Genomic DNA, 57,671 nt, shown 5'->3' on the forward strand with positions numbered 1-57,671 from the left:
GAGATGCAGTATTGGAACTTACTGTATCGCAGTATCTGTTTCAAAAATATCCGACAATGAGCGAAGGAGAGTTAACAAAACTACGTGCAGCTATTGTATGTGAGCCATCTCTTGTTCGTTTTGCGAACGAATTGTCATTTGGTAGCCTTGTTTTATTAGGAAAAGGTGAAGAAATGACAGGTGGACGTGAACGACCGGCTTTATTAGCGGATGTCTTTGAAGCGTTTATTGGTGCCCTTTATCTTGATCAAGGGTTAGAAACAGTTTGGGAATTCTTAAAAGAAATTGTATATCCGAAAATTAATGAGGGTGCTTTTTCTCATGTGATGGATTATAAGAGTCAGTTACAAGAATTGATTCAGCGTGATGGTAGTGGCAATGTTGAGTATCAAATTTTGCAAGAAAAAGGACCAGCTCACAATCGAGAATTTGTGTCACGTGTTACGTTAAATAACGTAGCTTTAGGTCTTGGTAGTGGTAAGTCGAAAAAAGAAGCAGAGCAACAAGCTGCTGCAGAAGCATTGAAAAAATTAAAAGAACAACTATAAGGAATCCCCCTTTGAATGAGGGGGATTCCTTATGCATAGAATGAAACTTTCTTTTTGTTTGTGAATAAAAGGAAGGGAAATCCGTATGATAGCTCGTTTTTGTATAGATAACAGTTATAGCAACGGAGAATAGGAGGAAGGCCTTTCGTGTTTTTAAAAAGATTAGAAATAGCAGGATTTAAGTCTTTTGCTGAGCGTGTATCTGTTGATTTTGTCCCAGGTGTAACTTCTGTAGTAGGCCCTAATGGAAGCGGGAAAAGTAATATTACTGATGCGATTCGCTGGGTACTTGGTGAACAATCTGCAAAATCATTACGTGGTGCAAAGATGGAGGATATTATTTTTGCAGGCAGTGATACGAGGAGAGCGGTTAATGTTGCTGAAGTAACAATAACTTTAAATAATGAAGATCAACGTTTACCAATTGAATACAATGAGGTGTGTGTAACACGTCGTGTATCTCGTTCAGGTGATAGTGATTTTTATATTAATAAACAATCATGTAGATTGAAAGATATTATCGATTTATTTATGGACTCTGGTATGGGAAGAGAAGCTTTTTCAATTATTAGCCAGGGAAAAGTGGAAGAGATTTTAAGTAGTAAGTCAGAAGAGCGTCGAGGTGTATTTGAAGAAGCGGCAGGCGTACTGAAATACAAACTTCGCAAAAAGAAAGCTGAAGGGAAGTTAGCAGAAACACAAGAAAACTTAAATCGTGTACAAGATATAATTCATGAATTAAGTAGTCAAGTAGAACCTTTAGAAAGACAAGCTTCTATTGCGAAAGATTATCTTGAGAATAAAGAAGAATTAGAGAAAGTAGAAGCTGCGCTTATTGTACATGAAATTGAAGAATTGCATGAGAAATGGGAAGCGCTTCGAAATCAGTTTGGGCATAATAAAGACGAAGAAGCTAAAATGTCAACGGATTTACAAAAAAGTGAAGAAGAGCTTGAGGAATTACGAGGACAATTACAAGCGGTAGATGAGTCTGTAGATTCGTTGCAAGAAGTACTTCTTCTTTCTAGTAAAGAGCTAGAAAAACTAGAAGGACAGCGCGAGTTGTTAAAAGAGAGAAAGCAAAATGCTACGACGCATTGTGCGCAACTTGAGCAGTTAATTGTTGAATTAACAGAGAAAGCTAAAAGTTACGATGGTGAAATTGCGTCAAGTACAGAAGCTTTAATGCAATTTGTGAATGAAGTAAAAGAGTTAGAGCAAAAATTGCATGATAATGAGCAACTGCTTGCTACTTTTGCTGACAATTTAGAGGAACAGATTGAGAATTTAAAAGGTGACTATATTGAACTTTTAAATCAACAAGCTAGTCATCGCAATGAATTATCTATGATTGAAGAACAATCTAAACAGCAAACGTCTAAAAACGAGCGGCTGGATGAAGAGAATGCGAAATATGTAGAAATGCGTATGGAAATTACAGCGAAAAAGACGAAACTTGTAGAAAATTACGAACAAGTGAAAGAAAAAGTAGCTGGCATCCTCTCAAACATACAGAAGACAGAGGCGGCGCTCGGGAAATGTAAGACGCAGTATAGTGAAAATGAAACAAAACTGTATCAAGCATATCAATTTGTGCAACAGGCACGTTCTCGAAAAGAAATGCTTGAAGAGATGCAAGAAGATTATTCTGGCTTCTATCAAGGTGTACGTGAAGTATTGAAAGCTAGAGAAAATAGGTTGCAAGGTATCGAGGGTGCTGTTGCGGAACTGTTAACGGTACCTAAAGAATACGAAGTTGCAATGGAAATCGCTCTAGGTGCAGCGATGCAGCACATTGTTGTACAAACAGAGGAACATGCTCGTAATGCAATTGCATTTTTAAAGCAAAATAAACATGGGCGTGCAACGTTTTTACCGCAAGCTGTTATTAAAAGTAGGTCGTTATCATTTGAGCAATTACGCATTGTAAATCAACACCCATCGTTTGTAGGTGTGGCGGCAGAACTTGTGCAGTACAATAATAAATATGAAAATGTAGTTTCAAATTTATTAGGTACTGTTATTGTTGCGAAAGATTTACGCGGAGCAAATGAGTTGGCGAAACAACTGCAATACCGTTATCGCATTGTAACAATCGAAGGGGACGTAGTGAATCCTGGCGGTTCTATGACTGGTGGAGCGGTAAAACAAGCGAAATCTTCTTTATTAGGACGCCAACGTGAACTGGAAGAGTGGACTCGCAAGTTAACTGATATGGAAGAAAAAACAACGAAGTTAGAAAACTTTGTTAAAGCAGTAAAACAAGAGATTCAAGAAAAAGAAGTGAAAATACGCGAACTAAGGCAAACTGTAGAAGCAGAGCGTGTAGATGAGCAGAAATTAAGAGAAGAGATTAATCGTTTAGAATTAGAAGAACATCGTATTAATGACCGCTTGTCTATTTATGATTTAGAGATTGAAGGTTTTTTACAAGATCGAGTAAAAACACAAGGGCGTAAAGAGGCGTTAGAAGGGATTTTAACGAATCTTCAAGCTGATATCACAGAGTTAGATAGTAAAATTGCAGCTTTAACAAAACAAAAAAGTGAGCAACATTCTTCAAAAGAAAAAGTTCAAAAAGAAATGACTGAGTTAAAAGTGCTGGTAGCTGAAAAGCAACAACGCTTATCTAATCAAAAAGAAAAAGTTGAACGATTTACGAAGGAAAAAGAAGAAACGGATGCGACACTTGTAAAAACGAAAGAGGATTTAGCTTTCTTAAAACAAGAAATGACATCTAATTCAAGTGGTGAAGAGCAAATTACGAATATGATTGAGAAGAAAGCGTATGATCGTAATCAAACTTCAGAATTAATTCGCTCTCGTCGCGAACAACGTGTCTCGTTGCAAGAGAGAGTAGAACATTTAGAGCGTAATTTGAAAGAAACGACAGGTAAACATAAATATATTATTGAAATGTTGAAAGATCAAGAAGTGAAAATAAACCGACTTGATGTAGAGTTGGAAAATAGATTACAACATTTACGTGAAACATATACGATTTCATTTGAAGCGGCAAAACTAAAATATACAATGACAATGCCTGCAGAAGATGCGCGTAAGAAAGTAAAATTAATCAAATTATCCATAGAAGAGTTAGGTACAGTGAACCTAGGGGCAATTGATGAATATGAACGCGTAGCGGAGCGTCATACATTTTTACTAGAGCAGAGAGACGACCTAGAAGAAGCGAAAACGACATTGCACCAGCTTATTACCGAAATGGATGAAGAAATGAAAAAACGCTTTTTTACTACGTTTGAAGGCATTAGAATGGAGTTTCAATCGGTATTCTCTGAGTTATTTGGAGGCGGAAGAGCGGATTTAGTAATGACTAATCCAGAGGATTTACTAAATACGGGTATTGATATTGTAGCACAACCGCCAGGGAAGAAATTGCAGAACTTAGGTTTACTTTCAGGTGGAGAGCGTGCTTTAACGGCAATTGCGCTTTTATTTGGTATTTTAAAAGTGCGCCCAGTACCGTTCTGTGTACTAGATGAGGTAGAGGCCGCCCTTGATGAAGCGAATGTAGCTCGTTTTGCACAGTATTTAAAGAAATTTAGTGATGAGACGCAGTTTATTGTAATTACACATAGAAAAGGTACAATGGAAGAGTCTGATGTGTTGTACGGTGTAACAATGCAAGAATCAGGGGTATCTAAACTTGTTTCGGTTCGTTTAGATGCCGGAGAAGAACTTATTGCAAGTGAATAGGAAGGATGGGAAAGTATGAGTTTTTTTAAAAAACTAAAAGAAAAAATTTCAAAACAAACGGATACAGTTACAGAGAAATTTAAACACGGATTAGAAAAAACTAGAAATTCATTTGCGGATAAAGTGAATGATTTAGTGTATCGTTACCGTAAAGTGGACGAAGATTTCTTCGAAGAGTTAGAAGAAATCTTAATCGGTGCAGACGTTGGCGTCGCAACGGTAATGGAATTAATTGATCAATTGAAAGAAGAAGTACAACGTCGTAACATTCAAGATCCAAAAGAAGTACAAGCTGTTATTTCAGAAAAACTAGTAGGAATTTACAAAGGTGACAGCGATTTTAGTAACGAAATTAATATGCAAGAAGACCAATTAACGGTTGTTTTATTTGTTGGTGTTAACGGTGTAGGAAAAACGACGACAATTGGTAAACTGGCGCATAAGTTTAAATCAGAAGGTAAGTCAGTCTTATTGGCGGCAGGAGACACATTCCGTGCTGGGGCGATTGAACAATTAGAAGTATGGGGCGATCGCGTTGGTGTAGAAGTGATTAAACAAGGATCTGGATCTGATCCAGCGGCGGTTATGTATGACGCTGTACAAGCTGCAAAAGCACGTAAGGTAGATGTATTACTATGTGACACAGCAGGACGCTTGCAAAATAAAGTAAACTTAATGAAAGAGTTAGAGAAGGTGAAGCGTGTAATTGAGCGTGAAGTACCAGGTGCTCCTCATGAAGTATTGCTTGTTATTGATGCAACAACAGGACAAAACGGTTTAAGCCAAGCGAAAACATTCCGTGAAGCAACGAATGTAACAGGTATTGTTTTAACGAAGTTAGATGGAACTGCTAAAGGTGGTATTGTATTAGCGATTCGTAACGAAATTGATGTACCGGTGAAGTTTGTTGGATTAGGAGAGCAAATGGATGACTTGCAGCAGTTTGATCCAGAACAATATGTGTATGGTTTATTTGCGAACTTAGTAGAAACAGAAGAAGCGTAAGCGAAAGAAGCGGTATTTCCGCTTCTTTTTCTATAAAAATATATGATGTTAAGAAAAAAACTTGACACTCTTTTGGACTCCATGTAAACTAACTTATGTAAAGGGAAATCACTTAACAAAGGATGATCCAACATGCTCGAAAAAACAACGAGAATGAACTATTTATTTGATTTTTATCAATCGTTGTTAACGCAAAAACAAAGAAGTTATATGTCGCTTTATTATCTAGATGATTTATCTCTTGGTGAAATTGCGGAAGAATTTGATGTAAGTCGCCAAGCCGTGTATGATAACATTAAACGGACTGAAGCGATGCTTGAAGAATATGAAGAAAAATTAGTATTACTTCAAAAGTTTCAAGAGCGACAGCGACTTGTTGCAAAGCTAAAACAGCTAATCAGCGAAGAAGAGCATGTGAATGAAGAAATGAAACAAGTTGTTGAAGCTATCGAAAAATTAGATTAGGAGGGCGGCAATATGGCATTTGAAGGATTAGCCGACCGACTTCAACAGACAATGCAAAAAATCCGCGGCAAAGGAAAAGTTTCTGAAGCCGATGTGAAAGAAATGATGAGAGAAGTTCGTCTAGCTCTTTTAGAAGCAGATGTTAACTTTAAAGTAGTAAAAGATTTTGTGAAGCGTGTGTCTGAACGTGCTGTCGGACAAGATGTAATGAAAAGTTTGACACCTGGACAACAAGTAATTAAAGTTGTACAGGAAGAACTTACAGAACTTATGGGCGGAGAGCAAAGCAAAATTGCTGTTGCTAATAAGCCACCGACTGTTATTATGATGGTTGGTCTGCAAGGTGCGGGTAAAACAACGACGACAGGTAAGCTTGCGAATTTGCTTCGTAAAAAGCATAATCGTAAACCGATGCTTGTTGCAGCGGATATTTACCGTCCAGCAGCGATTAAACAGCTTGAAACATTAGGGAAGCAATTGGACATGCCTGTATTTTCTTTAGGAGATCAAGTAAGTCCTGTTGAAATTGCGAAACAAGCGATTGCAAAAGCAAAAGAAGATCATCATGATTATGTTTTAATCGATACAGCGGGTCGCCTGCATATTGATGAAGAACTAATGGATGAATTAGCGAAAGTTAAAGAAGTTGCGAAACCGGATGAAATTTTCCTTGTTGTCGATGCGATGACGGGACAAGACGCGGTAAATGTTGCACAAAGTTTCCATGAACAGTTAGGTTTAACAGGTGTTGTATTAACGAAATTAGATGGTGATACCCGCGGTGGTGCTGCATTATCTATTAAGGCTGTAACAAACACACCGATTAAATTTGCTGGTATGGGTGAAAAACTAGATGCAATTGAAGCGTTCCATCCAGAGCGTATGGCATCCCGTATTTTAGGGATGGGCGATGTCTTAACATTGATTGAAAAAGCGCAAGCTACAGTTGATGAAGAGAAAGCAAAAGAACTTGAGCAAAAAATGCGTACGCTTTCGTTTACGCTTGACGATTTCCTAGAACAACTTGGACAAGTGCGTCAACTTGGACCGCTTGATGAATTGTTAGGAATGCTTCCTGGTGCAAATAAAATTAAAGGGCTGAAAAATGCGCAAGTTGATGAAAAACAAATTGGGCATATTGAGGCAATTATTCGTTCTATGACTAAATTAGAACGAGAACAACCGGAAATAATCAATGCTAGTCGCAAAAAGCGCATTGCCAAAGGTAGCGGTACAACTGTACAAGAAATCAATCGTCTAATTAAGCAATTCGATGACATGAAAAAAATGATGAAGACGATGACGGGAATGCAAAAAGGCAAGAAAAAAGGACTAGGTGGATTGAAGTTTCCATTCATGTAAGGAAAAAAAGATGGCTCTGTTAAGAAAAAATACTTTACAAAGCAATAGTCTTTTTGCTAATATAATTATCTGTGTGAAATAAATTCGGAGGTGCTTTATAAATGGCAGTTAAAATTCGTTTAAAACGTATGGGAGCTAAAAAAACTCCTTTCTATCGTGTAGTTGTTGCAGATTCTCGTTCTCCTCGTGACGGACGTTTCATTGAGGAAATCGGAACTTACAATCCAGTTGCTCAACCAGCTGAAGTTAAGATCGACGAAGAAGCAGCATTAAAATGGTTAGGAAATGGTGCTAAACCATCTGATACAGTTCGTAACTTATTCTCTAACCAAGGTATCATGGAGAAATTCCACTTATCTAAACAAGGTAAGTAATTGAGGCAATGACTATGAAGAAGTTAGTCGAGACGATTGTCAAGCCTCTTGTCGATCATCCTGAAGATGTAAAAGTTACACAGGAACTTTGCAACGGAGAGATAAAGTATCGATTAACTGTACATCCTGAGGATGTTGGAAAAGTCATTGGAAAGCAAGGGAGAGTTGCGAAAGCGATTCGAATGCTCTTGTATTCAGTGGGACATCATAATGATGAAAAAGTAACACTGGAAATTCAATAAACGTAAAAAGGGCGAGGAGTTATTCCTCTCCCTTTTTTAACATTTAAATAGAGATTGCATGTTCCATCTATGAAATGGAGATGCTTAATTTATATAGAAACCAGGGGTGACATACTATTTATGACAAAGTGGTTTAACGTAGGGAAAATTGTAAATACTCATGGAGTAAGAGGAGAAATCCGTGTGATTTCTCGTACTGATTTTCCAGAAGAGCGATATAAAGTAGGAAACACGCTATACATATCGAATGAGAAAGACACAGACTATCTTCCAGTGAAGGTAACTTCTCATCGCCAACATAAGACATTCGATTTATTAACATTTGAAGGATATAACAATGTAGATGAAGTAGAGAAGTTTAAAGGTTCTTTAATAAAAGTACCGGAAGAGCAGTTAGGTGAACTTGCTGAAGGTGAATACTACTATCACGAAATTATTGGTTGCAGCGTTGTAACGGAAGAAGGAGAAGCGCTAGGGACAATCAAAGAGATTCTCTCTCCTGGTGCAAATGATGTTTGGGTGATTAAACGTCCGAAGGGTCAAGATCTCTTAATTCCTTATATTGATGACGTTGTACTTCAAGTTAATATTGAAAATAAATTAGTAACCATTCATGTAATGGAAGGATTGCTATAATGAAAATTGATATTTTAACGTTGTTCCCAGACATGTTTACCGGTGTATTTGGATCTTCTATATTAAAGAAGGCACAAGAAAAGGAAGCGGTAAACCTTCGTGTTGTTAACTTTCGTGATTATACAACAAGTAAGCATAATAGCGTAGACGATTATCCTTACGGCGGAGGAGCTGGTATGGTGCTTACTCCTCAGCCTATTTTTGACGCTGTAGAAGATTTGACGAAAGAGACAGAGCGTAAGCCGAGAGTTGTCTTAATGTGTCCGCAGGGCGAAAGATTTACGCAGAAGAAAGCGGAAGAGCTTGCAGGGGAAGAACATTTGATCTTTGTATGTGGGCATTATGAAGGGTATGACGAACGAATTCGTGAGCATCTCGTAACGGATGAGATTTCTATTGGTGACTATGTATTAACGGGCGGAGAATTAGCTTCTATGGTTATTACTGATAGTGTTGTACGTCTCTTGCCAGGCGTGCTAGGAAATCATGCTTCACAAGTAGAGGATTCGTTTAGTACAGGTTTATTAGAGCATCCTCATTATACACGTCCGGCTGATTTTCGTGGTATGAAGGTACCGGATGTATTAATGTCAGGGAATCATAAAAATATTGACGAATGGCGACATAAGGAATCTTTGCGCCGTACGTATACGCGTAGACCTGATTTGTTAGATGATAGAGATCTATCTAAACAAGAGAAAAAATGGCTTGAGGAAATAAAGCGAGAGCAGTAATAACTTCATATATTTGCTATTGCAACAGGCCTAGTAATATGCTATTATAACATTTGTGCTACTGAAATCAGTAGCCGTATTAACGATGTTCCGCTGTAATTTATTAAGACTTTATAAGAGCATCTGTTTAAAGGAGAGAATTTAATATGCAACAATTAATCGCAGAAATTACAAAAGGCCAATTAAAAACTGACCTTCCTTCATTCCGTCCTGGTGACACTTTACGTGTACACGTAAAAGTTGTTGAGGGAACTCGTGAAAGAATTCAGCTTTTCGAAGGTGTTGTAATTAAACGTCGTGGTGGCGGAATTAGTGAAACATTCACAGTTCGTAAGATTTCTTACGGTGTAGGTGTTGAGCGTACATTCCCAGTTCACACGCCAAGAATCGCGAAAATCGAAGTACTTCGCCGTGGTAAAGTACGTCGTGCTAAGTTATACTACTTACGTAACCTTCGCGGTAAAAAAGCACGTATTAAAGAAATTCGATAAGACATGTATGGGAGCTTGTAAATGCACAAGCTCCCTTTTTCCAATCTATATGAAATTTTGGTATAATACGAACAGCTTACATAACCGTGGAGGGGAAATGCATGAAAAAAGAGAAGAGTTCACTTTGGGAATGGATTAAAGCAATTTTGATTGCTGTTGTATTAGCTGGTGTTATTAGACAGTTTTTCTTTGCGCCAATTCTCGTAGACGGGGTATCGATGGCACCTACTTTACATGATCGTGATCGAATGATTGTAAATAAAATTGGTTATCACATTGGAGATCCGAAACGATTTGATATTATCGTATTTCGAGCAACAGAAGATAAAGATTACATTAAGCGCATTATAGGCCTACCGGGCGATGAAATAGAGTATCGTAATGATAAGCTGTATGTTAACGGAAAGGCTTATGAGGAGCCGTATTTAGACAAGCAGAAAAAGCAAATTGCTGACGGACCGCTTACATATGATTTTAATCTTGAAGAAATGACAGGCAAGAAAACCGTTCCAAAAGATCAATTATTTGTTTTAGGTGATAATCGTCGTTTTAGTAAAGATAGCCGTTCAATCGGTACGATTTCAATGGATCAAGTAATTGGTAAAGCTAATATGTTATATTGGCCGTTAGAAGACGCACGTATTGTGAAATAAATGAAAAAGAAGGTGGCAACATGGTAATTCAATGGTTTCCAGGGCATATGGCGAAGGCTAGACGCCAAGTAACGGAGAAATTAAAATTAATTGATGTTGTAATTGAACTTGTAGATGCTCGATTACCATTATCATCTCGAAACCCAATGATTGATGAAATCATTACACATAAGCCAAGGCTTGTTGTTTTAAATAAAGCGGATATGGCAGATGACCGTTTAACAAAACAATGGATCGCATATTTTAAAGAAAAAGGTCATATGGCAATTTCGATTAACGCGCAAGCTGGACAAGGTATGAAAGAAATTGCAGCAGCTTGTAAAGTGCTTGTTAAAGAAAAATTTGATAAAATGGTTGCAAAAGGTATTAGACCGAGAGCGATTCGTGCATTAATTGTAGGTATACCAAATGTTGGTAAATCTACATTAATTAATAAATTGGCAAAGAAAAATATTGCTAAAACAGGAGATCGTCCAGGTGTGACAACAGCTCAACAATGGATTAAAGTTGGGAAGGAAATGGAATTGTTAGATACGCCAGGTATTCTGTGGCCTAAATTTGAAGATCAATTAGTGGGTCTTCGCTTAGCGACGACGGGTGCAATTAAAGATTCAATTTTAAATTTACAAGATGTAGCTGTTTACGCATTACGTTTTATGGAGAAACATTATCCAGAACGCTTGAAAGAACGCTATAATTTAAATGAGATTCCAGAAGATATTGTGGAATTATTCGATGCAATTGGAAAAAATAGAGGCTGCTTAATGGGCGGCGGAATGATTGATTATGATAAGACATCTGAGCTTGTACTTCGTGAGCTTCGTGGTGGCAAACTTGGAAAAATGACGTTTGAAACACCGGAAGAGTTTGCAGAGCAAGTAGAAGATGTGGAAAAAATAGAAGAAGTATAAGACGTGCGTTTGTGCGTCTTTTCTTTTTGGATACGTTTAAAAAGGAGTTTGTATAAATGCAAAAAATGACGATAAAAGAAGCGGAAAATGTATTGAAAGAAATTATGAATGAAGAAGATGATCGCTTTCAACTGTTAATGAAAGATGAGCGAAAAGGCGTTCAAAAGCTCGTTTTGAAGTGGTATAAACAAAAAGAGTTAGAACAGAAAGAAAAAGAGAATTTTTTTGAAATGTCCAAGTATGAAAATGCTTTGCGTGAAAAAGGGGTCACATATATCGCGGGTATTGATGAAGTAGGGCGTGGCCCGTTGGCTGGGCCTGTTGTGACGGCAGCTGTCGTCCTTCCAGAGGATTTTTATATTCCAGGGTTAAATGACTCAAAAAAGCTGAGTGAAGCGAAACGTGAGCGTTTTTATGATGAAATAAAAGTACAAGCAATTGCAATTGGAGTAGGAATTGTATCACCGCAAGTTATTGATGACATTAATATTTACCAAGCAACGAAACAAGCAATGTTAGATGCAGTTGCAAATTTATCTTGTACACCCCAACATTTATTAATTGATGCGATGAAGCTTCCTACACCAATTCCGCAAACCTCAATTATTAAAGGTGATGCGAAAAGTATTTCTATTTCAGCTGCATCTATTATTGCGAAAGTAACGAGAGATCGTATGATGAAAGAACTGGGAGAAAAGTATCCTGAATACGGATTTGAGCAACATATGGGATATGGCACAAAGCAACATTTAGAGGCAATTGAAGTGCATGGAGTATTAGATGAACACCGAAAGTCATTCGCGCCAATTAAAGATATGATTCAAAAATAAGCTGTAAATATACAGCTTATTTTTTATTTTGGCATATAAACATTACTATTTTCGAAAAAGAATAAAGCGATTTCAGTTTTCTGACACTTTATTGTAGACAGCGTGCCAATCATCTTATACAATGGCAATGTAATGTTTTTTAAACATTAAAAAACTTTTCGAGTAAAACAGGAAAACAGGGGAGGATGGGACCATGAATATCCATGAGTACCAAGGTAAGGCAGTCCTTAGAAGCTATGGGGTTAGCGTTCCGAACGGGAAGGTTGCATTTACAGTAGAAGAAGCTGTAGAAGCAGCGAAAGAACTAGGAACAGATGTATGTGTAGTGAAAGCACAAATTCACGCTGGTGGACGCGGCAAAGCTGGCGGAGTAAAAGTTGCAAAAAATTTAGATGAAGTTCGTACATATGCAGAAAGCATTTTAGGAACTACACTTGTGACACATCAAACAGGTCCTGAAGGTAAGGAAGTAAAACGCTTACTTATCGAAGAAGGTTGCGATATTAAAAAAGAATATTATGTAGGTCTAGTTTTAGATCGTGCAACTTCTCAAGTTGTTTTAATGGCGTCTGAAGAAGGCGGAACAGAAATTGAAGAAGTAGCAGAAAAAACACCTGAAAAAATCTTTAAAGAATATATTGATCCAGCAGTAGGCTTACAAGGTTTCCAAGCACGCCGAATTGCATTTAACATCCATATTCCAAAAGAGCTTGTAGGACAAGCTGTGAAGTTTATGATGGGCTTATACCGTGCGTTTATCGAAAAAGATTGCTCTATCGCTGAGATTAACCCACTTGTTACAACAGGTGAAGGTAAAGTTATGGCATTAGATGCAAAATTAAACTTTGATTCTAATGCGTTATATCGCCATAAAGACATTTTAGAGCTTCGTGATCTTGATGAAGAGGATTCAAAAGAAATTGAAGCTTCAAAATACGATTTAAACTACATTCCTTTAGATGGAAATATCGGTTGTATGGTTAATGGTGCAGGTTTAGCGATGGCTACAATGGATATCATTAAACATTACCACGGTGACCCAGCTAACTTCTTAGATGTTGGTGGCGGTGCAACTGCTGAAAAAGTTACAGAAGCATTCAAAATTATCCTTTCTGACAAAAATGTAAAAGGTATCTTCGTTAACATTTTTGGTGGTATTATGAAGTGTGATGTTATTGCAGAAGGTGTTATTGAAGCAACGAAACAAGTAGGTCTTGAGTTACCTTTAGTTGTACGTCTTGAAGGTACAAACGTAGAACTAGGTAAGAAAATTTTAAATGAGTCTGGCTTAAATATTGTTGCAGCAGAATCTATGGCAGACGGTGCACAAAAAATTGTTTCACTAGTGGGCTAATAGAAAGCGGGGGAGAAAAATGAGCGTATTAGTTAATAAAGATACAAAAGTTATTGTTCAAGGTATTACAGGTTCTCAAGGTTTATTCCATACAAAACAAATGATTGAATACGGTACGAAAATTGTCGGTGGTGTAACACCAGGTAAAGGCGGCACTGATATTGAAGGTGTACCAGTATTTGATACAGTAGAAGATGCAGTGAAAGCAACAGGCGCAAACGCTTCAGTTGTATACGTTCCACCCGCTTTTGCGGCAGATGCAATTATGGAAGCAGTTGATGCAGAAATTGATTTAGTAGTATGTATTACTGAAGGAATTCCTGTATTAGATATGGTAAACGTAAAGAGATATATGGCTGGTAAACATACACGTTTACTTGGACCAAACTGCCCAGGTGTAATCACACCAGATGAATGTAAGATTGGTATTATGCCAGGATATATTCATAAAAAAGGTCATGTTGGTATCGTATCTCGCTCTGGTACATTAACGTATGAAGCTGTACATCAATTAACACAAGAAGGTATTGGCCAATCTACTGCTGTAGGTATCGGTGGAGACCCTGTTAACGGTACAGACTTTATTGATGCGTTAAAAGCATTTAATGAAGATGAAGAAACACATGCTGTAATTATGATTGGTGAAATCGGCGGTACAGCAGAAGAAGAGGCAGCTGAATGGGTAAAAGCTAATATGACAAAACCTGTTGTAGGCTTCATTGGTGGTCAAACAGCGCCTGCTGGCAAACGTATGGGCCATGCTGGTGCAATCATTTCTGGTGGTAAAGGAACTGCTGCTGAAAAGATTAAAACAATGGAAGCTTGTGGCATTAAAGTAGCTGAAACTCCAGCAGTTATGGGAGAAACGCTAATCTCTGTTTTAAAAGAAAAAGGTCTATTTGAGACTTGCAAAAACTATTAATCTGTTGAAAGACACCTTCTTACTTGAGGGTGTCTTTTTACACTTTTTTCTGTTTACATAATAAAAATTATGGGTAAGGAGAATCAAGATGAAAAGAGAGCGGTTATTACATCTTCATTACTTGCTAGCAGATTATTGGAAAGCGATGGAGAGGCTACTATATGTCGATCCAGAATTAAAGAACATATATAATTTTAACGAAAAACAAATGGAGCACTACACTGGAATATCCTCGAAAAAATCTTCAGAACTAGTGAAATTTCTTCAAAGTTCAAATCTTCCGCAATATATATCTTATTTAGAGAAAAATCGTATCTTTTATATAACGATATGGGATGAAAATTATCCACAATTATTACGTGAAATACAAGACCCTCCCTTCGTTTTATATGGAAAAGGAGAGAAAGATTTTCTAAATAAAGTAAATAAATTAGCAGTTGTTGGAACGAGAGAACCATCATTATATGGTCATGAGAGCTTGAAATTTATTTTACACCCTTTATTAGAAAGAGAGTGGCTTATTGTCAGTGGGTTTGCAAAAGGGATAGATACAATGTCTCATGAGATTACAGTAAGGCATCATTGTCCCACTATTGGGATATTAGGGCATGGATTGTCGTTTATGTATCCGAAAGAAAATAGACATTTATATGAAATGTGGAAGGAATATATATTGTTATTGACAGAGTATCCTCCGCACTATGCACCGAAAAAATGGTATTTTCCAAAAAGGAACCGGATTATTAGTGGTATAAGTAAAGGTGTTTTAGTTGTAGAAGCGAAATCGAGAAGTGGGACACTTATTACTGCAGACCTTGCGTTAGAGCAAAATAGAGAGGTGTTTGCGCTTCCTGGACCTATATTTATAGAGGGGGCATCGGGAACAAATCATCTTATTCAACAAGGCGCAAAATTAGTAAGAAATGCAGAAGATATCTTGGAAGAGATTTTAAATTAACCTTATATTTTTAAATTTTTATTAAACAATTATTGACAAATGGTAGATTGGCACTGTATGGTATATTCATTCTTGATTGACAAAAACAAGAGAAATCAATAAGATTAATGAAGACTTGAATCCACCTCTTAAGGAGGCACTAGCATGTCAGATTACCTCGTGATCGTGGAGTCGCCTTCTAAGGCGAAGACCATTGAGAAATATTTAGGGAAAAAATACAAAGTTGTCGCGTCTATGGGACATGTTCGCGATTTGCCAAAAAGTCAAATGGGGATAGAAGTAAAGAACAACTTCACCCCGAAGTATATTACCATTCGTGGTAAAGGTCCCGTCTTAAAAGATTTAAAATCAGCGGCGAAAAAAGCAAAGAAAGTCTATCTCGCGGCCGATCCAGACCGCGAAGGGGAAGCAATTGCTTGGCATTTAGCGAATACGTTAAATGTGGACGTTGAATCAGATTGTCGGGTTGTGTTTAATGAGATTACGAAAGATGCAATCAAAGAATCATTTAAACATCCTCGTGCAATTAATATGGATTTAGTAGATGCACAACAAGCAAGACGTATACTTGATCGTCTTGTTGGTTACAATATTAGTCCTTTATTATGGAAGAAAGTAAAAAAAGGATTAAGTGCAGGGCGTGTACAATCTGTAGCAGTTCGTTTAATCATCGAACGTGAAAAGGAAATTCAAAGCTTTGAACCTGAAGAATTCTGGACAATTAAAACAGAATTTGTAAAAGGAAAAGACACATTTGAAGCAAGCTTTTACGGTGTAGATGGGGAAAAGGTTCAATTAACGAATGAAACGCAAGTGAATGAAATAATTGAACAGATGAAAGACAATGCGTTTTCAGTTGAAAATGTAACGCGCAAAGAGCGAAAACGTAATCCTGCATTACCGTTTACAACATCTTCCTTGCAACAAGAAGCAGCACGTAAGTTAAACATGCGAGCAAAGAAAACGATGATGCTTGCACAGCAATTGTATGAAGGGATAGATCTTGGAAAACAAGGAACTGTAGGTCTTATTACGTATATGAGAACTGATTCAACACGTATCTCAGAAACAGCTCAAACAGAGGCTCGTACTTACATCACTGAAGCGTATGGTACGGAATACATAGGAACAGAAAAGAAGAAAGAAACGAAAAAGTCAAATGCACAAGATGCACATGAGGCAATTCGTCCTACTTCGGTAATGAGAAAGCCAGAGGAACTAAAAAGTTTCTTAAGTCGTGATCAACTTCGATTATATAAATTGATTTGGGAGCGATTTGTTGCAAGTCAAATGGCGTCTGCTATAATGGATACTGTGACAGCGAGACTCATTAATAACAATGTTCAGTTCCGTGCAAGTGGATCGGTTGTAAAGTTCCCAGGATTTATGAAAGTGTATGTAGAGTCGAAAGATGATGGTGCTGAAGAAAAGGATAAGATGTTGCCGCCTTTAGAAGTAGGGGAAACTGTATTTTCGAAGGATTTAGAACCGAAGCAACATTTTACACAACCTCCTCCGCGCTATACAGAGGCTCGTCTAGTAAGAACACTTGAAGAACTTGGAATTGGAAGACCGTCGACTTATGTACCTACACTTGAAACGATTCAAAAACGTGGATATGTAGGCTTGGATAATAAACGCTTCGTTCCGACTGAACTTGGTGAAATAGTAATTGAACTTATTTTAGAATTTTTCCCGGAAATTATTAACATTGAATTTACTGCCAATATGGAGCAAAGCCTTGATGAAGTGGAAGAAGGAAATGCCAATTGGGTGAAAATTGTTGATGATTTCTACGTAGGATTTGAACCGCGCTTAGAAAAAGCGGAAAAAGAAATGCGTGAAGTGGAAATTAAAGATGAGCCAGCTGGGGAAGACTGTGAATTATGCGGACATCCAATGGTCTTTAAAATGGGTAAATACGGGAAGTTTATGGCTTGTTCGAATTTCCCTGATTGTCGTAATACAAAACCGATTGTGAAAGAAATCGGTGTAACTTGTCCGAAATGTGAAGAAGGACAAATTATTGAGCGTCGTAGTAACAAAAAGAAACGCCTTTTCTATGGATGCGGTACGTATCCAGAATGTGACTTTGTATCTTGGGATAAGCCGATTGGTCGTAAATGTCCGAAGTGTGAAGGCATGCTTGTAGAGAAGAAGTTGAAAAAAGGCGTGCAAGTACAATGTATTTCGTGCGATTATGAAGAAGAACAACAAATGTGAGCGTAACTGCTCACATTTTTTTCGGGAAGAAAAGGAAAGGTGATATATATGACAACACAAGTAGTAAACGTCATTGGCGCAGGTCTTGCAGGAAGTGAAGCGGCTTACCAAATTGCAAAACGTGGTGTCCAAGTTAGATTATATGAAATGAGGCCGGTAAGGCAAACGCCAGCTCATCACACAGATAAATTTGCTGAATTAGTATGTAGTAACTCACTTCGTGCAAACACTTTAACAAATGCAGTTGGAGTTATTAAAGAGGAAATGCGTTTAATGGATTCTGTAATTATTCGTGCGGCAGATGAGTGCTCTGTACCAGCTGGAGGTGCGTTAGCTGTAGACCGTCATGAGTTCGCAGCTAAAGTAACAGAATACGTAAAAAACCATCCGAATGTAACGGTAGTGAACGAAGAGCTTACTGAAATTCCAGAAGGACCAACAATTATTGCAACAGGTCCACTTACATCTCCTGATCTTGCTGCACAATTAAAAGAACTAACAGGTGAAGATTATTTCTATTTCTACGATGCGGCAGCACCAATCGTAGAAAAAGACAGTATTGACATGAATAAAGTATATTTAAAATCGCGTTATGACAAAGGCGAAGCTGCATATTTAAATTGCCCAATGACAGAAGAAGAGTTTGACCGTTTTTATGAGGCTTTAATTGCTGCTGAGACAGTGCCTTTAAAAGAGTTTGAAAAAGAAATTTTCTTTGAAGGTTGTATGCCAGTAGAAGTTATGGCAAGTAGAGGGAGACAGACGCTAGTATTTGGACCTATGAAACCTGTTGGATTGGAAGATCCAAAAACAGGGAAAACGCCATATGCTGTTGTTCAGTTACGTCAAGATGATGCAGCAGGAACTTTATACAATATCGTAGGTTTCCAAACGCATTTAAAGTGGGGACCACAAAAAGAAGTGCTACAGTTAATACCGGGACTGGAAAATGCAGAGATTGTACGTTATGGTGTAATGCATCGTAATACGTTTATTAATTCACCTAATTTGCTTCGTCCAACATATCAATATAAACAACGTGATGATTTATTCTTCGCTGGTCAAATGACTGGAGTAGAGGGATATGTTGAATCAGCAGCATCAGGATTATTAGCAGGAATTAATGCTGCACGTCTTGTGCAAGGTGAAGAGCCAGTTGTATTACCGTCAGTAACTGCGATGGGCAGCATGGCAAATTACATTACGGCAACGAACGCTAAAAACTTCCAACCGATGAATGCGAACTTCGGTCTATTTGCACCGTTAGAGAAGAAGATCAAAAAGAAAGCGGAACGAAATGAAGCATACGCAACACGCGCTTTAGAAACAATTCAAAATTTTGTAAATATTTAGTTAAATTTCTTGCAAAGGCTACTAAGTTGTGATACGATTTAGTAGCCTTTATTGAGGTGAGTTGTGTGAATGTGAAGAAATTGTTACAATTATTCGTTGGATATTTACAAATTGAAAGAAATTATTCAAAATATACAATTGCAAGTTATCAAAATGATTTAGAACATTTTGTGCAATTTATGGAGCGAGAAGGCATATCCTCTTTTTTAGACGTTACATACGCGGATGTTCGTTTGTACTTAACGACGTTGCACGATGAAAAGTTAGCCCGTAAATCTGTCGCAAGAAAAGTATCAAGCTTACGAAGTTTATATCGTTTTTTGATGCGTGAAGGTTATCGGAAAGATAATCCGTTTGCACTTGCGTCACTCCCCAAAAAAGAATTGTCAATCCCAAAGTTTTTATATGCTGAAGAGTTAGAGGAATTATTTGAAGTTTCTGACACGGGAACGCCATTAGGTCAAAGGAATCAAGCTTTATTAGAGTTGATGTATGCGACTGGAATCCGTGTGAGTGAATGTGTCAATTTACAACTTACCGATATTGACTTTGCGGTGGGAACAATTTTGGTAATGGGAAAAGGAAAAAAACAAAGGTATATTCCGTTCGGAAGCTATGCGCAAGATTCTTTAATTACTTATATAGAGAATGGGAGAAAACAGTTAGTTAATAAGACTGACGAAGACTCTCGTATGGTGTTTTTAAATGCGAAAGGTACACCGCTAACAAGTCGTGGAGTGCGTTATGTTTTAAATGAACTCATTAAAAAGGCTTCACTGACAATGCGAATAAGTCCCCATATGTTAAGGCATACATTTGCTACACATATGTTAGATGAAGGGGCGGATTTACGTACTGTACAGGAGCTATTAGGTCATGAGAATTTGTCGACCACACAAATTTATACGCATGTCTCTAAAGAAAGATTGCGTTCTGTTTACATGAAGCATCACCCGCGGGCATAAATTGCTTTAAAAGCTATAAAAACAAATAAAGGAGTTTTTTCTATGGGGAATTTCCACGCTACAACGATATTTGCAGTTCATCATAATGGAGAATGTGCAATGGCTGGAGATGGTCAGGTGACAATGGGAAATGCTGTTGTAATGAAACATACAGCTCGTAAAGTTCGCAGACTTTTCCAAGGTAAAGTTTTAGCTGGTTTTGCAGGTTCAGTTGCTGATGCATTTACTCTTTTTGAAATGTTTGAAGGAAAATTAGAAGAGTATAATGGCAACTTGCAGCGTGCAGCTGTTGAAATGGCAAAACAATGGCGTGGCGATAAAATGTTACGTCAACTAGAAGCGATGCTCATTGTCATGGATAAAACAACTATGCTCCTTGTTTCAGGTACAGGAGAAGTGATTGAACCGGATGATGGTATTTTAGCAATTGGATCTGGTGGGAATTATGCACTTTCTGCAGGTCGTGCTTTAAAGCAATATGCAAGTGAACACTTAACAGCGAAACAAATTGCGAAAGCGAGTTTAGAGATTGCTGGCGATATTTGTGTTTATACGAATCACAACATAATTGTTGAAGAATTGTAGAATCGTAAGGGAGGCATTTTATATGCATTTACATTTTACTCCGCGCCAAATTGTGGAAAAATTAGATCAATACATCATCGGTCAAAAAGACGCAAAGAAAGCGGTTGCTGTAGCGTTGAGAAATCGATACCGTCGCAGTAAATTAGCTGAAAATTTACGTGATGAAATAGCACCTAAAAACATTTTGATGATTGGACCGACAGGTGTTGGGAAAACAGAGGTAGCACGACGAATGGCGAAACTCGTTGGAGCACCTTTTATTAAGGTTGAGGCTACAAAATTTACAGAAGTTGGATATGTGGGTAGAGATGTAGAGTCGATGGTACGTGACCTTGTGGAAACATCGGTTCGTATTGTAAAAGAAGAAATGGTAGTGAAAGTTCAAGATAAAGCAGAAGAGCAAGCGAATCAACGTCTTGTTGAAATTTTAGTGCCGAGTCCGGAGAAGCAATCTGGATTTAAAAATCCATTAGAGATGCTTTTTGGGGGCGCTCAAAATTCGAGTCAAACGTCTGATACACAAGAAGATGGTGAAATTGAAAAGAAACGTCAAGATGTGGAGAGAAAGCTTGCTGCAGGGCTTCTTGAAGACGAAATTGTATCGATTGAAGTGACTGAGCAACAGTCGTCAATGTTTGATATGTTACAAGGAACTGGCATGGAGCAAATGGGAATGAATTTCCAAGATGCGTTAGGGAGTTTTATGCCGAAAAAAACAAAAAAACGTAAACTTTCTGTAAAAGAAGCAAGAAAACTCTTGACAAATGAAGAGGCACAGCGCTTAATTGATATGGATGAAGTTACACAAGAGGCTGTTTATCGTGCTGAACAGCTCGGGATTATTTTTATCGATGAAATTGACAAAATTGCTGGTAAGCAGTCGAATAGCGTAGATGTATCACGTGAAGGTGTGCAACGTGACATTTTGCCAATTGTAGAAGGGTCGAATGTTGCGACAAAATACGGATCAGTAAAAACGGATTATATTTTATTCGTTGCAGCTGGAGCGTTCCATATGTCTAAACCGTCGGATTTAATTCCGGAATTGCAAGGGAGATTTCCGATTCGAGTAGAATTAACGAAATTATCGACAGACGATTTTGTTAAAATATTAATCGAGCCTGACAATGCGTTAATTAAACAATATATGGCATTATTAGCGACTGAAGGTATAGAAATTGAATTTTCAGACGAAGCTATTCGTAAGATTGCTGAGATTGCTTATCAAGTTAATCAGGATACAGATAATATTGGAGCAAGAAGACTTCATACGATTATGGAGAAGCTCCTTGAAGATTTATCGTTTGAAGCATCTGAAATTACGTTAGAGAAAATAACGATAACCCCTCAATACGTTGAGGAGAAATTAGCATCAATTGCTAAAAATAAAGATGTGAGCCAGTTTATTTTGTAATAGTGTCATCAGGTGACTCGCCCTAGTTTCCAAGTGATGAAAAAATATGTGAGTAACATGTAGGAGGAACTTTTGAAATGGAATTATTAGCAAAAACAAGAAAATTAAATGCGTTATTACAGAGCGCAGCAGGGAAGCCTGTAAACTTTAGAGAAATGTCTGACACAATGTGTGAAGTAATCGAAGCAAACGTATTCGTAGTTAGCCGTCGTGGTAAATTACTAGGTTATGCAATTCACCAACAAATCGAAAACGAACGCATGAAGCAAATGCTTGCAGAACGTCAATTCCCAGAAGAATATACACAAAGCTTATTCAACATTACAGAAACATCTTCAAACTTGGATGTGAACAGTGCTTACACAGCATTCCCAGTAGAAAACAGAGAATTATTTGGTCAAGGTTTAACTACAATCGTACCAATCGTTGGTGGTGGTGAGCGTCTAGGTACATTAGTATTAGCTCGTCTAGGTCAAGAGTTCTTAGATGACGATTTAATCCTTGCTGAGTACAGCTCAACTGTTGTAGGTATGGAAATCTTACGTGAAAAAGCAGAAGAAATCGAAGAGGAAGCACGTAGTAAAGCTGTTGTTCAAATGGCGATCAGCTCATTATCTTACAGTGAGTTAGAAGCAATTGAGCACATCTTCGAAGAATTAAATGGAACAGAAGGTTTACTTGTTGCAAGTAAAATTGCTGATCGCGTAGGAATTACTCGCTCTGTAATCGTAAATGCACTACGTAAATTAGAAAGTGCTGGTGTTATTGAGTCTCGCTCTTTAGGTATGAAAGGAACATACATTAAAGTGCTAAACGACAAGTTTCTACAGGAACTTGCTAAATTAAAAACAAACTAATTTATAAAAAACTCTCCTCGATTGAGGAGAGTTTTTTTGTGCAATGATTGATGGTGCTTGTGAAAAGTGGCATAAGCGTGTTTTCTGGGAAAACTATTAATTGTATTTTGCTTTTTTGCTTAAAAGAAATGAAGGTTGGTAATACTAGAATTCGAGTATGAACAAAGAAAGTTTTACATTGTTCGCATTTTCGACTTGATTGTAATATTTCAGTATGATATAGTAAGCAGTGGTGTCAGTACAAAGTACACACGTTTACTGATTTAAGTGTTGGTGCTACGTTTGTAGTTTCGCTTAGAGATGAAGTAAACGGAGGATATCAAAAACCATTTAGGAGGAACTATATTATGTCAGTAATTTCTATGAAGCAATTGCTTGAAGCTGGTGTTCATTTCGGACATCAAACTCGTCGTTGGAACCCAAAAATGAAGCGTTACATTTTCACAGAGCGTAACGGTATCTACATCATCGACTTACAAAAAACTGTGAAAAAAGTTGAGGAAGCTTACAGAACGATGCGTGACATCGCTGCTGAAGGTGGAGACATTTTATTCGTAGGTACTAAAAAACAAGCACAAGAAGCTATTAAAGAAGAAGCAACTCGTGCGGGTATGTACTTCGTTAACCAACGTTGGTTAGGTGGAACTTTAACAAACTTCCAAACAATCCAAAAGCGTATCAAGCGTCTTAAAGACATCGAAAGAATGCAAGAAGATGGTACTTTCGAAGTACTACCTAAGAAAGAAGTTGTTCAACTTAAAAAAGAGTTAGAGCGTCTTGAGAAATTCTTAGGCGGTATTAAAGATATGAAAGGTCTTCCAAGTGCATTATTCGTAGTAGACCCTCGTAAAGAGCGTATTGCAGTTGCTGAAGCACGCAAATTACACATTCCAATCATCGGTATCGTTGATACAAACTGTGATCCAGACGAAATCGATCACGTTATCCCAGCAAACGATGATGCAATTCGTGCTGTAAAACTTCTTACATCTAAAATGGCAGACGCGATCCTTGAAGCAAAACAAGGTGAAGAAACTGTTACTGCGTAACAAAGTTGGAAAGGTGATAAGGGGTTCGGCCTTTTATCACCTTTTTTAAGGTATAAACACCTTTATAAAAAGTATAAATACATATTTTAGGAGGATGAAAAGTATGGCAATCACTGCTCAAATGGTAAAAGAATTACGTGAAAAAACTGGCGCAGGTATGATGGACTGCAAAAAAGCTTTAACAGAAACTAACGGCGACATGGAGAAGGCAATTGACTTCTTACGTGAAAAAGGTATTGCGAAAGCTGCTAAAAAAGCAGACCGCATTGCTGCTGAAGGTTTAACTTTCATCGAAACAAACGGTAACGACGCTTTAATCTTAGAATTAAACTCTGAAACTGATTTCGTTGCGAAAAACGAAGGTTTCCAAGCATTAATTAAAGAACTAGCTGCTCACTTATTAGCTAACAAACCTGCTAACGTTGAAGAAGCTATGACTCAAACAATTGAAGGCGGCAAAACAGTAGAAGAGCACATCAACGAAGCAATCGCTAAAATTGGTGAAAAACTTACACTTCGTCGTTTCGAAATCGTATCAAAAACTGATGCAGATGCATTCGGCGCTTACCTACACATGGGTGGACGTATTGGTGTATTAACAGTTCTTGAAGGTTCTACTGATGAAGCAGCTGCTAAAGATGTAGCAATGCACATTGCAGCAGTTAACCCTAAATACATCGACCGCGATGCTGTAACAGCTGAAGAAGTTGAGCATGAGCGTCAAGTATTAACACAACAAGCATTAAACGAAGGCAAGCCTGAAAAAATCGTTGCAAAAATGGTTGAAGGCCGTCTAGGCAAATTCTTCGAAGAGATTTGCTTACTTGACCAAGCATTCGTTAAAAACCCTGATATGAAAGTTCGTCAGTTCGTTGAGTCTAAAGGCGGAACATTAAAAGGATTCGTTCGCTACGCTGTTGGCGAAGGTATCGAAAAACGTGAAGACAACTTTGCTGAAGAAGTAATGAACCAAGTAAAAGGTAGTAACTAATACAGATTAGGGAACACATTGTGTTCCCTTTTTTAAAATAAAGATGTAAGCAATTGGAGGTTCATTATGAGTAAACCGAAATATAATCGTGTCGTTTTAAAGTTAAGTGGAGAAGCTTTAGCTGGAGAGCAAGGATTTGGAATTAATCCAACTGTTATTAAGTCAGTTGCAGAACAAGTAAAAGAAATTGCAGAACTTGATGTAGAGGTTGCTGTTGTTGTTGGTGGCGGTAACATTTGGCGTGGGAAAATTGGAAGTGAAATGGGCATGGATCGTGCAGGAGCAGATTACATGGGCATGTTAGCTACAGTTATGAATTCATTAGCTCTTCAAGATAGCTTGGAGAATATTGGAATCCAAACTCGTGTACAAACTTCAATTGAGATGCGTCAAGTGGCAGAGCCTTACATTCGCCGTAAAGCAGTTCGTCACTTAGAGAAAAAACGTGTTGTTATCTTTGCAGCAGGTACAGGTAATCCATACTTCTCTACAGATACAACAGCAGCATTACGTGCAGCGGAAATCGAAGCAGACGTTATTTTAATGGCGAAAAATAATGTGGATGGCGTATATAGCGCAGATCCATCTATTGACCCAACGGCTACGAAATACGAAACGCTTACTTACTTAGATGTATTAAAAGAAGGTTTAGGTGTAATGGATTCTACAGCTTCTTCTCTATGTATGGATAATGATATTCCATTAATTGTATTCTCGGTTATGGAAAAAGGTAATATTAAACGTGCCGTTTTAGGCGAAAATATTGGAACAGTTGTAAGGGGGAAATAAATATGGGACAACAAGTATTGAAGTCTTCAAATGAAAAAATGGAAAAAGCAGTTGCTGCTTATTCTCGTGAATTAGCAACAGTTCGCGCTGGTCGTGCAAGCTCGTCTGTATTAGATAAGGTACAAGTTGATTACTATGGTGCACCAACACCAGTTGTGCAATTAGCGAACATTACAGTTCCAGAAGCACGTTTACTTGTAATTCAACCTTATGATAAAACTTCTATCGGTGATATCGAAAAAGCAATTTTAAAAGCAGATTTAGGCTTAAACCCTTCTAATGATGGAACTGTAATTCGTATTGCATTCCCTGCATTAACAGAAGAGCGTCGTCGTGATCTTGTTAAAGTTGTGAAAAAATATGCTGAAGAAGCAAAAGTTGCTGTTCGTAACGTACGTCGTGACGGAAATGATGATCTTAAGAAGCTTGAAAAAGCTGGCGAGATTACAGAAGATGATTTAAGAGGATATACTGAAGATATCCAAAAAGAAACAGATAAATATATTGCAAAAGTTGACGAAATCGCAAAAAACAAAGAAAAAGAAATCATGGAAGTGTAATAGCGATTACTTCGCAAATATGACCCTCTTCTTAAGGGGGTCTTTTTACACTTTTAGGCATACGTCTGCTTGTTGGAGGGTATGAATGATGTTTAAAAACTTTCCTTTTTTTAAAGGTAAAAAGGACACATCGTTTGATCATCTCGTTGAAGAAGTGAAAAAAGGATATATCCCAGAACATATTGCCATCATTATGGATGGGAATGGAAGATGGGCAAAGAGGAGAGCAATGCCTCGTATTGCGGGACATCATGAAGGTATGCAAGTTGTAAAGAAAATTACAAAATTTGCAAGTAAACTTAATGTGAAAGTGTTAACTCTCTATGCTTTTTCAACTGAGAACTGGAAAAGACCGAAAAAGGAAGTTGATTATTTAATGAAGCTTCCAGAAGAATTTCTAGGTACATTTTTACCAGAATTGATTGAAGAAAACGTACAAGTCCGAGTAATAGGGCAAAAAGATCGTCTTCCTACGCATACACGCAGAGCGATGGAGAAAGCCATGGAAGATACGAAAGAGAATACGGGATTAATTCTTAATTTCGCGTTAAACTATGGAAGTCGAGATGAAATCGTTTCTGCTGTGCAACATATGATGAAAGATAACGAGGAAGGAAAAATTCGTTCTGAAGAGGTAAGTGAAGAAATGCTTTCTTCCTACTTAATGACGAGTTCTTTACCTGATCCAGAGTTGTTAATCCGAACAAGCGGAGAGCTACGTATTAGTAATTTCATGTTATGGCAAATTGCGTATTCGGAGTTTTGGTTTACAGACGTGTATTGGCCAGACTTCAAAGAAGAACATTTGCTAAATGCAATTACTGACTTTCAACATAGAGGGCGCAGATTCGGAGGCGTGTAGAAAGAGAGGGTTTGGTAGTGAAACAGAGAATTATTACTGGAGTGGTTGCTGCCGCGCTATTCATTCCCATCGTAATATACGGTGGCGTGCCTTTTACGGTTTTAGTGTATGCACTTGCTTCTATAGGTTTATATGAATTAATTCGTATGAATAAGCTTACGCTTATTTCAGTACCGACAGTTTTAGCTGCAGTATTATTGTGGATTCTTTTAATTCCAAGTAGTGCATCAGAACTGTTTACATGGATTGGATTAGGTAAATTGGAAATCACATTTGTGATTGTTTTATTACTTTTATCATATACAGTCCTTTCTAAGAATACATTTACTTTTGATAATGCTTCATTTTTACTGATGGCAACGACATATGTGGCAATGGGATTCTTATATTTAAATGAAACGAGAATATTAGGAATTAAATATGTGTTTTGCGCATTATTTATTATATGGGCTACTGATTCAGGCGCATATTTCGTAGGAAAAGCATTAGGCAAGAGAAAATTGTGGCCAGAAATTAGTCCAAATAAAACGATTGAAGGTTCATTAGGCGGCATCGTTTGCGGAATTATCGTGGCACTTGTTTACAACGCGTTCTTCCCAGTTGAATCGAATGTAGTAATTTTAATTGTGCTGACAATTATCATTTCTATTTTTGGACAAATTGGTGATTTAGTACAATCTGCTTTTAAACGTCATTATGGCGTAAAGGATTCAGGTACAATTTTACCTGGACATGGTGGTATATTAGATCGAACAGATAGTTGGTTATTCGTTTTACCAATTCTCTACTTCTTATTACAATACAATTAATAAATGAACGAGGGGTTGGAGTCATGAAAAACATTAGTTTATTAGGTGCGAGCGGATCAATTGGTACACAAACTTTAGATGTATTACGCTCGCACCCAGACCAATTCCGTCTCGTTGCTTTTTCTGTAGGGAAAAATATTGACTACGCAGTAAAGGTAATTCAAGAATTTTCTCCGCAAATCGTCTCTGTGCAAAGAGAGGAAGATGTTTCAAAATTACAAGCTGTTTCTGGTAATACAAAAATTGTATATGGTAGTGAAGGGCTTTTAGAAGTAGCATTACATCCAGATGCGGAGATTGTAGTAAATGCTGTTGTAGGTAGCGTAGGGTTGTTACCAACACTTCGTGCAATTGAGGCGAAAAAAACAATTGGAATTGCAAATAAAGAAACGTTAGTAACTGCAGGACATCTTGTAATGGAAGCAGCACGAAAACATAATGTTTCGTTACTTCCAGTAGATAGTGAACATTCAGCTATTTTTCAATGCTTGAATGGTGAAAATGAGAAAAGAATTTCTCGTCTTATTATAACGGCTTCTGGTGGAAGTTTCCGTGATAAAACGAGGGATGAATTGCATCATGTGACCGTAGAAGATGCGCTTCGACATCCAAACTGGTCAATGGGTTCGAAAATTACAATTGATTCTGCTACAATGATGAATAAGGGACTAGAAGTAATTGAAGCACATTGGCTTTTTGGTATCCCTTACGAGCAAATCGATGTTGTTTTACATAAAGAAAGTATTATCCATTCTATGGTTGAATTTGAAGATCGTAGTGTAATGGCGCAGCTTGGTTCACCTGATATGCGAGTACCAATTCAATACGCACTTACATATCCTGATAGATTGCCTCTTTCAGACACAAAACAGTTAAACTTATGGGAAATAGGGACGTTGCATTTTGAGAAAATGGACCAAGAAAGATTCCGTTGTCTACGTTTTGCGTATGAAGCTGGAAAAGCAGGTGGAAGTATGCCAGCTGTAATGAACGCAGCGAATGAAGTAGCTGTTGAAGCCTTTTTACAAAAGAGAATTGGTTTCTTAACAGTAGAAGACCTCATTGAAAAAGCAATGAACCATCACAATGTCATTGCACGTCCGAGCTTAGAGGAAATTCTGGAAATTGATGCAGCCACAAGACGGTTTGTGATGGAACAAATTTAGCAAAGGTGGTTATGGAATTGAATACAGCGATTGCCTTTATATTAATTTTCGGTGCACTCGTATTTTTCCATGAGCTAGGACATCTATATTTCGCAAAAAGAGCAGGTATTTTATGCCGCGAGTTTGCGATTGGTTTTGGTCCGAAAATATTCTCATTTGAAAAGAATGAAACGGTGTATACGATTCGATTACTGCCCCTTGGTGGCTATGTAAGAATGGCTGGCGAGGATGCGGACACAGTTGAGTTAAAGCCTGGGAAAAAGGTTGGCCTTGTATTAAATGAAAAAGACGAAGTTGTGAAATTAGTTTTTGATGGATATGAAAAGTATCCAAATGTTCGTGTCATTGAAGTCGAACAAGCTGATTTGGAGCACAATCTAACAATTTCGGGCTATGAGGAGTACGAGGAAGAGCTTCAAACGTTCCGAGTGAATGAAAAAGCTCGTATTATTACTGCGGGGGAAGAAATTCAAATTGCTCCGTATAATAGACAATTTGGTTCAAAAAAATTAGGGCAACGCGCTTTAACAATCTTTGCGGGTCCTGCAATGAACTTCATTTTAGCATTTGTTATTTTTGTGATTCTTGGATTTGTACAAGGGGTTCCTATTGACAAACCAATGGTCGGAAAAGTGATGGATAATAGTGCAGCACAGCAAGCTGGATTGAAAGAGAATGATACAATTCAAGCGATTGATGGAAAAAACACAAGTACATGGAAAGATGTTGTTGACATTGTACGTGAAAATCCGGATAAAGAAATTACGTTACAAGTAAAGCGTGATAATGAACAGTTTAATGTGAAAGTAACGCCAACACTCGATAAAGAAGGAAAAGACGAAGTTGGTAGAATTGGTGTTTATTCCCCTGTAGAGAAAACAGTAATGGGTTCTATTAAATCAGGATTTGAACAAACATACCAATGGACGAAACTAATTTTTGAATCTCTTGTGAAATTAGTAACTGGTCAATTTTCTATTAATGAGTTGTCAGGTCCAGTAGGAATTTATAATCTAACAGATCAAGTTGTAGATTATGGATTTACGCGTGTACTAAGTTTAGCGGCAGTTTTAAGTATTAATCTTGGTTTATTCAATTTATTACCAGTTCCTGCTTTAGACGGTGGCCGTTTATTCTTCTTCTTAATTGAGGCGTTACGAGGAAAACCAATTGACCGTCAAAAAGAAGGAATGGTTCACTTTATTGGTTTTGCATTATTAATGTTATTAATGTTAGTTGTAACATGGAATGACATTCGTAAGTTTTTCTTGTAAAATAGAATGAAACTTATAATGAAATAGAGCCCGTAGAATAAAATCCCTCACCTAATTCGAGGTGAGGGGTTTTACTGCGTGTAAGAGTAAAATGAAGAGGTGCAAATAAATGAAACAAAGTATGGTATTCAGTCCTACATTACGTGAAGTTCCAGCTGATGCTGAAATTAAGAGTCATCAATTATTACTTCGCGCAGGTTTTATGCGTCAAAATGCTTCTGGTATTTATAGTTTTCTACCATTTGGGTTAAAAGTATTACACAAAGTAGAACGTATCGTTCGAGAAGAAATGGAGCGCGCAGGAGCTGTGGAATTATTGATGCCAGCTATGCAAGCTGCAGAATTATGGCAAGAATCAGGTCGTTGGTATTCTTACGGATCTGAATTAATGCGTATGAAAGATCGTAACGCTCGTGAGTTTGCTTTAGGAGCGACGCATGAAGAAGTAATTACTGATCTTGTACGTGATGAAATAAAATCATATAAAAAATTACCGTTAACATTATATCAAATTCAAACGAAATTCCGCGATGAACAAAGACCTCGTTTCGGTTTATTACGTGGAAGAGAGTTTCTAATGAAAGATGCATACTCTTTCCATGCTACACAAGAGAGCTTAGATGAAGTATACGATCGCTTATACAAAGCATATTCTAACATTTTTGCTCGTTGTGGTTTGAACTTCCGTGCAGTTATTGCTGATTCTGGAGCAATGGGCGGAAAAGATACACATGAATTCATGGTATTATCTGATGTTGGTGAAGATACAATTGCATACTCTGATACATCTGATTATGCAGCGAACATTGAAATGGCTCCTGTTGTAGCTACGTATACGAAGAGTGACGAAGCGGAAATGGCACTTGAAAAGGTTGCAACGCCAGATCAAAAAGCGATTGAAGAAGTATCTGCATTCTTAAACATTGAAGCTGACAAGTGTATTAAGTCTATGGTATTTAAAGTAGATGAGAAATTAGTAGTTGTACTTGTTCGTGGTGATCACGAAGTAAACGATGTAAAAGTGAAAAATGTATACGGCGCTTCAGTTGTTGAGCTTGCTTCTCATGAGGAAGTAAAAGAATTATTAAATTGTGAAGTTGGTTCATTAGGACCGATTGGTGTAACAGGTGATATCGAAATTATCGCTGACCATGCTGTAGCATCAATTGTCAACGGATGTTCAGGAGCGAACGAAGAAGGATTCCATTATGTAAATGTAAATCCAGAACGTGACTTTAAAGTAAGTCAGTATACAGATTTACGCTTTATTCAAGAAGGAGACCAATCTCCAGACGGAAACGGAACAATTCTTTTTGCACGTGGAATTGAAGTTGGTCATGTATTCAAATTAGGAACTCGTTATAGTGAAGCAATGAACGCAACATTCCTAGATGAAAATGGGAAAACACAACCACTTATTATGGGTTGTTACGGTATCGGTGTATCTCGTACAGTGGCAGCAATTGCAGAGCAGTTTAATGATGAGAACGGCTTAGTTTGGCCGAAAGCTGTAGCACCGTTCCATGTGCATGTAATTCCAGTAAATATGAAATCTGATGCACAACGTGAAATGGGTGAAAACATCTACAACTCATTACAAGAAAAAGGCTATGAAGTGTTATTAGACGATCGTGCAGAACGTGCAGGTGTTAAATTTGCAGATGCAGATTTATTCGGCCTTCCAGTTCGTGTTACAGTTGGTAAAAAAGCAGACGAAGGTATTGTAGAAGTGAAAGTACGTGCTACAGGTGAGTCTGAAGAAGTAAAAGTAGAAGAACTTCAAACATATATTGCAAATATTTTAAAATAAGAAGAGGTACCTCGTAATGGGGTACCTTCTCTTTCTTTGTAAACGTATTTTGTAAAAGAAGAAGTGAGAAATCTTTCTTTGTAGTACGTTTCAATTTATAATAGCAAATGGAAGGAGAGTGCTTATGTCTTTAACAAATGAACAACAAGAGCGATTTCAAATTTTGCTCCAGCAGTTGCAAATACCAGACGACCTTATAAATCAATATTTACAAGGCGGTGGTATTGAAAGGCTCGTTATTGATAAAGCGAATAAAAGTTGGCATTTTGATTTACAAGTGCCACGTATTTTGCCTACAGAATTATATGAATTGCTAGAAACAAAGCTTAAGCAATCATTTTCTCATATTGCAAGAACAACATTTGCATTAGAAACAGAGAATAAACAATTTACAGAAGAAGAAGTGAGGGCGTATTGGCCGCTTTGTACGGAACGAATTACATTTTCACCTATGTTTGCTTACTTAAAGAAACAGCTTCCGCAGGTGAATGGAGTGAAGTTGCTAATAAATGTGAATAATGAGCTGGAGTCTACTGCTTTAAAGAAAAACGTTGCGAAACCAGTAGGGGATCAATACGAAGCTTTTGGATTTCCACGTTTCCAGTTAGACACACATATACAGCAAAATGCAGAAGAAATGCAAAAGTTTCGTGAGCAAACGCAGCAAGAAGACCGCGAGCGTGTTATACAAGCTATGGAAGAAATGGCGAAGAAGCAAGCTGAAGAAAGTAGCGTTGTGTATGAAGGACCGATTACACTCGGGTATCTTATTAAGCCAGATGAAGAGATTACACCGATGCGAGAAATTCAAGATGAAGAAAGAAGAAAAACGGTTCAAGGATATGTCTTCCATGTAGAGACAAAAGAGCTTCGTAGTGGACGTACGTTATTAACTTTAAAAATAACGGATTATACGGATTCTATTATGATCAAAATGTTCTCGCGTGACAAAGAAGATATTCCAATGCTGCAATCCTTGAAAAAAGGAATGTGGGTGAAAGCCCGTGGTTCAGTTCAAAACGATACATTTGTTCGAGATTTAGTAATGATTGCGAATGATATTAATGAAATAACAGGTCCGTCTCGTAAAGATAAAGCGCCAGAAGGCGAAAAGCGTGTAGAACTTCATCTTCACACTCCCATGAGCCAAATGGATGCTGTTACTCCTGTTTCTAGGCTTGTTGCCCAAGCTGGTAAATGGGGACATGAAGCTATTGCGGTTACAGACCATGCTGTGGCTCAGTCGTTCCCGGAGGCATATTCTGCGGGGAAAAAGGCTGGAGTTAAAGTTATATACGGTGTAGAAGCGAATTTAGTTAATGATGGTGTACCGATAGCGTATAACGAAGCGCATCGTTTACTTGCGGAGGAAACGTATGTTGTTTTCGACGTTGAGACGACAGGTTTATCAGCTGTATACGATACAGTCATTGAGTTGGCTGCCGTAAAAGTAAAGGGTGGCGAAATCATTGATCGTTTTGAATCTTTTGCAAACCCACATCAACCATTATCAGCGACGATTATTGAATTAACAGGTATTACAGATGATATGTTAACTGATGCACCAGAAGTGGACGAAGTGTTTAAAAAGTTTGAGGAATGGATGGGTGACCATACCCTTGTTGCCCATAACGCAAGCTTCGATATGGGATTTATTAACGTAGGTTTTAAAAAGGCTGGGTTAGAAAAAACGAATAACCCTGTTATTGATACGTTAGAACTTGCACGATTCTTATTCCCAGAAATGAAAAATCACCGATTAAATACGATGTGTAAAAAACTTGATATTGAATTAACGCAACATCACCGTGCGATTTATGATACAGAAGCGACGGGATATTTACTTGTGAAAATGTTGAAAGACGTAATTGAAAAGGGATTTGAATATCACGATCAATTAAATGATAGTATGGGGCAAGGGGATGCGTATAAGCGTGGCCGTCCAAGCCATCTGACGTTACTTGCCACATCAGATGTTGGATTGAAAAATTTATATAAACTTGTTTCATATTCTCACCTTAATTACTTTTACCGTGTACCACGAGTACCGAGGTCACTATTAAAAAAATATCGTGAAGGAATTTTAGTAGGAACGGCTTGTGATAAAGGTGAAGTGTTTGAGGCAATGATGCAAAAAGCTCCTGAAGAGGTAGAAGAAATTGCACAGTTTTATGATTACATTGAAGTAATGCCTCCAGAGGTGTTGCGTCATTTAGTAGAGCGTGAACTCGTTCGAGATGAGGGACAATTAAAAACAATTATCTCTAACTTAGTAAAACTAGGCGAGACGTTAGATAAACCAGTTGTTGCTACAGGGAACGTGCATTACTTAGATCCAGAAGATGCAATGTATCGTAAAATTTTAGTCAGTTCGCAGGGCGGAGCCAATCCGTTAAATCGACATTCATTACCGCCAGTACATTTCCGTACAACTGATGAAATGCTAGAGTGTTTTTCATTTTTAGGTGAAGACAAAGCGAAAGAAGTTGTTGTGACGAATACACAAAAGGTTGCGTCATTAATTGGTGATGTTCGTCCAGTAAAAGATGATCTATATACACCGAAAATTGAGGGTGCCGATGATGAAACACGTGATATGAGTTATAAAATGGCACGCAGTATATATGGTGAAGAACTACCAGAAATTGTAGAGGCTCGTTTAGAAAAAGAATTGAAAAGTATTATTGGACATGGATTTGCCGTTATCTATTTAATCTCACATAAGCTTGTGAAAAAATCGTTAGTCGACGGATATCTAGTAGGTTCGCGTGGTTCGGTAGGTTCATCGTTCGTTGCAACGATGATGGAAATTACAGAAGTAAACCCATTACCACCACACTATGTCTGTCCAAAGTGCAAGCAATCTGAATTCTTTAATGATGGTTCCGTAGGCTCTGGTTTCGACTTACCAGATAAAGATTGTCCGACATGTAATGTGGCATATGTGAAAGATGGACATGATATTCCATTCGAAACGTTCCTTGGATTTAAAGGAGATAAGGTACCCGATATCGATTTGAACTTCTCCGGGGAATACCAACCACGTGCCCATAACTATACGAAAGTACTGTTCGGTGAAGACTATGTATACCGTGCTGGAACGATTGGTACAGTTGCGGAAAAAACCGCTTATGGATATGTAAAAGGTTATGCAAATGATCACAATTTAACAATTCGAAATGCAGAGATTGATCGCTTAGTAGCGGGATGTACAGGGGTAAAACGTACAACTGGACAGCATCCAGGTGGTATTATCGTTGTGCCAGATTACATGGATATCTTTGATTTCTCACCAATACAGTTTCCTGCTGATTCAATTGGTGCTGAGTGGAGAACAACGCATTTTGACTTCCACTCGATTCATGATAATTTATTGAAACTTGATATACTAGGACACGATGATCCGACCGTTATTCGTATGTTACAAGATCTAAGTGGTATTGATCCGAAAACAATCCCAACGGATGATCCAGAAGTAATGAAAATTTTCTCTGGTCCAGAAACGTTAGGGGTAACGGAAGAACAAATTAACTGTAAAACAGGTACACTTGGTATCCCGGAATTCGGTACGAAGTTCGTAAGACAGATGTTAGAAGAGACAAAACCAACGACATTTTCAGAATTGGTCCAAATTTCTGGGCTGTCACATGGTACTGACGTATGGCTTGGTAATGCAAATGAGTTAATTTATAACGGTACATGTACGCTGAGTGAAGTTATCGGTTGTCGTGATGACATCATGGTATATTTAATCTATCAAGGTTTAGATCCATCATTAGCCTTCAAAATCATGGAGTCGGTTCGTAAAGGTAAAGGTGTACCAGAAGAATGGGAAGATGACATGAAAGGTAATAATGTGCCAGGTTGGTATATTGATTCATGTAAGAAGATTAAATACATGTTCCCTAAAGCCCATGCGGCTGCTTACGTACTTATGGCTGTGCGTATCGCATACTTTAAAGTACATTTTGCACTTTTATTCTATGCGGCATATTTTACAGTCCGTGCAGATGATTTTGATGTAGAGGCGATGGCGAAAGGTTCAGCATCCATACGTGTAAAAATTGATGAAATTGCTCAAAAAGGATTGGATGCAGCGCCGAAAGAGAAGAGTTTATTAACAGTACTAGAAATGACACTGGAAATGTGTGAGCGTGGATATTCATTCCAAAAGGTCGATTTATACCGCTCGCATGCAACTGAGTTTATTATTGATGGGGATACTTTAATTCCTCCATTTAATGCAGTGCCTGGTCTTGGTACGAACGCAGCCTTAAGTATTGTAGAAGCGCGCAAAAATGGAGACTTCTTATCAAAAGAAGACTTACAGCAGCGAAGTAAGGTTTCGAAAACAATTATTGAGTATTTAGATAGCCAAGGTTGTTTAGGAGATTTGCCAGATCAAAACCAATTATCACTGTTCTAATAGGTAGGAAAAGTCTTTGCAAATCAATATTTGCTATGGTATACTATAAACCGAGATAACCATGTCATGTATATTTTGTGAAAAAGAGAGTGGGGAAACCCACTCTTTCGTGTTACTATCTACATTTTATTCATGTAGATAGTAAAGACATTTCTGTCGTATATACATATTTTGTTACAAGTTTTACTTCTTAAATTTGGTAATACTAAGACAGATATTCCCTGCTTAACGGCAGGGGCTTTTGTTAGCTAACGAGAAAGAATAAGATAGACCGTCTTTGTGAACGGGATCTTTTCTTGTAAATGGTACATGGCGGCAGGAAGGAGGCTGTTTATGGATAAGAAAGTCACAGAAGTTGTAGAAGCATTTGCGCAGCCAATCGTTGAAGAGTTAAATCTTGAACTTGTAGATGTAGAGTATGTGAAAGAAGGACAAGACTGGTTCTTACGCGTATTCATCGATTCTGAAAAGGGAGTCGACATTGAAGAATGCGGTGCGGTAAGTGAACGTTTAAGCGAAGCTTTAGATAAAGAGGATCCAATTCCTCACCTTTACTTTTTGGATGTATCATCTCCTGGAGCAGAACGCCCATTAAAGAAAGAGAAAGACTTCCAGCAAGCGGTAGGAAAACAAGTGGCAATTAAAACATATGAGCCAATTGATGGCGAAAAGATGTTTGAAGGAAAGTTACTTTCCTACGACGGTACTACAATTACACTACTATTAACAATTAAAACACGTAAAAAAGAAATCCAAATTCCAATGGATAAAGTTGCAAATGCGCGACTTGCTGTTACGTTTTAGTAAGAAGGGGGATCTTCATGAGCACTGAGTTGTTAGATGCTTTGCTCGTATTAGAGTCAGAAAAAGGTATTAGTAAAGATATTATTATTGATGCGATTGAAGCAGCATTAATCTCTGCTTATAAACGCAATTTTAACCAAGCACAAAACGTTCGTGTGAGCTTTAACCCAGAAGTGGGAACAATTCAAGTTTTAGCACGTAAGGACGTTGTTGATAATGTGTTTGATCCACGTCTTGAAATCTCTGTAGAAGAGGCAAGACAAATTAATCCAAACTACCAAGATGGCGACGTACTAGAAATTGAAGTAACGCCAAAAGATTTTGGTCGTATTGCAGCGCAAACTGCAAAACAAGTTGTAACACAACGAGTTCGTGAAGCAGAACGTGGTGTTATTTACTCAGAATTTAGTGATCGTGAAGAAGACATTATGGTTGGTATTGTACAACGCCAAGATGCTCGTTTCATCTACGTAAGCTTAGGCAAAGTAGAAGCTTTATTACCTGTAAGTGAGCAAATGCCAAATGAGCAATATAAGCCACATGATCGTATTCGCGTATTTATTACAAAAGTAGAAAAGACAACAAAAGGACCACAAATTTACGTATCACGTACACATCCTGGTCTTTTAAAACGTTTATTCGAAATGGAAGTTCCAGAAATTTATGATGGAACTGTAGAAATTCGCTCTGTAGCGCGCGAAGCAGGAGATCGCTCTAAAATCTCTGTGCATGCAGAAAACATTGATGTTGATCCAGTTGGTTCTTGCGTAGGACCGAAAGGACAACGTGTACAACGTGTTGTAGATGAACTAAAAGGTGAAAAGATTGACATCGTTCGCTGGTCAAATGACCCAGTTGAATATGTTGCAAATGCTTTAAGCCCATCACAAGTTGTTAAAGTACTTGTAGATGAAGATGAAAAAGCAACAACTGTTGTTGTTCCAGACCACCAGCTATCGTTAGCTATCGGTAAGCGTGGACAAAATGCACGTCTTGCAGCTAAATTAACAGGCTGGAAAATTGATATTAAAAGTGAGTCTGATGCGAAACAACTTGGAATTGTTACAGAAGAAGATAGCGTAATCGCATTCGGATTCGATTCAGTTGAAGACGAAATCGAATAGAGGTGATGAGTATGAGCAATCGAAAAGTTCCGTTACGAAAATGTATTGCGACGCAAGAGATGAAATCAAAACGAGAGCTGGTTCGCATTGTTCGTTCCAAAGAGGGCGAAGTGTCTATTGATTTATCTGGAAAAAAATCAGGACGAGGTGCATATTTGTCAAAAGATAAAGAATGCATTATACAAGCCCAAAAGAAAAACATTTTGGAACATCATCTAAAAGCGAAAATCGACAGTTCTCTGTACGAAGAGCTTCTTGAGCTTGTTGAGAAGGAGTCGAAATAAGTGTCCGATTGGAAATCGTTTTTAGGACTAGCAAATCGCGCTCGAAAAATCATTTCGGGTGAAGAACTCGTTTTAAAAGAAGTACGAAGTGGTAAAGCAAAGCTCGTATTGCTTTCTGAAGATGCGTCAGCGAACACTACTAAACGTATCACTGATAAAACGACGTACTACAACGTACCAATGAAAAAAGTCGAAAATCGACAACAATTAGGGCATGCGATTGGGAGAGACGAGCGAGTCGTTGTAGCTGTGTTAGATGAAGGCTTTGCGAAAAAGCTACGTAGCATGCTCGATACAAATTACCGGGGGTGAAGGTATGAGTAAAATTCGAGTACATGAATATGCAAAAAAAAATAATATCTCAAGTAAAGATCTTATGACAAAACTTAAAGAGATGAATATCGAGGTTTCGAATCATATGACAATGTTAGAAGACGAAGTAGTAAATAAATTAGATAATGAATATAACACTGGAGCGGAAAAACCTTCTGTTGCAGATGAGTTTGAAGTAGAAGAGAAAGTTGTTCGCAGTAAAAAGAACAGCAATAAGAAAAAGAAAAAAGGCAAAGGAAATGAAGACAAACGTCAAGATAACTTTGCTGGAAGACAACAAACACAAATAGTAGAAACACCAGATAAAATTACTTTCTCTGGAAGCCTTACAGTAGGTGAACTTGCTAAAAAGTTAAGCAAAGAGCCATCTGAAATTATTAAAAAGCTCTTCATGCTAGGAATTATGGCGACAATTAACCAAGATTTAGATAAAGATACAATTGAGTTAATCGCTACTGATTACGGTATTGAAGTAGAAGAAGAAATAGTGGTAAGTGAAACTGAGTTTGAAACATTCATGGATGAGCAAGATGATGAAGAAAACTTAAAAGAGCGTCCAGCTGTTGTTACGATTATGGGACACGTTGACCATGGTAAAACAACATTACTTGACTCTATTCGTAATTCAAAAGTAACTGCTGGCGAAGCTGGTGGAATTACTCAGCATATTGGTGCATACCAAGTTGAAGTAAATGATAAGAAAATTACATTCTTAGATACGCCTGGTCACGCGGCATTTACAACAATGCGTGCTCGTGGTGCGCAAGTAACTGATATTACAATCCTTGTTGTTGCAGCTGATGACGGTGTTATGCCACAAACAGTTGAAGCGATTAGCCATGCAAAAGCAGCTGGAGTACCAATTATTGTTGCTGTGAATAAAATGGATAAACCAGCGGCGAATCCTGATCGTGTAATGCAAGAATTAACAGAATATGAATTAGTTCCAGAAGCTTGGGGCGGAGACACAATTTTCGTACCAATTTCTGCAATTCAAGGCGAAGGCATTGACAACTTGCTAGAGATGATTCTTCTTGTAAGTGAAGTAGAAGAATATAAAGCAAACCCAAATCGTTATGCAACGGGTACTGTAATTGAAGCACAGCTTGATAAAGGTAAAGGAACTATCGCGACATTATTAGTTCAAAACGGTACGCTTCGAGTTGGAGATCCAATTGTTGTTGGAACTTCATTCGGACGTGTTCGTGCAATGGTAAGTGATATTGGTCGTCGTGTAAAAGTTGCTGGTCCATCAACTCCTGTTGAAATTACAGGTTTAAATGAAGTACCACAGGCTGGAGATCGTTTCATGGCATTCGCTGATGAGAAGAAAGCTCGTCAAATCGGTGAATCACGTGCACAAGAAGCGTTAGTTGCACAACGTGGTGAGAAATCTAAATTAAGCCTTGAAGATTTATTCCAACAAATCCAAGAGAGCGATGTAAAAGAAATCAACTTAATCGTAAAAGCAGACGTACAAGGTTCTGTTGAAGCGATGGCAGCATCACTTCGTAAAATTGATGTTGAAGGCGTAAAAGTTAAAATCATTCACACTGGTGTAGGTGCGATTACAGAATCTGATATTATTTTAGCTTCTGCATCTAATGCAATTGTAATTGGATTTAACGTACGTCCGGATGTGAACGCGAAGCGTACAGCTGAATTAGAGAACGTTGATGTTCGCTTACACCGCATTATCTACAAAGTAATCGAAGAAATTGAATTAGCAATGCAAGGTATGCTTGATCCAGAATTCGAAGAAAAAGTAATCGGTCAAGCGGAAGTTCGTCAAACATTCAAGGTAACAAAAGTTGGAACAATTGCAGGTTGTTACGTAATTGACGGTAAAATTACACGCGATAGTGGCGTTCGTATTATCCGCGATGGTATAGTAATTTTCGAAGGACAACTTGATACGTTAAAACGTTTCAAAGACGACGTAAAAGAAGTTGCACAAAACTATGAGTGTGGTATTACAATTGAGAGATATAATGACCTTAAAGAAGGGGACATCATTGAAGCATACGTTATGGAAGAAGTGAAGCGATGATTGTCGCTTCACTCTCATTCGAGTGTATGATTTACGATGTACATTCTTTAAAAGAGAAACGGGCAATTTTGCAACGAGTGCTAACTCGTGTGAAACAGCGCTATAATGTAGCTGTTTCTGAAGTTGGGCATCAAGATGTATGGCAACGTACAGAAATTGCGATTGTTTCCGTATCCTCAAATCGTGTTATCTGTGAAAAAGAAATGAATCGTGTACTGGAGTACATCGATTCATTTCCTGAAATTGAACGTACGATAACACAATTGGAATGGTATTGAATGAGGTGAAGAGTTATGAAATTACGTGCAAACCGTGTAGGCGAGCAAATGAAAAAAGAATTAGGCGACATCATTAGTCGTAAAATTAAAGACCCACGTATCGGATTTGTTACAGTAACAGATGTACAAGTGAGTGGTGATTTACAAATTGCCAAAGTATATATTTCTGTTTTAGGTGACGAAGAACAGAAAGAAAATACGTTAAAAGGTTTAGCGAAGGCAAAAGGCTTTATTCGTTCAGAAATTGGCCAACGTATTCGTCTTCGTAAAACACCGGAAATTACCTTTGAGTTTGATGAGTCTATCGGATATGGTCATCGAATTGATACACTTTTACATGAAATTAATAAAGACGGTAAACGTGAAGAATAATGGATAGACATTTGTCTATCCATTTTTTCAATGCAAAATAAGTTTTGGATATTTACTACGAAAGAATTATGATGAGGTGAACATATATGGAAGGTGTAGTATTATTACATAAGCCAAAAGGCATGACATCACATGATTGTGTATTTAAATTAAGAAAGGTATTGAGAGAAAAGAGAATTGGTCATACGGGAACATTAGACCCAGATGTAACAGGAGTATTACCAATTTGCGTCGGAAGAGCAACAAAAATTGCACAATTTTTAACAAGTGAAACGAAAACATATGAAGGTGAAGTAACATTAGGATTTTCAACGACAACTGAAGATGCTTCTGGTGAGGTTGTTGAAACGAAAAATATAGATCGTGCTATTACTCGTAAGGAAATAGAAAAAGTTCTTGCTGAATTAACAGGCACGATTGAACAAAAGCCACCAATGTTCTCGGCTGTAAAAGTAAACGGGAAAAAATTATACGAATATGCAAGAGCAGGACAAGAGGTGGAACGTCCAGTTCGTACAATTACGATTCATGAGTTCGTATTACTTGATGATCGTGAAGTTTTTGAAGGAGAAAATATTTCATTCCGTTTCCGTGTAACGTGTAGTAAAGGAACATATGTAAGAACGTTAGCGGTAATGATTGGGGAGAAACTTGGTTTCCCATCACATATGTCTCACCTTGTAAGAACGGCATCTGGTGAATTTTTATTAGAAGATTGCATATCATTTGAAGAAATTGAAGAAAACGTGCAAAATGGAACAGTAGAGTCTATCTTCATTTCAATTGATGAAGCATTAAGTAAGTTTCCAAAAATGGTTGTAGATGAAAAGCAAGCAGAGAAAATTAAGAATGGTATGTTCTTAAAGAATGAATTAGAAATAACGGCACCATTTATTACAGTGTTTGATAAAAATGATCGTTGCTTAGCAATTTATGAACATCATCCGAAACATCCTGGCATGTTAAAGCCGATGAAAGTACTTGTGAATAATCAAGAACTAAAGCTATAATGAATTATTGGAAGGATTATTACAGAAAAAGGTGAATTCAAGCGTGAAACTTATTCATTTAACTCATCCACATGAACAAAATAAATTAGAATTACCACCTACTGTAATGGCATTAGGATTTTTTGATGGCATTCATTTAGGACATCAATGTGTAATTCGAACTGCGAAAAAAATAGCGGACGACAGAGGATATAAAAGTGCAGTTATGACATTTCATCCCCACCCATCTGTTGTTTTAGGGAAAAAGGATGCGCATGTGGAGTATATTACACCAATGCGTGATAAAGAAAAAATAGTCGAAAGCTTAGGAATCGATATATTATATGTGATTAAATTTGATGAATCATTTGCAGGGTTATTACCGCAACAATTTGTAGATGATTATATTATTGGTTTAAATGTAAAGCATGTAGTAGCAGGGTTTGATTATTCATATGGACGTTTAGGAAAAGGAAAGATGGAGACTTTACCATTTCATGCAAGAGGGGAGTTTACACAGACTGTGATTGAAAAAGTTGAATTTCAAGAAGAGAAAGTAAGTTCTACAGCATTACGAAAGTTAATTCGAAATGGCGAAATGGAACAAATTCCATCTATTTTAGGTAGAGCCTATACTGTAGCGGGAACAGTTATACACGGCGACAAACGTGGACGCCAAATTGGTTTTCCAACAGCTAATGTAGGTTTAAGTGATGAGTATTTATTGCCACCTGTAGGTGTTTATGCAGTGAGATTAAAAGTTCACGATGAATGGTACGATGGTGTATGTAATATTGGATATAAACCGACTTTTAAAGAAGATGAGCGTCAATTATCAATTGAAGTGCACTTATTTGAATTTAACAAAGATATATACGACCAAAATGTTACAGTAGAGTGGCATATGCGTATAAGAGAAGAGAAGAAATTCAATGGCATTGATGAGTTAGTTGAACAAATCGCAAAAGATAAGAAAACAGCACAAGAATATTTTGCGAGCGAAAAGAATATACTTGCTTTTTCAAATGAAAAGTAGTATTCTATGTTATGTACTTTATGACAACCATTGCTTGGCATTGCGACTCACCGACGCTTGCTAGGTAATTGGGGGTTTAATTAATAGGAGGTGAAATAGGATGGCTTTAACACAAGAGCGTAAAAACGAAATCATTGCACAATTTAGAACTCATGAGACTGATACTGGTTCTCCAGAGGTTCAAATTGCTGTCCTAACGGAGCAAATTAACACTCTAAACGAGCACTTACGTACTCACAAGAAAGATCATCATTCACGTCGTGGTCTATTAAAGATGGTTGGTAAACGTCGTAACTTACTAACTTACCTTCGTAATAGCGATATCACACGTTACCGTGAATTAATCACAAAGCTTGGCTTACGTCGATAGTCAAAGAAGCGGGAATATTCCCGCTTTTTTGTTAGGTAAAAATATATCTTCTACGCTTTATAGCTTACTTAATTTTAGGCAATACTAGAGGTAGAATATTGTGATATACTATCCATTTACATAGAAGAATTGAATACTTTAAATTGAGAGGGGTACTTAAATGAGTCAAGAAAAGCAAGTCTTCTCGATAGATTTAGCTGGTCGCCAGCTAACAGTTGAAACTGGTCAGCTTGCCAAACAAGCGAACGGAGCAGTATTAGTAAGATATGGCGATACAGCGGTTCTATCTACAGCAACTGCATCAAAAGAAGCTAAAAATGTAGATTTTTTCCCACTTACAGTAAACTATGAAGAGCGTTTATATGCAGTCGGAAAAATTCCTGGCGGTTTTATTAAGCGTGAAGGTCGTCCAAGTGAAAAAGCAATTTTGGCAAGTCGTTTAATCGACCGTCCAATTCGTCCGCTATTCGCAGATGGTTTCCGTAACGAAGTGCAAGTTGTCAGCATTGTAATGAGTGTTGATCAAGATTGTTCTTCTGAAATGGCAGCTATGCTTGGTTCTTCATTAGCGTTATCGATTTCAGATATTCCATTTGAAGGTCCAATCGCTGGTGCGACAGTTGGTCGTATTAATGGCGAATTCGTTATTAATCCAACAGTAGAACAGCAAGAACAAAGTGATATCCACTTAGTTGTAGCTGGTACGAAAGATGCGATTAACATGGTTGAAGCAGGAGCAGATCAAGTGCCTGAAGAAACAATGTTAGAAGCAATTATGTTTGGTCATGACGAAATTAAACGTTTAATTGCATTCCAAGAAGAGATTGTACAAGCTGTAGGTAAAGAGAAATCAGAAGTGAAACTTTATGAAGTTGACGCTGATCTTAATCAAGCTGTACGTGAAATGGCTGAGAAGGATATGCATTCTGCAATTCAAGTACATGAGAAACATGCACGTGAAGATGCAATTAACGAAGTGAAAAAGCGTGTAATTGAGCATTACGAAGCTGAAGAAGCTGACGCTGATACATTAGGACAAGTAAATGAGATTTTATATAAAATTGTAAAAGAAGAAGTACGTCGTCTTATTACAGTTGAAAAAATTCGCCCAGATGGCCGTAAAGGTGACGAAATCCGTCCTTTAGCATCAGAGGTTGGTATTTTATCTCGTACACACGGTTCTGGTTTATTCACACGTGGACAAACACAAGCATTAAGTATTTGTACATTAGGTGCATTAGGCGATGTGCAAATTTTAGATGGTCTTGGTGTAGAAGAATCAAAACGCTTTATGCACCATTACAATTTCCCATCATTTAGTGTTGGTGAAACAAGACCGATGCGTGGACCAGGTCGTCGTGAAATTGGTCACGGGGCACTAGGAGAGCGCGCACTTGAGCCTGTAATTCCATCTGAAAAAGATTTCCCATACACAGTACGCCTTGTATCTGAAGTATTAGAATCAAATGGTTCTACTTCACAAGCAAGTATTTGTGGTAGTACTTTAGCAATGATGGATGCGGGTGTTCCACTTAAAGCTCCAGTTGCAGGTATTGCAATGGGTCTGGTTAAATCTGGTGAGCATTACACAATTTTATCTGATATTCAAGGTATGGAAGATCATTTAGGTGATATGGACTTTAAAGTAGCAGGTACAGCACAAGGTGTAACTGCACTGCAAATGGACATTAAAATCGATGGTTTATCACGTGAGATTTTAGAAGAGGCATTACAACAAGCGAAAATTGGTCGTGTGCACATTCTAAATCATATGTTATCTGTTATTGCAGAGCCACGTACTGAATTATCAGCTTACGCTCCAAAGATTATTACAATGACAATTAACCCAGATAAAATCCGTGACGTTATTGGACCAAGCGGTAAACAAATCAATAAGATTATTGAAGAAACTGGTGTTAAAATTGACATCGAGCAAGATGGTACAGTATTCATTTCATCAATAAATCAAGAAATGAACGACAAAGCTAAGAAGATTATCGAAGATATCGTTCGCGAAGTACAAGTAGGTGAGATCTACGAAGGAAAAGTGAAACGTGTTGAGAAATTCGGTGCTTTCGTTGAATTATTCAGCGGTAAAGATGGATTAGTTCATATTTCTGAACTTGCACTTGAGCGTGTAGGTAAAGTAGAAGACGTTGTGAAAATCGGTGATGTAATTACAGTTAAAGTTATCGAGATTGACAAGCAAGGTCGCGTAAATCTATCTAGAAAAGTATTGCTAAAAGAAGAGCAAGAAAAAGAAGCTGCTAAAGAAGAAGACAAACAAGAGCAGCAATAAGTAAAAGCCAGTTAAACTGGCTTTTTTTGTTATGTAAAAAACATGATGTTCATATATTTTTATGTCGGTATAGGTATAGTTTTCATTATAACGCTCAAATTAACAAAGATAAGAAGAAAATGTTTTTATATAGTTAATTTGGGAGGGTTTATATGAAAGTTCGTATATTGGCATACATATGTATATTTTCTTTATATGTCAGTTTAGGCTCTTATTCTGTTTTTGCACAAGATAACTTGCATGAAGAAATTCAAAAGCATGCAAAACAGTATGAGATTGCACCTCAAAATGCGATGATTGATAAAATATGGAAGGCAACACCTGGATATAATGGAAGACAAGTGGATATTGAAGCATCGTATAATAATATGAAGAAGCTAAAGGAATTTGATCAAAAATATCTTGAATTCAAAGAAGTCTCACCGAGTGTTCATTTGGAAGATTTATCACCAGCTCCAATTTATAGAGGGCATCCAAATAAAAAGATGGTAGGATTAACAATAAATGTGGCATGGGGAAATGAGTATTTGCCTCGCATATTAGAAATCTTGAAAAAGCATGATGTGAAGGCCACTTTCTTTTTAGAAGGACGTTGGGTGAAAGAAAATTTGCGGTTTGCAAAAATGATTGTCGATGCAAAACAAGAAGTTGGAAATCACTCATACACACACCCTAATATGAAAACGTTATCCTCAGATGAAATACGAGATCAGTTACAAAAAACAAATCGAATGATAGAAGTAGCAACGAATCAAAAAGTAAGATGGTTTGCCCCGCCGAGTGGAAGCTTTCGAGATGAAGTCGTAAAGATTGCAGATGATTTTCAAATGGGAACGATTATGTGGACTGTAGATACGATTGATTGGCAGCGACCTGAGCCAGATGTACTATTGCAGAGAGTAATGAGAAAAATACATCCAGGTGCTATCATATTAATGCATCCTACTTCGTCTACAGCAGAGGCTTTAGATATAATGATTACAAAATTGAAGGAACAAGGATATAAAGTGGGGAATATAACTGAATTACTGGATGAAAAACGTGTGGATTAAATACATTTGCATGACATTCATCCTTAAACTTGTTATCATTAAATAATAGCGTTTTATTTAGAGAAACTGGCAGTAGGAGGAAAGTTTTTGATTAAAAAATATACTTGTAAAAATGGTGTAAGAATAGTTATGGAGAATATACCAACTGTAAGATCGGTTGCAATTGGTATTTGGATCCATGCGGGATCAAGAAATGAAAATGAAAAAAATAATGGGATTTCTCACTTTTTAGAGCATATGTTCTTTAAAGGGACAGAGACACGTAGTGCACGAGAGATTGCAGAATCATTTGATAGCATTGGTGGTCAAGTGAATGCATTTACTTCAAAAGAATATACTTGTTACTATGCAAAAGTATTAGATGAGCATGCTAAATATGCTTTAGATGTTTTAGCAGATATGTTCTTTAATTCAACATTTGATGAGGAAGAACTGAAAAAAGAGAAGAATGTCGTATGTGAAGAAATTAAAATGTACGAAGATGCGCCAGATGATATTGTGCATGATATGTTAACGAAAGCAACATATGAAACGCATCCACTTGGATATCCTATTTTAGGAACAGAAGAAACGCTTAATACGTTTACAGGTGATACGTTACGTCAATATATAAAAGATCATTACACACCTGAAAATGTAGTTGTATCAGTTGCAGGAAATATTGATGAAGCATTTTTACAAACAGTGGAGCAATATTTCGGTAGTTATGAAGGAACAACAAACCGTGAACAAGTACATAGCCCAATTTTCCATTTTAATAAGGTAGCCCGTAAAAAGGAAACGGAACAAGCTCATTTATGTCTAGGATATAAAGGTTTACAAATGGGACACGAAGATATTTATAACTTAATTGTATTAAATAATGTTTTAGGCGGTAGCATGAGTAGCCGTTTATTCCAAGAAGTACGTGAGCAACGTGGATTAGCTTACTCGGTATTTTCTTACCACTCTTCTTATGAAGATACAGGTATGTTAACACTTTACGGTGGAACAGGTAGCCAACAATTAGATACACTGTATGAAACAATGCAAGAAACATTAGAGACATTGAAAAATACAGGTATTACAGAAAAAGAGCTTATGAATAGTAAAGAGCAATTAAAAGGAAACTTAATGTTAAGTTTAGAAAGTACAAATAGCCGTATGAGCCGTAACGGTAAAAATGAATTGCTTCTTCGTAAACATCGTTCACTTGATGAGATTATTGAAAGTGTAAACACTGTAACAAAAGAAAATGTGGACGGATTAATTCGCAACATGTTTACTGATGAATTCTCTGCGGCACTTATTAGTCCAGATGGAAAACTTCCAAAAGGAATAAAACTATAATCGATTTTTATGATGTATCTGATAATAACCTTCTCTCTTTTTAAATGAGAGAAGGTTATTTTTTTTATACATATAGAATAGGTACTAATTATAGACAATGCAAATGAAAAATTCAGTAGTGGGAGTGGAGTATGTATGCGATTAAGTGAATTAAGTGGTAAAGAGGTTGTAGATATAGAAAAAGCGGAAAAAATGGGAGTCTTAGGTTATATGGATTTAGAGATTAATGAGAAAGACGGACAAATACAAACACTTATAATACCTGTAGGGAAGTGGGGAGGTTTTAAAAAGGAACCACAAGAAGTAAGGGTGGCATGGAGTCAAATAAAGAAAGTCGGACATGATATGCTTCTTTGTGATAGTATAGATCGTTCAAATTCGGAGTGAAGGATGGCCATTTTGGTCATCTTTTTTTGTATCTACATAGAAACCTGATAAATCATATGTGCATTTGGATTTTCAATCACCATAAACTCGTACATTACATATGATGTGGAGGAAAAAGAAAAAGTAGGCACTTTTCTTATAAATGACAGAAAAAGAAGGTGAATTAGGGAATGTTGACTGAGATGCATATTGCTGTCATAGGAGGAGATGCAAGGCAGCTAGAAGTAATTCGTAAGCTAGTTGAATTGGATGCGAAACTTTCTTTGATAGGGTTTGATCAGTTAGATCATGGTTTCACAGGGGCAGCAAAAGAAAGTATACAAAATTTAGATTTCACTTCTGTAGACGCAATTATTTTGCCGGTTGCAGGTACAAATGCCAAAGGAGAAGTAGATACTATTTTTTCAAATGAAAAAGTTTCAATAACGAAAGAACAAATTGAAAATACACCAGAACACTTTACTATATATTCGGGTATTGGTACACCTTACTTGGAAAATCTCGTATCTACTACGAACCGAAAACTTGTTAAATTATTTGATCGTGATGATGTGGCAATATACAATTCTATTCCAACTGTAGAAGGTACATTAATGATGGTAATTCAACATACCGACTATACAATTCATGGGTCCAATGTAATGGTTCTAGGATTTGGTAGAACAGGAATGAGTGTTGCGAGAGCATTTCAATCATTAGGAGCCCATGTCAAAGTTGGAGCAAGACGATCTGAACATATTGCACGTATTACAGAAATGATGTTTTCTCCTTTTCATATGCAAGACATAGAGAAAGAAGTAGGAAATATCGATATTGTAATCAATACAATTCCGCACCTCGTTGTAACAGCGAATGTTATTGCAAAAATGCCAGCTCATACGTTAGTGATTGATTTAGCTTCTAAACCAGGCGGTACTGACTTTAGATATGCGGAAAAAAGAGGAGTCAAAGCGTTGCTAGCACCTGGATTACCAGGTATTGTTGCTCCCAAAACGGCTGGGCAAATTTTAGCAAATGTTCTTTCTCAGTTATTAGCAGCAGATGCAATTGCAAAGGAGGAGGAAAAGAAATGAGTTTGAAGGGGAAACGAATTGGTTTCGGATTTACGGGTTCACATTGTACGTATGAGGAAGTTATGCCGCACTTAGAAAAATTAATTGCTGAAGGGGCAGAAGTACGTCCCGTTGTTTCATACACTGTTCAATCAACAAATACTAGATTTGGAGAAGGAGCAGAGTGGATTAAGAAAATTGAAGAAATAACAGGTTTTAAAGCAATTAATTCAATTGTTGGAGCAGAGCCACTTGGACCTAAAATTCCATTAGACTGCATGGTAATCGCTCCTTTAACAGGAAATTCTATGAGTAAATTTGCAAATGCAATGACAGACTCTCCAGTACTAATGGCAGCAAAAGCGACGTTAAGAAATGGCAAGCCTGTCGTATTGGCGGTTTCGACGAATGATGCATTAGGATTAAATGGGGTAAATCTCATGCGCCTAATGGCAACAAAAAACATCTACTTCGTTCCATTCGGTCAAGATGCACCAGAGAAAAAACCCAACTCAATGGTAGCTCGCATGGAGCTGCTGGAAGACACAGTATTAGAAGCACTGCAAGGAAAGCAATTGCAACCGGTGGTCGTAGAAAAATTCAGATATATGAATTAAAAAACGAAAAAAAACGGACAATTTTTGATGAAACCATCATTCTTACTGTAGAATATGATAAAATTAACGTTATTAAGATTAGAAGGGGTATTGTATACTCCTTCTGATTCTAAGTTATAGAAGGATTGGTATCTAGAAAGGGGCATAGTGATGGAAAAGCAAAAAACTTTTCATGTCGCTGTAGTTGGAGCAACCGGCGCAGTTGGTGAACAAATGTTAAATACTTTAGAGAAACGAGAATTTCCGATTGGGAAGTTAACGTTACTTTCATCTAAACGATCTGCAGGTAAGAAACTTGTATTTAAAGGCGAAGAATTTACAGTTCAAGAGGCAACTCCTGAAAGCTTTGAAGGAGTAGATATCGCACTATTTAGTGCTGGTGGATCTGTATCGAAACAATTAGCGCCAGAAGCAGCAAAACGCGGTGCGATTGTTGTTGATAATACAAGTGCATTCCGTATGACAGAAAACGTGCCACTTGTTGTACCTGAAGTAAATGAAAATGACTTAAAAGAACATAATGGCATTATTGCAAATCCAAACTGTTCTACAATTCAAATGGTAGTAGCTCTTGAGCCAGTTCGTCAGCAATATGGTTTAAAACGAGTAATCGTTTCCACATATCAAGCTGTATCAGGTGCTGGTGCGGCAGCTATTGAAGAACTTCATGAACAATCACAAGCAATCTTAAATGGCGAAGAAGTTAAGGCAAATGTTCTTCCTGTATCAGGTGATAAGAAGCATTTCCCAATTGCTTTTAATGCGATTCCACAGATTGATAAGTTCCAAGATAATGGATTTACATTTGAAGAAATGAAAATGATTAACGAAACGAAAAAAATTATGCATATGCCTGAATTAGAAGTAGCGGCAACATGTGTACGTTTACCAGTTGTATCAGGACACTCTGAGTCTGTTTACATCGAAGTAGAAAAAGAAGGCGTAACAGTAGCAGAATTAAAGAGCTTACTTGCAAATGCGGAAGGTATTGTTCTGCAAGATAATCCAGAAGAGCAGTTATATCCAATGCCAGCTACTGCAGTAGGTAAAAACGAAGTATTCGTTGGAAGAATCCGTAAAGATTTAAATAACGATAAAGGATTCCATCTTTGGGTCGTATCTGATAACTTATTAAAAGGCGCTGCATGGAATTCTGTTCAAATTGCAGAGCGCTTAGTAAAATTACAATTAGTGTAAACGGCTAAGAGAAGGTGCAAAATATGAAAATAATTGTTCAAAAATTTGGTGGCACATCAGTACGTGATGACAATGGACGTAAGCATGCGCTTCATCATATAAAAAAATCATTAGCTGCTGGTTATAAAGTAGTTACTGTCGTATCTGCTATGGGTCGTAAAGGTGAACCATATGCAACGGATACGTTATTAAGTCTTGTAAATCAAGAGGAATCTACTATTTCTAAACGTGAGCAAGATTTATTATTATCGTGCGGAGAGTTAATCTCTGCAATTGTTTTCTCTAATATGTTGAATGAGAACGGTATAAAAGCAGCAGCATTAAATGGTGCACAAGCTGGTTTTGTAACGAATGATGACTTTACGAATGCAAAGATTATTGAAATGAATTGCGATCGTATACATGAAGAGTTAGAAAATGTAGATGTAATCGTCGTTACAGGATTCCAAGGGCAAACGAAAAAAGGTGATACGACAACACTTGGACGCGGAGGTAGCGATACTTCAGCTTCAGCATTAGGTGTTGCGCTTCATGCTGAATACATCGATATATTCACTGATGTAGAAGGTGTTATGACTGCGGATCCTCGTATTGTAAAAGATGCACGTCATCTTCAAACTGTAACGTATAACGAAATTTGTAACATGGCTTATCAAGGTGCGAAAGTCGTTCATCCACGTGCAGTTGAAATTGCGATGCATGCAAAAGTACCGCTTCGTGTACGTTCTACGTATTCTGAGAGTGAAGGTACGCTTATTTCAGCATATGACGGTGCTACAAGAGGTCGTGATGTAGAAGAACGTCCTGTTACAGGTATTGCCCACGTATCAAACGTAACGCAAATTAAAGTGCTTGCAAAAGAAACGGCATATGATTTGCAGCAACATGTGTTTAAAGAAATGGCGAACGAAGGAATCAGTGTCGATTTAATTAACATTTCACCTACTGGCGTAGCATATACGGTGAGTGATAATGTATCAAGTCATGCAGTTAAATTATTAAAGAACCTTGGATATGAGCCAATTGTGACAGAGCATTGTGCGAAAGTATCTATCGTTGGAGCTGGAATGGCAGGATACCCAGGGGTTACTGCGAAAATCGTTACAGCTTTAGCAGAAAAAGGTATTCAAATTCTGCAATCGGCAGATAGTCATACAACAATTTGGGTTCTTGTAAAAGAAACTGATTTAGTGGAGGCTGTAAATGCATTACATAGTGCGTTTGAGCTTTCAAAAGAAAAGCAACTGGAACAATAAGGAGTGAGACCATGATAGATTTTGGGACAATTGCAACTGCGATGGTAACACCGTTTGATATAAACGGTAATATCGATTTTGCGAAGACAACGAAATTGGTAAATTATTTAATTGATAACGGTACAACAGCAATCGTGGTAGGAGGAACGACAGGCGAATCTCCTACATTAACTTCAGAAGAGAAAGTAGCGTTATATCGCCATGTCGTATCTGTTGTCGATAAAAGAGTGCCCGTAATCGCTGGAACAGGTAGCAATAATACGCATGCTTCTATTGACTTGACTAAAAAGGCAACAGAAGTTGGTGTGGATGCAGTAATGCTAGTAGCACCGTATTATAACAAGCCGAGTCAAGAAGGAATGTATCAGCATTTTAAGGCAATTGCTGAAAGCACGCCGCTTCCGGTTATGCTATATAACGTTCCAGGACGATCTATTGTACAAATCTCCGTTGATACAGTTGTTCGTTTATCAGAAATAGAAAACATTGTTGCTATTAAAGATGCCGGCGGCGATGTGTTAACAATGACAGAAATCATTGAAAAAACAGCGGACGACTTTGCGGTATACAGCGGTGATGACGGTTTAACGTTACCGGCTATGGCAGTTGGAGCGAAAGGTATCGTTTCGGTAGCATCTCATGTCATCGGAAACGAAATGCAAGAAATGATTACAGCATTTCAAGCAGGAGAGTTTAAGAAGGCGCAAAAATTACATCAATTACTTGTAAGAGTAACTGATTCGTTATTTATGGCGCCAAGTCCAACTCCAGTAAAAACAGCGTTACAAATGGTTGGATTAGATGTAGGTTCTGTACGTTTACCACTTCTTCCATTAACAGAAGAAGAAAGAGTAACGTTACAATCTGTAATGCAATCTATTCCTCGTTAATAAAAATGACCTAGTGTGGAACTAGGTCATTTTTTTATTGATATGAAAATGTTTGAATCTGTTTTAATGTGAATCTTTTGTAAAATGATTTTAGGCTCGCCTTTCTCGTCTGTATATGACCCTATATAGAAAACATTTTATGTTGAAAACGAGTATATTACGCTACGCGTTCTCTACTGGCTAAAGTATGATATGGTCCTTTCGTTAATTTTGTTTCAACCTCTTGTTCTCGATAGTGACTGTCAAATCCCGCTAAAAATTTAACCTTATTAAATTTTTAGCGGGATTTTGTAATTCATAGCTTTTTGTCATGTAATGCAATGTTTATAAGAAAAGGATCTTACATCTTTAATTTTGTTGAAAAGTAGTTGCTGGTACAGAAAATACTTTCGGTTATGTTTTTATAGGAATTGCCTCAAATATGACGTAATCTATAAAAAAGCTTCATTTTATAAGTGTTTTTGTGCGATTCAAGAAAAAAATCTAGGAAATCCATCAAATGAAAGTAATTTAAAGTATTTAGGGTAGTTTTTTCCAAATAACATGGAGTATAAAAGCAGCGGAAATAAGCCATATACTTTTAGTGCTGTTCCTTTCTTTTACTTTTTCTTTCGCACGATTTAACTTGTGTTCTATTTCTTGTATCAGGTATAATATGGCTAAGTAGCTTAGTACGGGTATGCTTAGCAAAATTGGTAAAAATTATAATTTAATTACATTTTCATATCATATCGAATAAGATATTTGATTTATATAATGAAAGAGAGGTGAAACCTGGTTTAAAAAATAAACAAGGACATGATATCGCATAACGGTAAGGACATTCGTCTTGGACGGTGAATATATGGTGGTTGTAGAGTTTCCCCTGGTGTCTCTGCAATTTTAGTGAAATCAGTGTTTGCAAGATTTTTAAACCAGGCAACAACATGAAGAGAAAAGAGAATGAGTCTGTTAAAGTATTTGCTCTTGGTGGAGTAGGTGAAATCGGGAAAAACATGTACTGTGTTGAAATTGATTCTGAAATCTTTATTGTGGATGCAGGGTTAATGTTCCCGGGAGATGAAATGTTTGGAATTGATATCGTTATTCCTGATATTACATATTTAGTGGAAAACCAAGAGCGAGTAAAGGGTTTATTTATTACTCACGGTCATGAAGATCATATTGGTGGTATTGTTTACGTACTTCGTAAATTATCTATTCCAGTGTATGCAACGAAATTAACAGTAGGACTTATACAAGAAAAACTTGGCGAAGCGGGTATGTTAGGTCGTGTAGACTTAAAAACAATCGATTCAAATTCAACAGTAGAGTTTAATACTACAACGGTGTCATTCTTTGGAACGACACATAGTATTCCAGATTCTGTTGGTGTTTGTTTCCATACATCAAAAGGTGCAATCGTATATACAGGAGACTTTAAATTCGATCAAACTCCAATTGGAAATAGTGGAGCAGACCTTGGGAAAATGGCTCAAATTGGAAATGAAGGCGTACTTTGCTTATTATCTGATAGTACAAACGCAGAGCGCCCAGGTTATACAGGTTCTGAAAAAGAAGTTGGTGTAGAAATTTCTAAAGTGTTCTACGGCGCAGAAGGTCGTATTATCGTTGCTTCATTTGCATCGAATGTACATCGTATTCAACAAGTATTTGATGCAGCTGCCGAAACAGGGCGAAAAGTAGCGGTAGTAGGACGTAGTATGGTGAAAGTAGTAGACATTGCAAGACGTCTTGGTTATTTAGATGTTCCAGAAGGTATGGTTATTTCATTACAAGAAGTAGACAACTTCCCAGAGAAAAAGGTAGCTATTTTAACGACAGGTAGTCAAGGTGAACCGATGGCTGCTCTATCTAGAATGGCAAAACAAGCACATAAACAAATTTCAATTCGTAAAGGTGATACTGTTATCATTGCTGCTTCGCCAATTCCGGGTAATGAAATATCTGTATCAAAAATTATTGATTTGTTATTTAGAGCTGGAGCTGAAGTTGTTTATTACGGCGAAAGAAAAGTTCATGTTTCAGGTCACGGTAGCCAAGAAGAATTAAAATTAATGTTAAATTTAATGAAACCGAAGTACTTTGTACCCGTACATGGTGAGTTCCGTATGCAAAAAGCACATGCGTATTTAGCTGAAGATGTAGGTATTACAAGAGAAAATATCTTTATCGTAGAAAAAGGCGATGTAATTGCTTTTGGTGACGATGAAGCGAACTTAGTCGGTAAAGTACAAGCTGGTAATGTTTTAATTGATGGATTAGGTGTAGGTGACGTTGGTAATATCGTTCTTCGAGATAGAAAGATGTTATCTCAAGATGGAATATTAGTAGTAGTTGTAACGCTTGGTAAAGATGAAAAGAAAATTATCTCTGGTCCAGAAATCATTTCACGTGGTTTTGTATATGTTCGTGAGTCAGAAGCGTTAATTGAACGATCTACAGAGATTGTACGTATGATTGTTGAGCAGTCAATTAAAGAATATTCGATTGAATGGTCAATGTTAAAACAAAATATTCGTGAATTATTAGGACAGTTCTTGTACGAAGAGACAAAGAGAAAACCTATGATTTTACCGATTATTATGGAAGTATAAAAAAGATCACCCTTATGGGTGATCTTTTTTTTCTTTTTAACCCTATCGAATGAAATTTATAACTTAAGAAATAATAGTTATATACGAGTGAAAGGGGATGCGAAATGACAGAACGTGATCGATATACAAATGAAGAAAAAGAAACTGAGCCAAAAGAAGCTGGAAAAGAGGCTTCAATAGTAGAAAAAATTCAACAGCTTGGACAGACAAATGTACCACAGATGAATGAATCACGTATTCATTGTTTAACGATTATCGGACAAGTGGAAGGTCATGTTCAATTACCGCCGCAAAATAAAACAACAAAATACGAGCATATCATTCCGCAAATTGTTGCGATTGAACAAAATCCGAAAATTGAAGGTTTGCTTTTAATATTAAATACGGTTGGAGGTGACGTTGAAGCTGGACTAGCAATTTCAGAAATGGTAGCTTCACTTTCAAAACCAACAGTATCTCTAGTTTTAGGTGGGGGACATTCCATCGGTGTACCGATTGCTGTTTCTACTGACTATTCGTTTATTGCGGAAACTGCGACGATGACAATTCATCCAATTCGTTTAACAGGTCTTGTCATAGGTGTGCCGCAAACATTTGAGTATTTGGATAAGATGCAAGAAAGAGTTATTCGTTTTGTGACGAAGCACTCGAAAGTAACAGAGGATCGTTTTAAAGAGCTTATGTTTGCGAAAGGAAATTTAACGCGAGATATTGGGACGAATGTAATTGGTGGAGATGCAGTAAAGTACGGTCTTATAGATGATGTTGGTGGTATTGGAAATGCGATTCGAAAATTAAACGAATTAATAGATGTTCGCGCGGAAGGTAGTGCAGAAGGGACAATGTTACAATGATTTTATATACAATTATGCCAGAGCAACTTGTGTATCCGGCCGATTATTCACAATGTGAAAGTCAAAAAGTTGTAAATATAAATGGTGTGGAATTAATGGTTTCTGAAGAGGAACATGGGTGTTATTCTATTGTACGTGTGCTAAGTACGGACCCACTTCACTATTT

Annotated in this window: 54 protein-coding genes (2 of these 54 running past the window's edge); all 54 read left to right on the forward strand. The window is 37.4% G+C overall.

The window, feature by feature from the left end; translation table 11 throughout:
• On the forward strand, window positions 1–548 hold the 3' portion of the coding sequence (rncS, locus tag MR160_RS00585; protein ID WP_001146875.1) for a ribonuclease III. It extends 190 nt beyond the left edge of the window; 548 of the gene's 738 nt are visible here — the last part of the coding sequence; its start codon lies off the left edge, out of view; the stop codon is at window positions 546–548.
• 147 nt (window positions 549–695) lie between these two features.
• Complete coding sequence (gene smc, locus MR160_RS00590) at window positions 696–4,265, forward strand: chromosome segregation protein SMC (protein ID WP_000478966.1); 3,570 nt, start codon at window positions 696–698, stop codon at window positions 4,263–4,265.
• Between the two features lie 15 nt (window positions 4,266–4,280).
• Window positions 4,281–5,270, forward strand: coding sequence for a signal recognition particle-docking protein FtsY (ftsY, locus tag MR160_RS00595; RefSeq protein ID WP_000007640.1), 990 nt, complete (start codon window positions 4,281–4,283; stop codon window positions 5,268–5,270).
• 132 nt (window positions 5,271–5,402) lie between these two features.
• Window positions 5,403–5,735, forward strand: a complete 333-nt coding sequence (locus MR160_RS00600) for a putative DNA-binding protein (RefSeq protein WP_000891062.1) — start codon at window positions 5,403–5,405, stop codon at window positions 5,733–5,735.
• A gap of 12 nt (window positions 5,736–5,747) precedes the next feature.
• Window positions 5,748–7,097, forward strand: a complete 1,350-nt coding sequence (ffh, locus tag MR160_RS00605; RefSeq protein ID WP_000863460.1) for a signal recognition particle protein — start codon at window positions 5,748–5,750, stop codon at window positions 7,095–7,097.
• 101 nt (window positions 7,098–7,198) lie between these two features.
• A complete protein-coding gene (rpsP, locus tag MR160_RS00610; RefSeq protein ID WP_000268748.1) occupies window positions 7,199–7,471 on the forward strand; it encodes a 30S ribosomal protein S16 in 273 nt (90 codons plus the stop codon).
• A 14-nt stretch (window positions 7,472–7,485) separates the two neighbouring features.
• The gene (locus tag MR160_RS00615) at window positions 7,486–7,713 is read left to right on the forward strand and encodes a KH domain-containing protein (RefSeq protein WP_000737393.1); all 228 of its coding nucleotides are present in this window, start codon (window positions 7,486–7,488) and stop codon (window positions 7,711–7,713) included.
• A 120-nt stretch (window positions 7,714–7,833) separates the two neighbouring features.
• Window positions 7,834–8,349, forward strand: coding sequence for a ribosome maturation factor RimM (gene rimM / locus MR160_RS00620; RefSeq protein ID WP_000170272.1), 516 nt, complete (start codon window positions 7,834–7,836; stop codon window positions 8,347–8,349).
• Window positions 8,349–9,083 carry a tRNA (guanosine(37)-N1)-methyltransferase TrmD gene (trmD, locus tag MR160_RS00625; protein ID WP_000686901.1) on the forward strand — a complete coding sequence of 245 codons (735 nt, stop codon included), beginning with the start codon at window positions 8,349–8,351 and terminating at the stop codon, window positions 9,081–9,083. The genes rimM and trmD overlap by 1 nt, the downstream gene beginning before the upstream one ends.
• A gap of 146 nt (window positions 9,084–9,229) precedes the next feature.
• A complete protein-coding gene (gene rplS / locus MR160_RS00630; RefSeq protein ID WP_001186516.1) occupies window positions 9,230–9,574 on the forward strand; it encodes a 50S ribosomal protein L19 in 345 nt (114 codons plus the stop codon).
• Between the two features lie 101 nt (window positions 9,575–9,675).
• Entirely contained in the window at window positions 9,676–10,227 is a 552-nt protein-coding gene (gene lepB, locus MR160_RS00635) for a signal peptidase I (protein ID WP_000711853.1), read from the forward strand.
• 20 nt (window positions 10,228–10,247) lie between these two features.
• Window positions 10,248–11,138: a ribosome biogenesis GTPase YlqF gene (gene ylqF / locus MR160_RS00640; protein WP_000236702.1), complete on the forward strand. Its 891-nt coding sequence runs from the start codon at window positions 10,248–10,250 to the stop codon at window positions 11,136–11,138.
• 56 nt (window positions 11,139–11,194) lie between these two features.
• The gene (locus MR160_RS00645; protein ID WP_001171121.1) at window positions 11,195–11,968 is read left to right on the forward strand and encodes a ribonuclease HII; all 774 of its coding nucleotides are present in this window, start codon (window positions 11,195–11,197) and stop codon (window positions 11,966–11,968) included.
• A 193-nt stretch (window positions 11,969–12,161) separates the two neighbouring features.
• A complete protein-coding gene (gene sucC / locus MR160_RS00650) occupies window positions 12,162–13,322 on the forward strand; it encodes an ADP-forming succinate--CoA ligase subunit beta (RefSeq protein ID WP_001020784.1) in 1,161 nt (386 codons plus the stop codon).
• 19 nt (window positions 13,323–13,341) lie between these two features.
• On the forward strand, window positions 13,342–14,244 hold the full coding sequence (gene sucD, locus MR160_RS00655; RefSeq protein ID WP_000115178.1) for a succinate--CoA ligase subunit alpha: 903 nt from the start codon (window positions 13,342–13,344) through the stop codon (window positions 14,242–14,244).
• 88 nt (window positions 14,245–14,332) lie between these two features.
• Window positions 14,333–15,202 (forward strand): DNA-processing protein DprA, encoded by an 870-nt coding sequence (dprA, locus tag MR160_RS00660; protein WP_000818044.1) that lies wholly within the window; start codon window positions 14,333–14,335, stop codon window positions 15,200–15,202.
• Window positions 15,203–15,346: 144 nt separating this feature from the next.
• Window positions 15,347–17,425 (forward strand): type I DNA topoisomerase, encoded by a 2,079-nt coding sequence (gene topA / locus MR160_RS00665; protein ID WP_001286957.1) that lies wholly within the window; start codon window positions 15,347–15,349, stop codon window positions 17,423–17,425.
• 48 nt (window positions 17,426–17,473) lie between these two features.
• Window positions 17,474–18,778, forward strand: coding sequence for an FADH(2)-oxidizing methylenetetrahydrofolate--tRNA-(uracil(54)-C(5))-methyltransferase TrmFO (gene trmFO / locus MR160_RS00670; RefSeq protein ID WP_000213006.1), 1,305 nt, complete (start codon window positions 17,474–17,476; stop codon window positions 18,776–18,778).
• Window positions 18,779–18,843: 65 nt separating this feature from the next.
• A complete protein-coding gene (gene xerC / locus MR160_RS00675) occupies window positions 18,844–19,743 on the forward strand; it encodes a tyrosine recombinase XerC (protein WP_001101245.1) in 900 nt (299 codons plus the stop codon).
• Between the two features lie 42 nt (window positions 19,744–19,785).
• A complete protein-coding gene (gene hslV / locus MR160_RS00680) occupies window positions 19,786–20,328 on the forward strand; it encodes an ATP-dependent protease proteolytic subunit HslV (protein ID WP_000526274.1) in 543 nt (180 codons plus the stop codon).
• 22 nt (window positions 20,329–20,350) lie between these two features.
• The gene (gene hslU, locus MR160_RS00685) at window positions 20,351–21,742 is read left to right on the forward strand and encodes an ATP-dependent protease ATPase subunit HslU (protein ID WP_000550083.1); all 1,392 of its coding nucleotides are present in this window, start codon (window positions 20,351–20,353) and stop codon (window positions 21,740–21,742) included.
• Between the two features lie 77 nt (window positions 21,743–21,819).
• Window positions 21,820–22,599, forward strand: a complete 780-nt coding sequence (gene codY, locus MR160_RS00690) for a GTP-sensing pleiotropic transcriptional regulator CodY (RefSeq protein WP_000421290.1) — start codon at window positions 21,820–21,822, stop codon at window positions 22,597–22,599.
• Window positions 22,600–22,946: 347 nt separating this feature from the next.
• The gene (gene rpsB, locus MR160_RS00695) at window positions 22,947–23,648 is read left to right on the forward strand and encodes a 30S ribosomal protein S2 (RefSeq protein ID WP_000111485.1); all 702 of its coding nucleotides are present in this window, start codon (window positions 22,947–22,949) and stop codon (window positions 23,646–23,648) included.
• Between the two features lie 103 nt (window positions 23,649–23,751).
• Window positions 23,752–24,639: a translation elongation factor Ts gene (tsf, locus tag MR160_RS00700; RefSeq protein ID WP_001018576.1), complete on the forward strand. Its 888-nt coding sequence runs from the start codon at window positions 23,752–23,754 to the stop codon at window positions 24,637–24,639.
• A 66-nt stretch (window positions 24,640–24,705) separates the two neighbouring features.
• On the forward strand, window positions 24,706–25,428 hold the full coding sequence (gene pyrH / locus MR160_RS00705; protein WP_000042669.1) for a UMP kinase: 723 nt from the start codon (window positions 24,706–24,708) through the stop codon (window positions 25,426–25,428).
• Between the two features lie 2 nt (window positions 25,429–25,430).
• Window positions 25,431–25,988: a ribosome recycling factor gene (frr, locus tag MR160_RS00710; protein WP_000531505.1), complete on the forward strand. Its 558-nt coding sequence runs from the start codon at window positions 25,431–25,433 to the stop codon at window positions 25,986–25,988.
• 85 nt (window positions 25,989–26,073) lie between these two features.
• Entirely contained in the window at window positions 26,074–26,850 is a 777-nt protein-coding gene (gene uppS / locus MR160_RS00715) for an isoprenyl transferase (protein ID WP_000971296.1), read from the forward strand.
• A 17-nt stretch (window positions 26,851–26,867) separates the two neighbouring features.
• Window positions 26,868–27,659, forward strand: coding sequence for a phosphatidate cytidylyltransferase (gene cdsA, locus MR160_RS00720; RefSeq protein ID WP_000813589.1), 792 nt, complete (start codon window positions 26,868–26,870; stop codon window positions 27,657–27,659).
• 23 nt (window positions 27,660–27,682) lie between these two features.
• Window positions 27,683–28,825: a 1-deoxy-D-xylulose-5-phosphate reductoisomerase gene (dxr, locus tag MR160_RS00725; protein ID WP_242297027.1), complete on the forward strand. Its 1,143-nt coding sequence runs from the start codon at window positions 27,683–27,685 to the stop codon at window positions 28,823–28,825.
• Between the two features lie 17 nt (window positions 28,826–28,842).
• Window positions 28,843–30,099 carry an RIP metalloprotease RseP gene (gene rseP, locus MR160_RS00730; RefSeq protein WP_001090241.1) on the forward strand — a complete coding sequence of 419 codons (1,257 nt, stop codon included), beginning with the start codon at window positions 28,843–28,845 and terminating at the stop codon, window positions 30,097–30,099.
• A gap of 109 nt (window positions 30,100–30,208) precedes the next feature.
• Window positions 30,209–31,909, forward strand: a complete 1,701-nt coding sequence (locus MR160_RS00735; protein ID WP_000814295.1) for a proline--tRNA ligase — start codon at window positions 30,209–30,211, stop codon at window positions 31,907–31,909.
• 124 nt (window positions 31,910–32,033) lie between these two features.
• A complete protein-coding gene (locus tag MR160_RS00740; RefSeq protein WP_000059996.1) occupies window positions 32,034–36,335 on the forward strand; it encodes a PolC-type DNA polymerase III in 4,302 nt (1,433 codons plus the stop codon).
• A gap of 333 nt (window positions 36,336–36,668) precedes the next feature.
• A complete protein-coding gene (gene rimP, locus MR160_RS00745; protein ID WP_000359095.1) occupies window positions 36,669–37,139 on the forward strand; it encodes a ribosome maturation factor RimP in 471 nt (156 codons plus the stop codon).
• A gap of 17 nt (window positions 37,140–37,156) precedes the next feature.
• On the forward strand, window positions 37,157–38,263 hold the full coding sequence (gene nusA / locus MR160_RS00750; RefSeq protein ID WP_000102598.1) for a transcription termination factor NusA: 1,107 nt from the start codon (window positions 37,157–37,159) through the stop codon (window positions 38,261–38,263).
• An 11-nt stretch (window positions 38,264–38,274) separates the two neighbouring features.
• Window positions 38,275–38,547, forward strand: coding sequence for an RNase P modulator RnpM (gene rnpM, locus MR160_RS00755; RefSeq protein ID WP_000071123.1), 273 nt, complete (start codon window positions 38,275–38,277; stop codon window positions 38,545–38,547).
• The gene (locus MR160_RS00760; RefSeq protein ID WP_001286522.1) at window positions 38,548–38,859 is read left to right on the forward strand and encodes a YlxQ family RNA-binding protein; all 312 of its coding nucleotides are present in this window, start codon (window positions 38,548–38,550) and stop codon (window positions 38,857–38,859) included.
• Between the two features lie 4 nt (window positions 38,860–38,863).
• Window positions 38,864–40,930 carry a translation initiation factor IF-2 gene (gene infB, locus MR160_RS00765; RefSeq protein WP_000036346.1) on the forward strand — a complete coding sequence of 689 codons (2,067 nt, stop codon included), beginning with the start codon at window positions 38,864–38,866 and terminating at the stop codon, window positions 40,928–40,930.
• Window positions 40,927–41,208, forward strand: coding sequence for a DUF503 domain-containing protein (locus MR160_RS00770; RefSeq protein WP_000634349.1), 282 nt, complete (start codon window positions 40,927–40,929; stop codon window positions 41,206–41,208). Before infB ends, MR160_RS00770 begins: the two co-directional genes overlap by 4 nt.
• A 15-nt stretch (window positions 41,209–41,223) precedes the next feature.
• Window positions 41,224–41,580, forward strand: a complete 357-nt coding sequence (gene rbfA, locus MR160_RS00775) for a 30S ribosome-binding factor RbfA (RefSeq protein WP_000776437.1) — start codon at window positions 41,224–41,226, stop codon at window positions 41,578–41,580.
• A gap of 86 nt (window positions 41,581–41,666) precedes the next feature.
• Window positions 41,667–42,590, forward strand: coding sequence for a tRNA pseudouridine(55) synthase TruB (gene truB / locus MR160_RS00780; RefSeq protein ID WP_000399363.1), 924 nt, complete (start codon window positions 41,667–41,669; stop codon window positions 42,588–42,590).
• Window positions 42,591–42,633: 43 nt separating this feature from the next.
• Window positions 42,634–43,605 (forward strand): bifunctional riboflavin kinase/FAD synthetase, encoded by a 972-nt coding sequence (gene ribF, locus MR160_RS00785; protein ID WP_000766703.1) that lies wholly within the window; start codon window positions 42,634–42,636, stop codon window positions 43,603–43,605.
• Window positions 43,606–43,705: 100 nt separating this feature from the next.
• Window positions 43,706–43,975 carry a 30S ribosomal protein S15 gene (gene rpsO / locus MR160_RS00790; RefSeq protein WP_001229392.1) on the forward strand — a complete coding sequence of 90 codons (270 nt, stop codon included), beginning with the start codon at window positions 43,706–43,708 and terminating at the stop codon, window positions 43,973–43,975.
• Window positions 43,976–44,135: 160 nt separating this feature from the next.
• A complete protein-coding gene (gene pnp / locus MR160_RS00795; RefSeq protein ID WP_000076744.1) occupies window positions 44,136–46,274 on the forward strand; it encodes a polyribonucleotide nucleotidyltransferase in 2,139 nt (712 codons plus the stop codon).
• Window positions 46,275–46,426: 152 nt separating this feature from the next.
• Window positions 46,427–47,326, forward strand: coding sequence for a polysaccharide deacetylase family protein (locus tag MR160_RS00800; RefSeq protein ID WP_000868223.1), 900 nt, complete (start codon window positions 46,427–46,429; stop codon window positions 47,324–47,326).
• Window positions 47,327–47,413: 87 nt separating this feature from the next.
• Window positions 47,414–48,655, forward strand: coding sequence for a M16 family metallopeptidase (locus MR160_RS00805; RefSeq protein ID WP_000593001.1), 1,242 nt, complete (start codon window positions 47,414–47,416; stop codon window positions 48,653–48,655).
• Window positions 48,656–48,790: 135 nt separating this feature from the next.
• On the forward strand, window positions 48,791–49,042 hold the full coding sequence (locus MR160_RS00810) for a YlmC/YmxH family sporulation protein (RefSeq protein ID WP_001239759.1): 252 nt from the start codon (window positions 48,791–48,793) through the stop codon (window positions 49,040–49,042).
• 170 nt (window positions 49,043–49,212) lie between these two features.
• The gene (dpaA, locus tag MR160_RS00815) at window positions 49,213–50,115 is read left to right on the forward strand and encodes a dipicolinic acid synthetase subunit A (RefSeq protein ID WP_000954735.1); all 903 of its coding nucleotides are present in this window, start codon (window positions 49,213–49,215) and stop codon (window positions 50,113–50,115) included.
• Window positions 50,112–50,711, forward strand: a complete 600-nt coding sequence (dpaB, locus tag MR160_RS00820; RefSeq protein ID WP_000053596.1) for a dipicolinate synthase subunit B — start codon at window positions 50,112–50,114, stop codon at window positions 50,709–50,711. Before dpaA ends, dpaB begins: the two co-directional genes overlap by 4 nt.
• Window positions 50,712–50,861: 150 nt before the next feature.
• Window positions 50,862–51,908, forward strand: a complete 1,047-nt coding sequence (asd, locus tag MR160_RS00825; RefSeq protein ID WP_000414846.1) for an aspartate-semialdehyde dehydrogenase — start codon at window positions 50,862–50,864, stop codon at window positions 51,906–51,908.
• Between the two features lie 23 nt (window positions 51,909–51,931).
• A complete protein-coding gene (dapG, locus tag MR160_RS00830; protein WP_000692456.1) occupies window positions 51,932–53,164 on the forward strand; it encodes an aspartate kinase in 1,233 nt (410 codons plus the stop codon).
• Window positions 53,165–53,175: 11 nt separating this feature from the next.
• Window positions 53,176–54,054, forward strand: coding sequence for a 4-hydroxy-tetrahydrodipicolinate synthase (gene dapA / locus MR160_RS00835; RefSeq protein ID WP_000564763.1), 879 nt, complete (start codon window positions 53,176–53,178; stop codon window positions 54,052–54,054).
• Between the two features lie 926 nt (window positions 54,055–54,980).
• The gene (locus tag MR160_RS00840) at window positions 54,981–56,651 is read left to right on the forward strand and encodes a ribonuclease J (protein WP_000823089.1); all 1,671 of its coding nucleotides are present in this window, start codon (window positions 54,981–54,983) and stop codon (window positions 56,649–56,651) included.
• 104 nt (window positions 56,652–56,755) lie between these two features.
• On the forward strand, window positions 56,756–57,505 hold the full coding sequence (gene tepA / locus MR160_RS00845) for a translocation-enhancing protein TepA (protein ID WP_000139825.1): 750 nt from the start codon (window positions 56,756–56,758) through the stop codon (window positions 57,503–57,505).
• Window positions 57,502–57,671, forward strand: partial view of a YlzJ-like family protein gene (locus MR160_RS00850; RefSeq protein WP_000605020.1) — the 5' portion only. It continues 34 nt past the right edge of the window; the window shows 170 of its 204 coding nt (coding positions 1–170); the start codon lies at window positions 57,502–57,504; the stop codon falls past the right edge of the window. The genes tepA and MR160_RS00850 overlap by 4 nt, the downstream gene beginning before the upstream one ends.

Source organism: Bacillus cereus group sp. BfR-BA-01382 (genome assembly GCF_022663475.1).
In the GTDB taxonomy this organism is placed as follows: Bacteria; Bacillota; Bacilli; order Bacillales; family Bacillaceae_G; genus Bacillus_A; species Bacillus_A thuringiensis_S.

What these genes read in the sequence shown, in the direction of transcription:
- uppS (WP_000971296.1), top strand. Translation starts at nt 26,074, where the DNA reads ATGATGTTTAAAAACTTTCCTTTTTTTAAAGGTAAAAAGGACACATCG.
- ylqF (WP_000236702.1), top strand. Translation starts at nt 10,248, where the DNA reads ATGGTAATTCAATGGTTTCCAGGGCATATGGCGAAGGCTAGACGCCAA.
- sucC (WP_001020784.1), top strand. Translation starts at nt 12,162, where the DNA reads ATGAATATCCATGAGTACCAAGGTAAGGCAGTCCTTAGAAGCTATGGG.
- MR160_RS00840 (WP_000823089.1), top strand. Translation starts at nt 54,981, where the DNA reads ATGAAGAGAAAAGAGAATGAGTCTGTTAAAGTATTTGCTCTTGGTGGA.
- ftsY (WP_000007640.1), top strand. Translation starts at nt 4,281, where the DNA reads ATGAGTTTTTTTAAAAAACTAAAAGAAAAAATTTCAAAACAAACGGAT.
- rimP (WP_000359095.1), top strand. Translation starts at nt 36,669, where the DNA reads ATGGATAAGAAAGTCACAGAAGTTGTAGAAGCATTTGCGCAGCCAATC.
- infB (WP_000036346.1), top strand. Translation starts at nt 38,864, where the DNA reads ATGAGTAAAATTCGAGTACATGAATATGCAAAAAAAAATAATATCTCA.
- asd (WP_000414846.1), top strand. Translation starts at nt 50,862, where the DNA reads ATGGAAAAGCAAAAAACTTTTCATGTCGCTGTAGTTGGAGCAACCGGC.
- trmFO (WP_000213006.1), top strand. Translation starts at nt 17,474, where the DNA reads ATGACAACACAAGTAGTAAACGTCATTGGCGCAGGTCTTGCAGGAAGT.
- rpsO (WP_001229392.1), top strand. Translation starts at nt 43,706, where the DNA reads ATGGCTTTAACACAAGAGCGTAAAAACGAAATCATTGCACAATTTAGA.
- nusA (WP_000102598.1), top strand. Translation starts at nt 37,157, where the DNA reads ATGAGCACTGAGTTGTTAGATGCTTTGCTCGTATTAGAGTCAGAAAAA.
- sucD (WP_000115178.1), top strand. Translation starts at nt 13,342, where the DNA reads ATGAGCGTATTAGTTAATAAAGATACAAAAGTTATTGTTCAAGGTATT.
- MR160_RS00740 (WP_000059996.1), top strand. Translation starts at nt 32,034, where the DNA reads ATGTCTTTAACAAATGAACAACAAGAGCGATTTCAAATTTTGCTCCAG.
- MR160_RS00600 (WP_000891062.1), top strand. Translation starts at nt 5,403, where the DNA reads ATGCTCGAAAAAACAACGAGAATGAACTATTTATTTGATTTTTATCAA.
- rnpM (WP_000071123.1), top strand. Translation starts at nt 38,275, where the DNA reads ATGAGCAATCGAAAAGTTCCGTTACGAAAATGTATTGCGACGCAAGAG.
- rpsP (WP_000268748.1), top strand. Translation starts at nt 7,199, where the DNA reads ATGGCAGTTAAAATTCGTTTAAAACGTATGGGAGCTAAAAAAACTCCT.
- frr (WP_000531505.1), top strand. Translation starts at nt 25,431, where the DNA reads ATGGGACAACAAGTATTGAAGTCTTCAAATGAAAAAATGGAAAAAGCA.
- MR160_RS00810 (WP_001239759.1), top strand. Translation starts at nt 48,791, where the DNA reads ATGCGATTAAGTGAATTAAGTGGTAAAGAGGTTGTAGATATAGAAAAA.
- MR160_RS00735 (WP_000814295.1), top strand. Translation starts at nt 30,209, where the DNA reads ATGAAACAAAGTATGGTATTCAGTCCTACATTACGTGAAGTTCCAGCT.
- dpaB (WP_000053596.1), top strand. Translation starts at nt 50,112, where the DNA reads ATGAGTTTGAAGGGGAAACGAATTGGTTTCGGATTTACGGGTTCACAT.
- rbfA (WP_000776437.1), top strand. Translation starts at nt 41,224, where the DNA reads ATGAAATTACGTGCAAACCGTGTAGGCGAGCAAATGAAAAAAGAATTA.
- lepB (WP_000711853.1), top strand. Translation starts at nt 9,676, where the DNA reads ATGAAAAAAGAGAAGAGTTCACTTTGGGAATGGATTAAAGCAATTTTG.
- rimM (WP_000170272.1), top strand. Translation starts at nt 7,834, where the DNA reads ATGACAAAGTGGTTTAACGTAGGGAAAATTGTAAATACTCATGGAGTA.
- MR160_RS00615 (WP_000737393.1), top strand. Translation starts at nt 7,486, where the DNA reads ATGAAGAAGTTAGTCGAGACGATTGTCAAGCCTCTTGTCGATCATCCT.
- codY (WP_000421290.1), top strand. Translation starts at nt 21,820, where the DNA reads ATGGAATTATTAGCAAAAACAAGAAAATTAAATGCGTTATTACAGAGC.
- MR160_RS00770 (WP_000634349.1), top strand. Translation starts at nt 40,927, where the DNA reads ATGATTGTCGCTTCACTCTCATTCGAGTGTATGATTTACGATGTACAT.
- dapA (WP_000564763.1), top strand. Translation starts at nt 53,176, where the DNA reads ATGATAGATTTTGGGACAATTGCAACTGCGATGGTAACACCGTTTGAT.
- dpaA (WP_000954735.1), top strand. Translation starts at nt 49,213, where the DNA reads ATGTTGACTGAGATGCATATTGCTGTCATAGGAGGAGATGCAAGGCAG.
- rplS (WP_001186516.1), top strand. Translation starts at nt 9,230, where the DNA reads ATGCAACAATTAATCGCAGAAATTACAAAAGGCCAATTAAAAACTGAC.
- MR160_RS00645 (WP_001171121.1), top strand. Translation starts at nt 11,195, where the DNA reads ATGCAAAAAATGACGATAAAAGAAGCGGAAAATGTATTGAAAGAAATT.
- pnp (WP_000076744.1), top strand. Translation starts at nt 44,136, where the DNA reads ATGAGTCAAGAAAAGCAAGTCTTCTCGATAGATTTAGCTGGTCGCCAG.
- topA (WP_001286957.1), top strand. Translation starts at nt 15,347, where the DNA reads ATGTCAGATTACCTCGTGATCGTGGAGTCGCCTTCTAAGGCGAAGACC.
- tsf (WP_001018576.1), top strand. Translation starts at nt 23,752, where the DNA reads ATGGCAATCACTGCTCAAATGGTAAAAGAATTACGTGAAAAAACTGGC.
- pyrH (WP_000042669.1), top strand. Translation starts at nt 24,706, where the DNA reads ATGAGTAAACCGAAATATAATCGTGTCGTTTTAAAGTTAAGTGGAGAA.
- MR160_RS00800 (WP_000868223.1), top strand. Translation starts at nt 46,427, where the DNA reads ATGAAAGTTCGTATATTGGCATACATATGTATATTTTCTTTATATGTC.
- rpsB (WP_000111485.1), top strand. Translation starts at nt 22,947, where the DNA reads ATGTCAGTAATTTCTATGAAGCAATTGCTTGAAGCTGGTGTTCATTTC.
- ffh (WP_000863460.1), top strand. Translation starts at nt 5,748, where the DNA reads ATGGCATTTGAAGGATTAGCCGACCGACTTCAACAGACAATGCAAAAA.
- dprA (WP_000818044.1), top strand. Translation starts at nt 14,333, where the DNA reads ATGAAAAGAGAGCGGTTATTACATCTTCATTACTTGCTAGCAGATTAT.
- tepA (WP_000139825.1), top strand. Translation starts at nt 56,756, where the DNA reads ATGACAGAACGTGATCGATATACAAATGAAGAAAAAGAAACTGAGCCA.
- trmD (WP_000686901.1), top strand. Translation starts at nt 8,349, where the DNA reads ATGAAAATTGATATTTTAACGTTGTTCCCAGACATGTTTACCGGTGTA.
- truB (WP_000399363.1), top strand. Translation starts at nt 41,667, where the DNA reads ATGGAAGGTGTAGTATTATTACATAAGCCAAAAGGCATGACATCACAT.
- dapG (WP_000692456.1), top strand. Translation starts at nt 51,932, where the DNA reads ATGAAAATAATTGTTCAAAAATTTGGTGGCACATCAGTACGTGATGAC.
- dxr (WP_242297027.1), top strand. Translation starts at nt 27,683, where the DNA reads ATGAAAAACATTAGTTTATTAGGTGCGAGCGGATCAATTGGTACACAA.
- hslU (WP_000550083.1), top strand. Translation starts at nt 20,351, where the DNA reads ATGCATTTACATTTTACTCCGCGCCAAATTGTGGAAAAATTAGATCAA.
- hslV (WP_000526274.1), top strand. Translation starts at nt 19,786, where the DNA reads ATGGGGAATTTCCACGCTACAACGATATTTGCAGTTCATCATAATGGA.